Annotated in this window: 58 protein-coding genes (1 of these 58 running past the window's edge); 33 read left to right on the top strand and 25 right to left on the bottom strand. The window is 46.5% G+C overall.

Going from position 1 to position 57,494, the window contains the following annotated elements:
• Positions 1–164: 164 nt before the first annotated feature.
• A complete protein-coding gene (locus ACTTK7_RS09835; protein ID WP_462867801.1) occupies positions 165–1,013 on the top strand; it encodes a Cof-type HAD-IIB family hydrolase in 849 nt (282 codons plus the stop codon).
• A 66-nt stretch (positions 1,014–1,079) separates the two neighbouring features.
• Here ACTTK7_RS09835 and ACTTK7_RS09840 read toward each other — a convergent pair whose 3' ends face one another.
• Positions 1,080–2,072 (bottom strand): C40 family peptidase, encoded by a 993-nt coding sequence (locus ACTTK7_RS09840; RefSeq protein ID WP_462867803.1) that lies wholly within the window; start codon positions 2,070–2,072, stop codon positions 1,080–1,082.
• Between the two features lie 686 nt (positions 2,073–2,758).
• Here ACTTK7_RS09840 and ACTTK7_RS09845 point away from each other — a divergent pair.
• Complete coding sequence (locus ACTTK7_RS09845) at positions 2,759–4,231, top strand: phospholipase D family protein (protein ID WP_462867805.1); 1,473 nt, start codon at positions 2,759–2,761, stop codon at positions 4,229–4,231.
• A gap of 10 nt (positions 4,232–4,241) precedes the next feature.
• Here ACTTK7_RS09845 and ACTTK7_RS09850 read toward each other — a convergent pair whose 3' ends face one another.
• Positions 4,242–4,970: a YwaF family protein gene (locus ACTTK7_RS09850; protein WP_462867806.1), complete on the bottom strand. Its 729-nt coding sequence runs from the start codon at positions 4,968–4,970 to the stop codon at positions 4,242–4,244.
• A gap of 230 nt (positions 4,971–5,200) precedes the next feature.
• Between ACTTK7_RS09850 and ACTTK7_RS09855 the strand changes: the two genes are divergently transcribed.
• Entirely contained in the window at positions 5,201–6,163 is a 963-nt protein-coding gene (locus ACTTK7_RS09855; protein WP_462867808.1) for a bile acid:sodium symporter family protein, read from the top strand.
• 51 nt (positions 6,164–6,214) lie between these two features.
• Here the strand turns inward: ACTTK7_RS09855 and trxA are convergent, their stop codons facing one another.
• Positions 6,215–6,529, bottom strand: coding sequence for a thioredoxin (gene trxA / locus ACTTK7_RS09860; RefSeq protein ID WP_322526643.1), 315 nt, complete (start codon positions 6,527–6,529; stop codon positions 6,215–6,217).
• Positions 6,530–6,732: 203 nt separating this feature from the next.
• On the opposite strand from trxA, the gene ACTTK7_RS09865 reads away from it, so the two are divergent.
• Entirely contained in the window at positions 6,733–7,323 is a 591-nt protein-coding gene (locus ACTTK7_RS09865; protein WP_462867810.1) for a protein-L-isoaspartate(D-aspartate) O-methyltransferase, read from the top strand.
• A gap of 106 nt (positions 7,324–7,429) precedes the next feature.
• Entirely contained in the window at positions 7,430–7,753 is a 324-nt protein-coding gene (locus ACTTK7_RS09870; RefSeq protein ID WP_462867812.1) for a 2Fe-2S iron-sulfur cluster-binding protein, read from the top strand.
• 110 nt (positions 7,754–7,863) lie between these two features.
• Here ACTTK7_RS09870 and ACTTK7_RS09875 read toward each other — a convergent pair whose 3' ends face one another.
• From ACTTK7_RS09875 to ACTTK7_RS09885, 3 genes are all read right to left on the bottom strand, one after another.
• Positions 7,864–9,096, bottom strand: coding sequence for a dicarboxylate/amino acid:cation symporter (locus ACTTK7_RS09875; RefSeq protein WP_462867814.1), 1,233 nt, complete (start codon positions 9,094–9,096; stop codon positions 7,864–7,866).
• 183 nt (positions 9,097–9,279) lie between these two features.
• Complete coding sequence (gene pruA / locus ACTTK7_RS09880) at positions 9,280–10,827, bottom strand: L-glutamate gamma-semialdehyde dehydrogenase (RefSeq protein ID WP_462867816.1); 1,548 nt, start codon at positions 10,825–10,827, stop codon at positions 9,280–9,282.
• Between the two features lie 17 nt (positions 10,828–10,844).
• A complete protein-coding gene (locus tag ACTTK7_RS09885; RefSeq protein ID WP_462867818.1) occupies positions 10,845–12,050 on the bottom strand; it encodes an ornithine--oxo-acid transaminase in 1,206 nt (401 codons plus the stop codon).
• A gap of 330 nt (positions 12,051–12,380) precedes the next feature.
• Here ACTTK7_RS09885 and ACTTK7_RS09890 point away from each other — a divergent pair, with 330 nt between their 5' ends.
• Positions 12,381–13,988: an L-lactate permease gene (locus ACTTK7_RS09890; protein WP_462867819.1), complete on the top strand. Its 1,608-nt coding sequence runs from the start codon at positions 12,381–12,383 to the stop codon at positions 13,986–13,988.
• A 60-nt stretch (positions 13,989–14,048) separates the two neighbouring features.
• Here ACTTK7_RS09890 and ACTTK7_RS09895 read toward each other — a convergent pair whose 3' ends face one another.
• Both ACTTK7_RS09895 and ACTTK7_RS09900 read right to left on the bottom strand, forming a co-directional pair.
• Positions 14,049–15,101, bottom strand: coding sequence for an EAL domain-containing protein (locus ACTTK7_RS09895; protein WP_462867820.1), 1,053 nt, complete (start codon positions 15,099–15,101; stop codon positions 14,049–14,051).
• A gap of 135 nt (positions 15,102–15,236) precedes the next feature.
• Entirely contained in the window at positions 15,237–16,811 is a 1,575-nt protein-coding gene (locus tag ACTTK7_RS09900; protein ID WP_462867822.1) for a BCCT family transporter, read from the bottom strand.
• Positions 16,812–17,251: 440 nt separating this feature from the next.
• Between ACTTK7_RS09900 and aceA the strand changes: the two genes are divergently transcribed.
• Together aceA and ACTTK7_RS09910 are read left to right on the top strand one after the other, a co-directional pair.
• Positions 17,252–18,535, top strand: coding sequence for an isocitrate lyase (gene aceA / locus ACTTK7_RS09905; protein WP_298784703.1), 1,284 nt, complete (start codon positions 17,252–17,254; stop codon positions 18,533–18,535).
• Positions 18,536–18,564: 29 nt separating this feature from the next.
• A complete protein-coding gene (locus ACTTK7_RS09910; RefSeq protein ID WP_143030971.1) occupies positions 18,565–18,699 on the top strand; it encodes a primosomal protein N' in 135 nt (44 codons plus the stop codon).
• A gap of 145 nt (positions 18,700–18,844) precedes the next feature.
• Here ACTTK7_RS09910 and ACTTK7_RS09915 read toward each other — a convergent pair whose 3' ends face one another.
• Positions 18,845–21,025, bottom strand: a complete 2,181-nt coding sequence (locus ACTTK7_RS09915; protein WP_462867825.1) for a malate synthase G — start codon at positions 21,023–21,025, stop codon at positions 18,845–18,847.
• A 178-nt stretch (positions 21,026–21,203) separates the two neighbouring features.
• On the opposite strand from ACTTK7_RS09915, the gene ACTTK7_RS09920 reads away from it, so the two are divergent.
• Both ACTTK7_RS09920 and ACTTK7_RS09925 read left to right on the top strand, forming a co-directional pair.
• Positions 21,204–21,584, top strand: coding sequence for a DUF1516 family protein (locus tag ACTTK7_RS09920; RefSeq protein ID WP_462867826.1), 381 nt, complete (start codon positions 21,204–21,206; stop codon positions 21,582–21,584).
• Between the two features lie 157 nt (positions 21,585–21,741).
• A complete protein-coding gene (locus ACTTK7_RS09925) occupies positions 21,742–22,944 on the top strand; it encodes a Bcr/CflA family efflux MFS transporter (protein ID WP_462867828.1) in 1,203 nt (400 codons plus the stop codon).
• A gap of 55 nt (positions 22,945–22,999) precedes the next feature.
• Here ACTTK7_RS09925 and ACTTK7_RS09930 read toward each other — a convergent pair whose 3' ends face one another.
• From ACTTK7_RS09930 to ACTTK7_RS09965, 8 genes are all read right to left on the bottom strand, one after another.
• The gene (locus ACTTK7_RS09930; protein ID WP_322526655.1) at positions 23,000–23,212 is read right to left on the bottom strand and encodes a DUF896 domain-containing protein; all 213 of its coding nucleotides are present in this window, start codon (positions 23,210–23,212) and stop codon (positions 23,000–23,002) included.
• A gap of 98 nt (positions 23,213–23,310) precedes the next feature.
• On the bottom strand, positions 23,311–23,904 hold the full coding sequence (locus tag ACTTK7_RS09935) for a response regulator (protein ID WP_462867830.1): 594 nt from the start codon (positions 23,902–23,904) through the stop codon (positions 23,311–23,313).
• Between the two features lie 14 nt (positions 23,905–23,918).
• A complete protein-coding gene (locus ACTTK7_RS09940) occupies positions 23,919–25,040 on the bottom strand; it encodes a sensor histidine kinase (RefSeq protein ID WP_462867832.1) in 1,122 nt (373 codons plus the stop codon).
• 84 nt (positions 25,041–25,124) lie between these two features.
• Positions 25,125–26,174: a Delta(5) desaturase DesA gene (gene desA, locus ACTTK7_RS09945; protein WP_462867833.1), complete on the bottom strand. Its 1,050-nt coding sequence runs from the start codon at positions 26,172–26,174 to the stop codon at positions 25,125–25,127.
• Between the two features lie 237 nt (positions 26,175–26,411).
• Positions 26,412–27,248 (bottom strand): STAS domain-containing protein, encoded by an 837-nt coding sequence (locus ACTTK7_RS09950; protein WP_462867835.1) that lies wholly within the window; start codon positions 27,246–27,248, stop codon positions 26,412–26,414.
• A 77-nt stretch (positions 27,249–27,325) separates the two neighbouring features.
• Positions 27,326–28,174, bottom strand: coding sequence for a DegV family protein (locus ACTTK7_RS09955; protein ID WP_462867837.1), 849 nt, complete (start codon positions 28,172–28,174; stop codon positions 27,326–27,328).
• A gap of 160 nt (positions 28,175–28,334) precedes the next feature.
• Positions 28,335–29,273, bottom strand: coding sequence for a heme o synthase (gene cyoE / locus ACTTK7_RS09960; protein ID WP_462867839.1), 939 nt, complete (start codon positions 29,271–29,273; stop codon positions 28,335–28,337).
• A 296-nt stretch (positions 29,274–29,569) separates the two neighbouring features.
• Positions 29,570–30,445, bottom strand: a complete 876-nt coding sequence (locus ACTTK7_RS09965) for a Cof-type HAD-IIB family hydrolase (protein ID WP_462867841.1) — start codon at positions 30,443–30,445, stop codon at positions 29,570–29,572.
• A gap of 238 nt (positions 30,446–30,683) precedes the next feature.
• Between ACTTK7_RS09965 and nirB (ACTTK7_RS09970) the strand changes: the two genes are divergently transcribed.
• Both nirB (ACTTK7_RS09970) and nasC read left to right on the top strand, forming a co-directional pair.
• Positions 30,684–33,044: a nitrite reductase large subunit NirB gene (gene nirB / locus ACTTK7_RS09970; RefSeq protein ID WP_462867843.1), complete on the top strand. Its 2,361-nt coding sequence runs from the start codon at positions 30,684–30,686 to the stop codon at positions 33,042–33,044.
• Entirely contained in the window at positions 33,037–35,190 is a 2,154-nt protein-coding gene (gene nasC, locus ACTTK7_RS09975) for an assimilatory nitrate reductase catalytic subunit NasC (protein WP_462867845.1), read from the top strand. The genes nirB (ACTTK7_RS09970) and nasC overlap by 8 nt, the downstream gene beginning before the upstream one ends.
• A 226-nt stretch (positions 35,191–35,416) precedes the next feature.
• Here the strand turns inward: nasC and ACTTK7_RS09980 are convergent, their stop codons facing one another.
• The 4 genes from ACTTK7_RS09980 to cobA all read right to left on the bottom strand — a co-directional run bounded on the left by ACTTK7_RS09980 (position 35,417) and on the right by cobA (position 41,068).
• On the bottom strand, positions 35,417–36,958 hold the full coding sequence (locus tag ACTTK7_RS09980) for an MFS transporter (RefSeq protein WP_462867847.1): 1,542 nt from the start codon (positions 36,956–36,958) through the stop codon (positions 35,417–35,419).
• 110 nt (positions 36,959–37,068) lie between these two features.
• On the bottom strand, positions 37,069–37,395 hold the full coding sequence (gene nirD / locus ACTTK7_RS09985) for a nitrite reductase small subunit NirD (RefSeq protein WP_462867848.1): 327 nt from the start codon (positions 37,393–37,395) through the stop codon (positions 37,069–37,071).
• An 18-nt stretch (positions 37,396–37,413) separates the two neighbouring features.
• Positions 37,414–39,843 (bottom strand): nitrite reductase large subunit NirB, encoded by a 2,430-nt coding sequence (nirB, locus tag ACTTK7_RS09990; protein ID WP_462867849.1) that lies wholly within the window; start codon positions 39,841–39,843, stop codon positions 37,414–37,416.
• 49 nt (positions 39,844–39,892) lie between these two features.
• Entirely contained in the window at positions 39,893–41,068 is a 1,176-nt protein-coding gene (gene cobA / locus ACTTK7_RS09995; protein ID WP_462867850.1) for a uroporphyrinogen-III C-methyltransferase, read from the bottom strand.
• 628 nt (positions 41,069–41,696) lie between these two features.
• On the opposite strand from cobA, the gene ACTTK7_RS10000 reads away from it, so the two are divergent.
• The 14 genes from ACTTK7_RS10000 to ACTTK7_RS10065 all read left to right on the top strand — a co-directional run bounded on the left by ACTTK7_RS10000 (position 41,697) and on the right by ACTTK7_RS10065 (position 49,636).
• The gene (locus tag ACTTK7_RS10000; RefSeq protein WP_462867852.1) at positions 41,697–42,689 is read left to right on the top strand and encodes a hypothetical protein; all 993 of its coding nucleotides are present in this window, start codon (positions 41,697–41,699) and stop codon (positions 42,687–42,689) included.
• Between the two features lie 25 nt (positions 42,690–42,714).
• Positions 42,715–43,689, top strand: coding sequence for a hypothetical protein (locus tag ACTTK7_RS10005; RefSeq protein WP_462867854.1), 975 nt, complete (start codon positions 42,715–42,717; stop codon positions 43,687–43,689).
• Between the two features lie 13 nt (positions 43,690–43,702).
• Complete coding sequence (gene gvpA, locus ACTTK7_RS10010) at positions 43,703–43,972, top strand: gas vesicle structural protein GvpA (RefSeq protein WP_022794406.1); 270 nt, start codon at positions 43,703–43,705, stop codon at positions 43,970–43,972.
• Between the two features lie 75 nt (positions 43,973–44,047).
• Positions 44,048–44,314 carry a gas vesicle protein GvpO gene (gvpO, locus tag ACTTK7_RS10015; protein WP_462867855.1) on the top strand — a complete coding sequence of 89 codons (267 nt, stop codon included), beginning with the start codon at positions 44,048–44,050 and terminating at the stop codon, positions 44,312–44,314.
• Between the two features lie 6 nt (positions 44,315–44,320).
• Positions 44,321–44,938 (top strand): gas vesicle protein GvpO, encoded by a 618-nt coding sequence (gene gvpO, locus ACTTK7_RS10020; RefSeq protein WP_462867857.1) that lies wholly within the window; start codon positions 44,321–44,323, stop codon positions 44,936–44,938.
• Positions 44,939–44,943: 5 nt separating this feature from the next.
• Positions 44,944–46,017, top strand: a complete 1,074-nt coding sequence (gvpN, locus tag ACTTK7_RS10025) for a gas vesicle protein GvpN (protein WP_462867858.1) — start codon at positions 44,944–44,946, stop codon at positions 46,015–46,017.
• A 13-nt stretch (positions 46,018–46,030) separates the two neighbouring features.
• On the top strand, positions 46,031–46,780 hold the full coding sequence (locus tag ACTTK7_RS10030) for a GvpL/GvpF family gas vesicle protein (protein ID WP_462867859.1): 750 nt from the start codon (positions 46,031–46,033) through the stop codon (positions 46,778–46,780).
• On the top strand, positions 46,777–47,034 hold the full coding sequence (locus ACTTK7_RS10035; RefSeq protein WP_462867860.1) for a gas vesicle protein GvpG: 258 nt from the start codon (positions 46,777–46,779) through the stop codon (positions 47,032–47,034). Before ACTTK7_RS10030 ends, ACTTK7_RS10035 begins: the two co-directional genes overlap by 4 nt.
• A gap of 15 nt (positions 47,035–47,049) precedes the next feature.
• The gene (locus tag ACTTK7_RS10040; protein ID WP_462867862.1) at positions 47,050–47,910 is read left to right on the top strand and encodes a GvpL/GvpF family gas vesicle protein; all 861 of its coding nucleotides are present in this window, start codon (positions 47,050–47,052) and stop codon (positions 47,908–47,910) included.
• A complete protein-coding gene (locus ACTTK7_RS10045; RefSeq protein ID WP_079475236.1) occupies positions 47,891–48,124 on the top strand; it encodes a gas vesicle protein in 234 nt (77 codons plus the stop codon). Before ACTTK7_RS10040 ends, ACTTK7_RS10045 begins: the two co-directional genes overlap by 20 nt.
• Positions 48,125–48,140: 16 nt before the next feature.
• Entirely contained in the window at positions 48,141–48,446 is a 306-nt protein-coding gene (locus ACTTK7_RS10050) for a gas vesicle protein K (RefSeq protein ID WP_079475237.1), read from the top strand.
• 73 nt (positions 48,447–48,519) lie between these two features.
• Complete coding sequence (locus tag ACTTK7_RS10055) at positions 48,520–48,846, top strand: gas vesicle protein (protein WP_462867923.1); 327 nt, start codon at positions 48,520–48,522, stop codon at positions 48,844–48,846.
• An 11-nt stretch (positions 48,847–48,857) separates the two neighbouring features.
• Entirely contained in the window at positions 48,858–49,085 is a 228-nt protein-coding gene (locus ACTTK7_RS10060) for a hypothetical protein (protein ID WP_091613997.1), read from the top strand.
• A gap of 95 nt (positions 49,086–49,180) precedes the next feature.
• Complete coding sequence (locus tag ACTTK7_RS10065) at positions 49,181–49,636, top strand: YkvA family protein (protein WP_462867864.1); 456 nt, start codon at positions 49,181–49,183, stop codon at positions 49,634–49,636.
• Between the two features lie 51 nt (positions 49,637–49,687).
• Here ACTTK7_RS10065 and ACTTK7_RS10070 read toward each other — a convergent pair whose 3' ends face one another.
• Complete coding sequence (locus tag ACTTK7_RS10070) at positions 49,688–50,236, bottom strand: shikimate kinase (protein ID WP_462867865.1); 549 nt, start codon at positions 50,234–50,236, stop codon at positions 49,688–49,690.
• Between the two features lie 90 nt (positions 50,237–50,326).
• On the bottom strand, positions 50,327–51,457 hold the full coding sequence (locus ACTTK7_RS10075; RefSeq protein ID WP_462867866.1) for a hypothetical protein: 1,131 nt from the start codon (positions 51,455–51,457) through the stop codon (positions 50,327–50,329).
• Positions 51,458–51,808: 351 nt separating this feature from the next.
• Here ACTTK7_RS10075 and aroD point away from each other — a divergent pair, with 351 nt between their 5' ends.
• The 5 genes from aroD (at position 51,809) to ACTTK7_RS10100 (ending at position 54,693) form a co-directional block, all read left to right on the top strand.
• A complete protein-coding gene (aroD, locus tag ACTTK7_RS10080; RefSeq protein ID WP_462867868.1) occupies positions 51,809–52,585 on the top strand; it encodes a type I 3-dehydroquinate dehydratase in 777 nt (258 codons plus the stop codon).
• Positions 52,586–52,753: 168 nt separating this feature from the next.
• Positions 52,754–53,089: a nuclear transport factor 2 family protein gene (locus tag ACTTK7_RS10085; protein ID WP_462867925.1), complete on the top strand. Its 336-nt coding sequence runs from the start codon at positions 52,754–52,756 to the stop codon at positions 53,087–53,089.
• A 61-nt stretch (positions 53,090–53,150) separates the two neighbouring features.
• Positions 53,151–53,765, top strand: coding sequence for a hypothetical protein (locus ACTTK7_RS10090; RefSeq protein ID WP_462867870.1), 615 nt, complete (start codon positions 53,151–53,153; stop codon positions 53,763–53,765).
• Between the two features lie 111 nt (positions 53,766–53,876).
• Positions 53,877–54,239 carry a hypothetical protein gene (locus ACTTK7_RS10095; protein ID WP_462867872.1) on the top strand — a complete coding sequence of 121 codons (363 nt, stop codon included), beginning with the start codon at positions 53,877–53,879 and terminating at the stop codon, positions 54,237–54,239.
• A gap of 13 nt (positions 54,240–54,252) precedes the next feature.
• The gene (locus ACTTK7_RS10100) at positions 54,253–54,693 is read left to right on the top strand and encodes a PH domain-containing protein (RefSeq protein WP_462867873.1); all 441 of its coding nucleotides are present in this window, start codon (positions 54,253–54,255) and stop codon (positions 54,691–54,693) included.
• A 267-nt stretch (positions 54,694–54,960) separates the two neighbouring features.
• Here the strand turns inward: ACTTK7_RS10100 and ACTTK7_RS10105 are convergent, their stop codons facing one another.
• Positions 54,961–55,230 (bottom strand): glutaredoxin family protein, encoded by a 270-nt coding sequence (locus ACTTK7_RS10105; RefSeq protein WP_462867875.1) that lies wholly within the window; start codon positions 55,228–55,230, stop codon positions 54,961–54,963.
• Between the two features lie 219 nt (positions 55,231–55,449).
• Between ACTTK7_RS10105 and dinB the strand changes: the two genes are divergently transcribed.
• Entirely contained in the window at positions 55,450–56,568 is a 1,119-nt protein-coding gene (gene dinB / locus ACTTK7_RS10110) for a DNA polymerase IV (protein WP_462867876.1), read from the top strand.
• 19 nt (positions 56,569–56,587) lie between these two features.
• Here dinB and ACTTK7_RS10115 read toward each other — a convergent pair whose 3' ends face one another.
• Positions 56,588–57,223, bottom strand: a complete 636-nt coding sequence (locus ACTTK7_RS10115) for a YIP1 family protein (protein ID WP_462867878.1) — start codon at positions 57,221–57,223, stop codon at positions 56,588–56,590.
• A gap of 91 nt (positions 57,224–57,314) precedes the next feature.
• Between ACTTK7_RS10115 and ACTTK7_RS10120 the strand changes: the two genes are divergently transcribed.
• Positions 57,315–57,494, top strand: partial view of an HD domain-containing protein gene (locus tag ACTTK7_RS10120; RefSeq protein ID WP_462867879.1) — the 5' end (the start) only. Its footprint extends 411 nt past the window's final position; the window shows 180 of its 591 coding nt (coding positions 1–180); the start codon lies at positions 57,315–57,317; the stop codon falls past the right edge of the window.

Below are 57,494 nucleotides of genomic sequence, written 5' to 3' on the forward strand. Positions count from 1 at the left end.
GTCGGTAACTTCATTCTACTAGAAAAGGACTTCCTTTTTTGGTGATCGATCGTTTACACAAACTATTTTATGCTCTCGTGAAATTATTCGCGACACCGTTAAAAGTTTATGATAAAAGTAAATAAGAGAGATTTATATCGTTTTTACATTGGAGGAAAGCAGAAATGAAGCTAATCGCTGTTGATTTAGACGGTACACTCATTAAAAAGGATCGTTCCATCAGTGCAGAAAATGTGAAGGCGATAAAGGCCGCACAGGAAAACGGAGATACAGTGGCTGTCTGCTCAGGAAGGTCGCTGCAGGACACTGAGGATATTTTGAGACGCGCCGGACTGGACTGCCCGATGATGGTCGGAAATGGAGCGTGGACCTACCAGGACGGGGAGAGCATTGACCAGCTGGTGTTGCCTGAAGGCATCACCGAAGAGCTGCTTCCCGAGCTTGAAAATGAAAAATGGTACTACGAGATATATACGAACCAGGGAGTAATACTGCTTGAAGAGGGCAAGGAGCGGCTCAGAGCAGAAGTGCAAAATGTACAGGAAGAGAACGAAGAGGTGACGAAAGCCTGGTCAGAAGAGGAGATGGGTATTCAATACGCTCAGCATGGCACGGGGTATATGAAGGATTACCGGGATGTGGATCCGGCAACGGCAGAAATATACAAAATATTTGTATTGTCCTTTGACCGGAAAAGATTAAAAAAGCTGAGGGACCGGCTGGCCCCGCGCACAGACGTTTCTTTGACCTCATCGGGAATTACAAAGCTTGAAATTGCCCATCCAAGCGTAAGCAAAGGGTACGCTCTGCGCCGTATGGCAGAAGAAATGGGAGTTCCGCTCGAAAATACAGCAGCTATCGGGGATAACTTAAACGATCTGCCGATGTTTGAAATTGCTGGTACCAGCGTTGCGATGGGAAATGCGGTGGAGGAAGTGATAGAGGCCGGGGATTATGTAACTAAAGGCTATCTGGAAAACGGGGTGGCGTACGCGTTGGAAAATTACTTGTAAGCAGACAGCAAAAAAGCCAGGAGAATCCTTCCGTAGGGGTCTCCTGGCTTTTTGTGCTGGTGCTGTTTAGATTTGGCCGGCGCCCATGTAGCGAGGGCTCCAGTAGGAACTATTCATGCTTGAAATGGTAACGCCGGTGGAAGCGCCTGCGTGGATAAATTTATTGTTTCCAACATAAATACCTGCGTGGGAGGCGCCGCCTCTTGTATCAAAGAAAACGATGTCGCCAACAGACGGGCTCGATACTTTTGTGCTTGCACGGTAAATAGAAGAAACGGTACGCGGCATGCTTTTGCCGTGCTTGTCATATACGTAGTTAATAAAGCCGCTGCAGTCAAACCCTCTTGGAGACATGCCGCCCCAAACGTAAGGAGTGCCCATGTACTGCTTCGCTGTGCTTACAATGTCCGAGCCAGTGCCAGTTGAAACCCCGGCTACCTGTTCATTGCTGCTCGAGCTGCTTGCAGAGGAACCGTTGTAATCCATTAGTGCGCTCTGTGTAGACGGACCTGCTACCCCATAGTAGCTGCCGGAAGGGGAAGAAATTCCTGTAGCGGACTGGAAATCCTTCACGGCCTGAAGTGTTTTAGGACCGAAGCGGGAACCAGTGTAGCCCTCGAAGAAGCCGTGTTCCTTTAATTTCTTTTGAAGAGCGTTTACGGAAGAATTACGATCGCCGTAGGATAAAGACCCGTGGCTTCCAATGGAAGTAGAGTTCGAGCTGCTCGATGTGTTTGATGAAGAGCTCGAACCAATGGCATCCATTAACGCAGACTGAGTCGAAGGTCCTGCCACGCCATAATAGTTGCCGGAAGGAGAAGAAATTCCTTCTGCAGATTGAAAGTCCTTCACGGCCTGAAGTGTTTTAGGGCCGAAGCGGGAACCGGTGTAGCCTTCAAAGTGTCCTTCTTCCTTTAAAGCTTCCTGAAGGTCATTTACGGAAGAGTTTACATCACCATAGGATAAAGAACCATGATCATCAATTGCTGCATCCGCTGCCTGTGGGCCTGCGAATAGCACTCCTGCTGTTACTGCTGTTCCAAATAAGTATTTTTTCATTATGTGTGTTCACTTGCTTTGTCATCCGCTGTCTTATATATGTAGGAGTATAATGATAAGTTTTTCGATATGAATACTGGATTTTATAAGTATAGGTAGCAGACAGGATAATGGATGTAGCGAAGTGAAGCTGCACCTCCTAAATGTATTTTTGTGAGTCTTTAGTATGTGTTTTTCTATAAACCCAATTCTATAAGAATGTGAGAGACAATTCAATAATGTGTAAGTTTTGTAATATAGTTTTAATAAAAAGGCTTTTATAAAAGGATTTCTGAAATAATCAAAGCAAAAAAATTCAATTGCCTGATTAATATTTTGAATTTTTAATAAATTATGCTAAAGGCTGTTATTTAGGTAAAAAAGACTATGTATAAAAATGGAAGTGAACGTTAATATGACGTTTTTTATATAGATATTAAGGGAAATGAGTACAACCTTTGGAGGTGAACAGTAATATACTTGTAATGTTTTTGTAATATAAAATAATAAATCATAATAAGTGTTAAATATACATGTTTTATTTTTGCAATATTTCAGTAGTTATCCAAATACATTTTAATATTTAATTTGGCGGGAATAAGAAACCAATCGAAAGTTCAGAGAGAAAAGTAGACAGTGATCCCCGTCAGCAAAAGGTTTTGGTTAAAGAAAAAAAGAGATACAAAACCAATAAAAGGAGCACTGTTATGAAAAGAGAAATTCCGAAAATATTTCAGAGAGACGCGTTTAGACAGAAGTGGATGCTGATGGCTTTACTCAGCGCTGCTTCAGCCTTGGTCGTAACTGCAGTTTATGAGAGCAATAAGCCCCTTGCCGCGAACGTTTCCCATGAGGGGCGAAAGCATCGTACAGACCATGTCCGTTTTCTTGAGGATCATACCTACGTTTCCTCCACAGAGTCACAGGTGGTAGAACAAGAAATATTTGATACAGTGATCCGGAACATTGAAGAAGCGGACCAGTTTATCGTGATGGACATGTTCTACTTTAACAGCGAGCATGAAGCGGGAGTGGATTTCCCCCCTTTAACGAGGCGTCTGTCGGAGGCATTAATCAACAAAAAAGAAGTGGAGCCTGACATAGAAATAGTGGTTATAACTGATCCGGTTAATACTTTTTACGGGGCTTATACGCCTAAACACTTTCAGCAGCTCGAAGAGAACGGCATTGAAGTCATTTTTACGAAACTGGATGCATTAAGGGATTCAAATCCGCTTTATTCAGGGTTTTACCGGACTTTTGTTCAGTGGTTTGAAAACCACGGGAGAGGATGGCTTCCTAACTTTTTCACGAGTGACGCCCCCGATGTAACGCTCCATTCTTATCTGAAGATTTTAAATTTCAAAGCCAATCACCGGAAAACGCTTGTTACAGAAAAGGCAGGAATGGTTACTTCAGCGAATCCTCACGATGCCAGCGGGTATCATGCAAATACAGGCTTTGAAGTCAGGGGCGCTGTGCTGAAGGATTTATTGAAAACAGAAAAAGAAGTATTGGAAATGGCAGATCGTTCAGGGGAAAAATTCGATTCGTTTATCTCTAAAGTGGAAGTGCCGGAAGAAAACGGGAAGTATGAAATGCAGCTGTTAACAGAGCGCAAAATTAAGAAACGGGTGCTGAGAGAAATACGTTATTTGTCCCAGGGGGAAAAGTTGCATATGGGAATATTTTATTTAGCAGACCGCGATGTCATCGAAGCGCTCCTCGGGGCAGCAGGCCGGGGCGCTGATATTAATATTATTATGGATATAAACGAAGAAGCTTTTGGAAACGAAAAAATAGGCATACCCAATCAGCCGGCAGCTCACGAGCTCGTGGAGAAATCAAATGGCCGTATTAACATACGGTGGTATCATGCCGGCGGGGCACAGTATCATGCCAAAATGATGATGATGGAAAAGGCAGAGAAGGCAGTAGTTATTGGTGGCTCAGCGAACATGACAAGAAGAAATTTGGATAATTACAATTTGGAAACTGATGTTGTGGTTACCGGCAGTAACGATTCGGAAGCCGTGAAAGGCGTGCGGGATTATTATCATCGGCTGTGGAACAATTCCGATGGCAAGCACACGCTGGATTACAGGAGGTATAAAAATGATTCCCGCCTGCTTTATTGGCGTTACCGGCTGCAGGAATGGAGTGGAATGTCTTCGTTTTAAGCAAAGAAAATTAAAAAAGCAGAAACTTTTTCAGGACGAAGCGGTACCCTGCGTACAGACATAGAAACGCAGTTAACGCTATCGCTTGAAGCGTGAGCAAATAATAGGGCCACGGCCCGAAGAAATCATAAGGGGAAGGAGAAGCTGGTTTTTCCATTAAATACATGTAATTGGCGTCGAAATGGAGGTTTACCAAAAATGCCACCACGGCGGCAGCATTCAGGGCCCCCCAAACGACAAACAAGGAACGAAAGGAGATAAAAGTACGCTTTACAACCACCTGATAAACAACGCCTGCCACAATAAGCGCGTGTGTAATAAAAAAGTGAAGAAACCGAAAATGGGGAAAGCCATACCGTTCCATGTCCGGAAACACTATAGTAAGCAGGGCGCTTGAAGTGCCGGCATAAAACGCGAAGGCAGTCCAGAAGCGGCTGCCGGTTATAAGCATAATAACGACTGCTATCCAGGCCAGGTCGCTGACTTTCAGCGGAAGTGAAAACCGCGGGTTCCAAATGTCGTTTGTAATATAAAAAAGCTGCAGGGCGATCTGTCCAAGGAGGAAGGTGGAAATGATGAGCCACTTGACCGTCTGTCGGGCCATGCGCTCGCGCCGAAGGTAGTTTTGAGAAAGTATAATACTGGTACAGGCGAGGGCAAGACAAAGCCATACTATAAGCTGCCCGGTACCAAAAGGTTCAAAGACCGGCCCGTCATTATTAAATCTCCACCACCACATGCTTAATCCCTCCTGTTGTTTTTACAAGCAAGCGCGTTGCCGAAAGGTTTCCTTAGGAACCCTTCTTTAAACAAACTACTCCAGAGCAAGCTTGGTTTCAATAGAAGAATAATCTAAAAAGAAAACAAAGTATCCCGCTTCCTTTTTCCTATTAAAGGATTGAAATGTTAGTACAATAGCGTTAAAATGCTAAATATTTCATAATTTAAAGAAAATAAAGGAGTGGGAGAATGAACAGCCTGAATATATTCGTAAATAAATATTTTGCTGTTTTTGTGTTAGTGGTCGCATTTATTGCTTATCTGCTGCCGGAGGTATTTGTAGGAATTACCGGCTACATAACTATTTTACTTGGGATCATCATGTTTGGTATGGGGCTTACGCTGAACCTTTCCGATTTCCGCATTGTGGCAAAAAAGCCACTGCCGGTGCTGACCGGAGTGATTGCGCAGTTTGTTATCATGCCGCTTGCGGCCTTTATCATTGCCCTGGTTCTGCAGCTTCCGCCGGAAATAGCGGCAGGTCTCGTGCTTGTAGGCGCTTGTCCGGGAGGGACAGCATCAAACGTCATGGTGTACCTGGCCAAAGGGGATCTTCCGGTATCGGTTGCTATGACGACGGTATCGACGCTGCTCGCTCCTCTTCTGACGCCGCTTGCCCTTCTGGTGCTTGCAAATGAATGGCTGCCGGTGGATCCGCTGGCGATGTTTTTATCCATTTTTCAGGTTATTATTATACCTATTGCGCTCGGATTAATAGTTAAACAGCTGTTTCCGCAGACAGTGGAAAAAAGCGTTCAGGTGCTTCCGATTGTGTCCATGGCAGCGATTATTGCTATTGTAGCCGGGGTCGTCGGAGCAAATCAGGAGAATATTGCTGCAACCGGGCTGTTGGTTTTTGCAGCGGTGGTGCTTCATAACAGCTTTGGCTTGGCTCTTGGCTATGTAACGGCAAAGCTGGTGGGATTAGACGAAACAAAACGGCGGGCAGTATCGATTGAGGTAGGAATGCAGAATTCCGGGCTCGGCACCCAGCTGGCCACTGTCCACTTCACGCCGCTTGCGGCGCTTCCAAGCGCTATTTTTTCTGTCTGGCACAATATCTCCGGGCCGCTGCTCGTATCCTGGTGGGGAAGAAAAAGCCAGAAGAGGGAAGAAGCTTTGGAGAAAAAAGAATGGAAGCACTATAAGTAACAGAAAAAATCCCGTGCTCATAGCGAGCGCGGGATTTTTAATAACGAAAAATTACATGTGTTTTTCAAGCAGACCCTGGAGCTGATCCTTCGGCTGGAAGCCGACGATTTGTTCTACCATTTCGCCGTCCTTGAAAATCATGAGTGTTGGAATGCTCATAACGCCGTATTTACCGGCAGTTTCCTGATTTTCGTCAACGTTTAATTTAGCAATTTTGACATTATCGCCGATTTCTTCGTTAATTTCTTCGAGAACCGGAGCAATCATTTTGCAGGGTCCGCACCAAGGTGCCCAAAAGTCAGTTAGAACGACACCTTCGGAAATTTGTTCGGAAAAGTCCTGATCTGATACGTGTACAATAGCCATTTATGAGTACCTCCTTCAGTTCGCTTCATTGCGAGTATAGAGTAATCGTAGTACGAATAACCCTATTTGTCTAAAAGTATGCTTGAGCCATTCAATTTTTTCAAGGAGAATGAATGGAAAACGAAGCGTACGGGAAAAGAATATAAATAAGAAAGCTCTCAAGGAGTATGTATTCGGGAACATAAGAAGAAAGGAGGCCGCCCATGTCGAAAAAAGACAGGGATAAAGAAATACGAAGCTACTTTCGGGCCATGGACCGCAGTTTTTATATGGATACAGACAAAAATCTTGCCAATTGGGATCAGGCTTTATCGATTGGGCACGGACAGACCATATCCCAGCCATCGCTTGTACTGAAAATGACGCTGGAGCTGGACCTTGATCCCGCTTCCAGGGTGCTCGAGATTGGTACGGGATCCGGCTACCAGACGGCTCTATTAGCAGCCTTTTCCGACTCTGTCTACACAGTTGAACGAATTGCGCAACTGCAGGAAAGGGCACAGGAGCGTCTGCTGGAAGCAGGATTTGCGAACATTAATTACCGTCTGGGTGATGGCAGTAAAGGCTGGTCGGAGCATGCACCGTACGATCGTATTATGGTAACGGCAGCAGCGAAAACTGTGCCGGAGTCCTTAGTCGGGCAGCTGGCAGCGCCCGGGAAAATGATGGTGCCGGTAGGCGGCCGAATGGGGCAGGAGCTGCTGCTTATAGAAAAAAACATTCAGGGAGAAGTGAGCTCCTCTGTAGTCGAATATGTAGCGTTTGTACCGCTCGAGCAGGACGAAGAAACGTGAGAAAATGCGGAAGGCATAAAGGGCAGCAGATTAAAGGACGATTAGGCATGCTGTTTTTCATTGTGTTACGCTTTACGTGCATTTTATTTCAAAGAGGAGGTTTACTATGCCAACGGTTAATGTAAAAGGCTACGGTACATTTGAAGTGGAAGAAGGAAAAAAATTAGTGCTTGCGCTTGAAGACAATGGTGTTGATATTCTGCACCGCTGCGGCGGGAACGCCAGGTGCACCACCTGCAGGTGTGAAGTAAACGAAGGAGAACTCGGGCCGAAGGAAGCTCCGGAAGCTGCAATTCTCGAAAACAAAGACATTACTGATGAAAATGTCAGGCTCTCCTGTCAAAACCGGGTGTATTCCGACCTGACGGTAACACCAGTCATGACGGCCTCCAATTCTGATATGGAGCCGGGAAGACGCCCGGTGGATTAACGGAAATGAATACTAAAAGACTCTCCTGGCAACTGCGGAGAGTCTTTTTTACATAGATTAAGCATCATTGAAAAACGCTGGATAGCAAAGAATGCCTCCAGCGTTTCGAATTATGATTTTTCAGCAGTATTGCCTGTCTTTTCTGTTTTATTAATCAGCTTCGTTCCGACAAGGTCCCCGGTAACATTTAAAGCTGTTGCCCCCATACCGACAAGTACATCAACAGCGGTTAAAAGTGCTACTGCTTCAATAGGGAGACCGACCTGGGCAAAAACGGTGGCAATCATAATAATACCAGCTCCGGGAACACCGGCGGTACCAACCGTAGCCAGTGTGCCAACAATTACAATTTGGAGAATGGCCACAAAGCTGAGCGGCTCGCCTACGACGTTTGCTGCGAAAACGGCGGAAACAGCTACCCGGATGGCGGCGCCGTCCATGTTAATCGTCGCTCCGAGAGGCAGGCTGAAGCCGTAGAGGCTCTGCTTTAATCCAAGGTCACGGGCAGCGTTTAACGTGAGAGGAAGGGTGCCCGAGCTGCTTTGAGTGACGAAGGCCGTGAGCATCGGAGTGCGTGCTTCCCGAAAAAAGGAGCCCAGATTAGTTTTGGCGGCTAAAAGAAAGACAATATAAAGGCCAAGCTGTACTGCAAGGGCAACGTACAGTACGAGTATAAAATTACCGAGGGAGAGAAGCGTATTTGCACCCTGGCTGCCTACAATCTCAGCGATAATGGCAAAGATGCCAAATGGTATGAATTGTAAAATGCCCTTCATGACGGTGAGCGTAAGCTCGTTTAAAGCCCCTGCCCCGCGGTACAGACGCTCGCCCATTTCTTTATAGCTGGAGGAGGAACGCAGATAAGTTAAAGCAATGCCAAAAGCAAAGGCGGTAAAAATAATGCCCAGAAGATTCATCTCCGTAAAGGCTACGGCAATATTATCCGGGACGATGTTTAATATAACCTCTGTAACCCCAGGGTTATCAGGAGTTTCAAAGCTTTCACTCCCATCCAGTGTAGTGCCGGTGCCAGGGTTGAAAAGGCTGGCAACAGAGGTGCCCACCACGATTGCTACAGCGGAGGTGAGAAGATAATAAATGAATACTTTGCCCCCCATCCGGCCGAGACCGCCGACAGTAGTCTGGTTAACCCCTACAATCAGCGTAAATAAAATCAATGGAACTATAATAAACTGAAGCAGTCGAAGCATAAGGTCGCCGATAGGAGCGAGTACGGCGGCATTTTCACCGAAAATAAGACCTACAGCGATACCGGCAATAAGAGCAGTGGTAATTTTAGCAATCAGCGACACATCAAAGTAACGCTTCATCAAGTGTTTCAACAGCTGGACCTCCTTTATTAATAAATTCTTATCGGTTTAATCAACATGATAAAACTAAAGGAAACAGACGGTCTTGTCAAAATGAACGCTCAATGAAAGAGAAGAGAGCAACGATAAAAAGGAGTTCTCCCATTTTCGGGAAAACTCCTTTGTAAAAAATGTAAGACAGCACAAACAGCCATTTTAAAGCATCTGACTGATTGTTTTTGGGTGCAGGTGCTGAATCAGATAATCCGGGCCGCCGGCCTTGGCATCGGTGCCTGACATTTTAAAGCCGCCAAATGGATGATAGCCGACGATGGCCCCGGTGCAGTTACGGTTGAAATACAGGTTGCCGACGTGGAAGTGAAGCTTGGCGTATTCCAGCCGGTCGATGTTATTGGATATGACGGCCCCGGTTAAGCCGTATTCGGTATTGTTTGCAATATCTATGGCTTCTTCGTAGGAAGAGGCTTTCGTAAAAGCAACGACCGGACCAAAAATTTCCTCCTGCATAATGCGTGCTTTCGGATCCAGATCAGCGAAGACGGTCGGATCAATGAAGTATCCTTTGGAGTCGTCGCTCTTTCCTCCGGCCACGAGCCGTCCTTCCTGTTTGCCGATATCAATATAGCCGGTGATTTTATCAAATGCTTTCTGATTGACGACAGGACCCATGTAGTTGTCATAGGATGTTGGATCCCCGACGGATAAAGCTTTGGCCTGTATTTCCACTTTGCTCAGAACTTCGTCGTATACGTCCTGGTGAGCGACGACCCTGGAGCCTGCCGAGCATTTCTGGCCGGAAAATCCATAGGCGGAAGCAATAATGGCCTCCGCGGCGGTGTCGAGATCTGCTTCGCTGTCGACGACGATCGTGTCTTTCCCGCCCATTTCAACAATGACCCGCTTCAAATGCTGCTGGCCTTCCTGAATTTCGGCGGCTTTTTTATAAATTCGTGTGCCGGTAGCCCGGGAGCCGGTGAAGCTGATAAGCGCTGTTTTAGGGTGATCCACGAGGTAATCGCCAATTTCTTCCGGCGCCCCGGGCACGAAATTAATGACGCCATCCGGCACGCCGGATTCAATCAGAATGTCGACAAATTTTGCGGCAATGATTGGGGTCGGCTCGGCCGGCTTTAAAAGAACGGTATTGCCCGTAACCAGCGGAGCAACGGTCGTTCCTACCATGATGGCGCAGGCGAAATTCCATGGTGGAATCGTGACAGCCACACCAAGAGGCTGGTACACATACTGATTGTATTCTCCCTCCCGGCTGTTAATCGGCTTGCCGTTTTTCAGCTCGAGCATTTGGCGGGCATAGTATTCGACGAAATCGATGGCTTCTGCAACGTCTGCATCTGCCTCCTTCCAGGGCTTGCCGCCTTCTTTGACGAGCGTCGCTGACAATTCATGCTTCCGGCGGCGCATTTTTGCGGCTGCCCGGAACATCACTTCCGCACGGGCATCAGCACTTGTTGTTCTCCAGGACTGAAACGCGTCGCTTGCAGCATTGAATGCCTGGTTAATTAATGCGGGATTGGCTTTGGAAACACTGCCGATCACTTCTTTTTTATTGGCAGGATTGATGGAAACAAGCTTTTCCCCAGTGATAATCCGCTCGCCGCCAATAACCAGCGGGTAGTCCTGACCGAGATTTTTTTCGACTTCTTTGATCGCCTCTGCAAATTCCTTTCGGTTCTGCTCATCCGTAAAATCAGTAAAAGGTTCATGACGGTACGCTGTATACATTTGAAAGCCTCCTATTATTAAAGTTCAGTAAGCACTTCTTCAATCCGTTCAGCCGCCCAGTCGAGATCCTGCTGTGAAATAACGAGCGGCGGCGCGAAACGGATAACAGTATCATGTGTTTCTTTGCAGAGAATTCCTTTGTCTTTTAGCTGCTCACAGCAGGCACGCGCTGGAATATCGAGTTCGATGCCGATAAACAGCCCTCTCCCCCGTACCTCTTTAATATGAGGGTTGGTGATAGAGGCAAGCCTGCGTTTAAAATGCTCTCCGAGTTCGAGTGAGCGGGAGGCAAGCTGCTGCTCTTCGATCACGTCAAGAGAAGCAGCCGCTACTGCGCAGGCGAGGGGGTTGCCGCCGAATGTAGATCCGTGGGACCCAGGAGTGAAAACGCCAAGGATATCCTCATCAGCAGCTACGCATGATATAGGAAAAACGCCGCCGCCGAGTGCTTTTCCGAGAATGTATATATCAGGAGTAACCCCTTCCCAGTCGCATGCGAACATTTTACCTGCGCGCCCAAGACCGGATTGAATCTCATCAGCGGCAAACAGCACCCGATAGGTCCGGCACAGCTCGTACGCCTGCTGTAAAAACCCTTCAGGGGGTATTATAATTCCGGCTTCCCCTTGAATGGGCTCAACTAAAAATCCAGCTGTATGAGGGGTAATAGCTTTTTCGAGCGCCTTGAGATCCCCGTACGGTACGATTTTAATACCTGGGAGCATCGGGCCGAAGCCCCGTTTGTACCCCTCCTCCGAAGAAAGGGAGACAGCGCTCATCGTACGTCCATGAAAGTTTCCCGCACATGCAATAATTTCCGCACGCCCTTCCGGAATCCCTTTCTTTTCATAGCCCCAGCGGCGGATCGCTTTGACTGCCGTTTCTACTGCTTCTGCCCCGGTATTCATGGGGAGTACCATGTTCTTGCTGGTTAAGGCTGATACTTTGTCATAAAAAGGAGCAAGCTGATCATTATGAAATGCCCGTGAGGTAAGCGTCACCCGGTCGGCCTGATCTTTCAGGGCCTGTATAATTTTGGGATGGCGGTGGCCCTGATTAACAGCGGAGTATGCACTCAGCATGTCAATATAGGAGCGGCCTTCCGGATCCTTCACCCATATACCCTCTGCTTCAGTAATAACAATGGGAAGCGGTGTGTAATTCCGGGCACCGTGTTTATCGTTTTGATCGATGATCTGACTCGAAGACATTGTTTCTGTCATGCATACCCACTCCTAAAGTAAGGTTACTGTAAAAGTTGCAAGAACCGTGCCAACTTCAGAAGGCACCTACAGCAGGAAGCGGCTGGTAAAAGAGAGAGTAGAGGAAAAAAATTTTGCATGCAGTGATTAATTTTTTTGCACTTTTTTTGAAAATTAAAGTGCTTTAATTACAAATAGAAAAACCGAATACTGGGTGAAATAAAGAATAAATTTTAATTTAGAACTTTATGTGAAAATATTCACAAATTTATTGTGCCAGTGACTTCTCTGAGTTATGCTCTATATGTGAAATGATTCACATATAGAGATGGAGAGAAGGAAGGGATTTTCATGTTTGTGGAAACGTACGATCCGTTTCAAAATATTGTTTTTTCTGCTCTGGTAGCTGCAGTGCCAATTTTATTGTTCCTGGTATGCCTGACACTGTTCAAAATGAAAGGCATCTATGCCGCTTTGCTTACGCTCGGCGTTACTTTTGTAATAGCAATGGGAGTTTTTGGCCTGCCGCTAGCTCAAAGCGGCGGGGCAGTGACAGAAGGAATTGTGCAGGGGCTGTTTCCGATCGGCTATATTATTATCATGGCTGTCTGGCTGTATAAGGTATCGGTCGCCTCAGGGAAATTTCAAACGATCCAAAACAGCATCGCTTCGATTTCCGCAGATCAGCGGGTGCAATTATTATTAATAGGTTTTTGTTTTAATGCCTTTCTGGAAGGCGCTGCAGGGTTTGGAGTACCGATAGCTATTTGTGCCGTGCTGCTCGTTCAGCTCGGGTTTCAGCCGCTTCAGGCAGCTATGCTTTGTCTGATTGCCAACGGCGCAGCCGGAGCTTTTGGAGCCATCGGGGTGCCGGTGGGCATTATTGATACACTTCAGCTTGAAGGCATCACTGCAATGGACGTGTCGCAGATGACTGCACTCACGCTTCCGCTAGTGAACTTCAGCATTCCGTTTTTACTGATATTTCTTCTGGATGGGTTAAAGGGTATCAAAGAAACTCTTCCGGCCATCCTGGTAACAGCTGTAACATATACGGTGCTCCAGGCAGTGATTACGATTACTGCTGGTCCTGAGCTTGCCAATATTATTCCTTCCCTGGCAGCGATGGGGGCTCTTGCCGTTCTCCAACGGTTCTGGCAGCCGGCCAAGGTTTTCCGCCTCGATGGTAAAGAGTATGTGCGGGCTGAACCGAAAGCGAAAGGGTCGTGGAGAACGGTGGTGCTTGCCTGGTCGCCGTTTTACCTGCTGACGATTTTTATCATGATATGGAGCTTTCCGGGATTTAAAGCACTTTTTGAAGACAGTGGCATGCTTTCCCCTGCGGTGCTTGGCTTTATTCTGCCTGGAACATACAGCAGCTCCGCGGGCCAGGGAATTGTATTTAACCTGAACTTTATCGGGGCTACAGGTACAGCGATTCTGCTGGCGGTGCTTGTGACAGTATTATTTGCCAAAAACATGAACTGGTCCAGGGCACATGCAGAATTAATGCAGACATTAAAAGAGCTGTGGCTGCCGATTGTCACCATTTGTGCCATTCTTGCAGTAGCTAAGCTTGCCACCTATGGGGGACTGACGATGGCTATGGGGGAAGCAGCAGCTATGACCGGGAATATTTTTCCTTTCCTCTCACCGGTGCTTGGCTGGATTGGAGTATTTATGACAGGATCGGTCGTAAATAATAATACGCTGTTTGCTTCTATTCAAACGACAGCTGCTGCGGGGGTTGGTGTTGATGGGGCTCTGCTGGTAGCTGCCAACACAGCAGGAGGCGTAATGGCGAAGCTGATCTCGCCGCAGTCCATTGCCATTGCGACTGCCGCTGTGGGACAGACAGGCAAGGAAGGGCAATTAATGAAAATGACGATCAAATACAGCCTGTACCTTCTGTTATTTGTCTGCGTATGGACGTTTGGCCTGAGTTTATTTATTCATTAAAGCGGGTGGGCGGAATAAAAAATACAGCAAAAAGGACCGGCTTTTCAGCGTCGGTCCTTTTTATTGCCCGGGAAATAAAGGGGATTCGGGTACTGCTTTTGGTTTTCCGATCAGATACCCCTGGGCCAGGTCAAATCCAAGCTCGCGCACACAGTTTAATTCTTCAGAACGCTCAATTCCCTCGGCTAGCGTAATAATACCGTAGCTGCCCGCGCGTGAAACGATTTTTTCCAGTCGCTGCTGCTTTTTCATGTCCTGATCGCAATGGTCGACAAGTGAACGGTCGATTTTTACGTAATGCGGCTGCAGCTCCTCCATAACATCAATCGTCGAATAGCCGGAGCCAAGATCATCTAAAGCAACGCGTACACCGTACGATTGAAAGGTTTGAAAAATACGGAGCAGGTGTTCGAGATTATCAAACTTTTCCGTTTCCACGACTTCAAACACAAGGTCGTTCATTGAAACGCCAGAGCTTCTCGCTGTGGCAAACGTAGAAAGAAGGCAGTGCTCCGGGTCGTAAATCGAAGAAGGCAGGAAGTTAATAAACCGTTTGATCCCAGGCTTTAGGTATTTGGCACTTGTTTTAATAGAAGCAATGCGTGCCCGGTTGTCTAAAAGCGACTGAAGGCCGCTCTGCTGGGAAAATGAAAACAGCTGATCCGGCCGGAACTGGGCAGCGTCTGCATGCGGTCGCATGAGAAATTCGTATCCCATTACTTCACCGATGTTCAATTGAATAATCGGCTGCATGTGGTGAGTGAACTGCTGATTATTGATGACAGTCATAAACGAGGGGCGGGAAATCCGCTCCTTCAGCTGGTGGAAATTAATCATGTTCGCATGGGTCTGTTGATCTTTACCTGTCCAGGTGCCCTTTAGCCCGGCTAGGTCTCCGGGAAGGGTGCGTTCAATGAAATCCAGAAAAGGGCCGAGTGTCTGAACGGCAGAATAGTAGTAATGAAGCGTATTATCCTGAGTGTAGGAATTGTAACCGTTTTGGAGCATGTGATAATGAAGCTCACGGAGCACACTGAAGGTTGTGTGGGTGAACAACAGATACCCGGAAGATTCCAAATCAGGCAGTGCTGTGCAGCTGGAGCATTGATTCATGATCTTAGGTCCTCCTATTCAAAACATACGCTTGTATAGCTTTATGTTCTCTCTATTTTATCGGATTCCGAAAGAAATTGTTGAAAAAAACATAAAAAAGCAGAGAAAAGGAGATGTCCCTTTCTCTGCGGCATATTACTGTGCTTCTTTTTTTGTTTCAGTCTCTATAGAAGAGGATGGTGTAATTCCCTGCTTTTGGGCCATTGCTTTGGCTGCTTTCGGCGCAAGCCAGAGCGTTGGCAGCAGAATAAGGGAGACGGGGACGGCGGTTACCACAATAAATGACTGCAGGGCGTCCACGCTGCCTTCACCGATAAACAACAGGCAGGCAGCTACGGCTCCCATAATAACCACCCAGAAAACACGAATGGCAGAATGAGGCTCCTCGCTGTCACTGACTACAATTGAAATTGTGTAGGACATAGAATCCGTCGTGGTCACAACGAAAAGAATAGTGACTAACAGAAAACAGAAAGCGATAAAGGTTCCGAGCGGCAGCTGCTGCACGATTGCCATCATTGAAGCAGGCATGCCCGATTCAAACAGGGCATCCGAAACCGAGCCCGGGTTGTTTAATTCATAAAAGATGCCCGTACCGCCAACGATGGTAAACCAGAAGTTTGTGACAAGAGGAGCGATGATAGACACGGCGAGAATCAGCTGCCGGATGGTTCTGCCCCGGGAAATTCTCGTAATGAAAATGGCCATCATCGGCCCATAGCCTAAAAACCATCCCCAGAAAAAGATCGTCCACAAACCGAGCCAATCATTGTTTCCGCGAAAGCTGCTCATCTGTGCAAATTCCTGCGTATAAACCCCGAACGATGAGATAAAGGCGTCTAAAATGAAGCCGCCCGGGCCAATAAGCAATATAAATAAAATCAGAACAATCGTAAACCATACATTGAACCGGCTCAAAAGCTGAATTCCTTTATGAATACCGGTGACAGCGGATATAGAAGCAACAGCTACAAGGCCGGCAATAATCATAAACTGTGTCGGATAATTGTTCGGGATTCCCATGAGGGTCTCAAAACCATAGCCTGCCTGGGTGCCTAAAAAGCCAATAGGTCCGATAGTGCCGGCAGCGACCGAAACGATTGAACACACATCCACGATAGTGCCAAGCGGACTGTGAACAGCAATTTTTTCCCCGAAAACCGGATAAAGAAGCGTCCGCGGACGAAGAGGCATGCCTTTATCATAATGAGCATGCATTAATACTATGGTGCTCAGTGTTCCAAGGATAGCCCAGGCGAGAAAACCCCAGTGCAGAAAGCTTTGAGCGAGCGCGGGCTGTATTGCTTCGGAGGAACTGCTTTCCAGCCCGGAAAATACCGGTGGAAGATCCATAAAATGATAAATAGGCTCCGCGGCGGCCCAGAAAACTCCGCCGCCGGCCAGCAGGGTACACATAATGATGGAAAGCCATTTAAAATAGCTGAATTCCGGTTCTGCTAAATTGCCAAGGCGTACACGTCCGTATTTCGAAAAGCCGATATAGAGTCCGATGAAAAAAGTGGCAAGTAAAAGAATCTGCCAAAAAGCTCCGAAAAAGGCAACAGCCCAGTTAAAGGTGGTCGTGACAAACTGGCCGACAGCTTCTGCGTTAATTAAAGAAAAAACGACAAATAAAATCAACAGTCCACCACTGAGAAGTGTGACCGGCCAGTCATTGTTTTTCCAATGATTTGGGGGTTGTGAAGACACAAATATTCCTACTTTCTTTTATATACGTAGTAAAGGTTTATGTGGGCAGAGAAAACGCCAGGACTGGGAAATCGATTTTCAGCAGCCCGACACAAAGAACATATCATAGTAGAACCGGTTGGTTTCGTCAATGAAAAAGGCTGTAAGTTTTTCGAAACCTGGAGGCTTTAAGGTAAAAGCCTTCTTTTAAAAAAATCATTATTCTGTATTAATACAGAGGAAATTTTAAGTGAATTATCATTTAAGAAAGAATTCCTTTTAAATTGGGCAGCATGAACCTTTCATACAAAGGTAAATAAAAATTTCAAAAAAGTATTATAAAACAGTTGACGAAAATTAGATACTGTTATAATATAGTCTCAACAAAACAAATTGTACTATAACAGAAAACGCAGCTGCATTTCAAATTTGTTTAATCTGAAGAAAAAGGAGAGAGACATATGATTCGTCAGGAAGATGTAAAGCAGATGGAAGAAGCATGGGAGAACGAGGAACGGTGGAAAGGAATTACACGCCCGTATTCAGCAGAGGATGTGTTGAAGCTTCGTGGTTCGATCAAAGTAGAATATACACTCGCTGATATGGGGGCGAATCGTCTTTGGAATTTAATGCAGGAGGATCCGTTCGTACGGGCGCTTGGGGCACTTACCGGCAATCAGGCCGTGCAGCAGGTGAAAGCAGGATTGAAAGCGATTTATTTAAGCGGCTGGCAGGTTGCCGCTGACGCAAATCTTTCCGGCCATATGTATCCGGACCAGAGCTTATATCCGGCCAACAGCGTGCCACACGTAGTACAACGTATCAATCAGGCACTGCAGCGTGCCGATCAGATTGAGCATCTTGAAGGAAATGATGAAACAAACTTTTTTGCTCCAATCGTAGCCGACGGGGAAGCAGGATTTGGCGGACGGCTGAACGTGTTCGAATTAACTAAATCGATGATCGAAGCGGGAGCCGCCGGTGTTCATTTTGAAGACCAGCTTGCCTCTGAAAAGAAATGCGGCCATCTGGGCGGAAAGGTATTGATACCGACGAGCACCGCTATCCAGAATCTCATCTCTGCAAGACTCGCAGCAGACGTAATGGGAGTGCCTACAATTATCGTGGCCAGAACCGATGCGAATGCGGCCGATCTGCTTACAAGTGACATTGACGCCTATGATCACTCATTTATCCGAAGCAACGAACGGACCGAGGAAGGCTTCTACCGTACAAATAACGGGCTGGACCAGGCGATTGCAAGAGGTCTTGCTTATGCACCGTACGCCGATCTTGTCTGGTGCGAGACCTCTGAACCAAACCTTGAGGAAGCACAGAAATTTGCAGATGCGATTCACGAAAAATTTCCGGGAAAGATGCTTGCCTATAATTGCTCGCCTTCCTTTAACTGGAAAGCAAAGCTGAGTGACGAGGAAATTGAAACCTTCCAGGAGCGGCTGGGCGAGATGGGCTACAAGTTCCAGTTTGTTACTCTGGCCGGCTTTCACGCTCTTAACAACAGTATGTTTGAACTGGCTGGCGGCTATAAGGAGCGCGGCATGGGTGCTTATTCCGAGCTTCAGCAAAAGGAATTTGCCAACGAAGACCATGGCTACACCGCAACGCGCCACCAGCGTGAGGTTGGTACAGGATACTTCGACCAGGTAGCAACTACCATTTCGAGCGGAAAATCATCCACGACTGCGATGAAGGGCTCTACAGAATCAAGTCAGTTCAGCCGGTAAATATTTAAAATCATAAGGAGGTTTTTCCAATGAGAGAAACGACGATGGAGTATCAAAGCGAAATGCCGACAATGATTTGCAGCGACTGCGGAGGCGAAATGACAGAGCATCAGGAAACACCAATGATCCAGTGCGATCACTGCTTAAGTAAAACTGAAGAATAACAGAAAAGATACGGCCGGTACCCCGCGTTACAGCAGGGCGCCGGCTTTTTTGCTGTATACATATGTAAAAGAAGTAACTGAAGGCGGGGACAAAAAAGCCTCAGGTTTTCCATACAATGGAAGGCCTGAGGCAGCGGGAAAGAAATTATTTGGTCTCTGCTTTTGAACGATTCTTAGCTTCTCTGCGTCGTCTATGCAGGATAGGCTCGGTATAGCCGTTTGGCTGATTGTACCCCTGGAATACTAAATCGCATGCGGCCTGAAAGGCGGTTGACTGTTCAAAGTCCGGGCTCATCGGGCGGTATTCGGGGTCCTGGGCGTTTTGTTCATCTACAACAGCGGCCATTCGTTTGAATGTATCCATTACCTGCTGCCTGGAGCAAATGTGATGGTGAAGCCAGTTGGCAATATGCTGGCTGGAGATGCGAAGCGTTGCCCGATCTTCCATAAGAGCAACGTTGTTGATGTCAGGCACTTTAGAGCACCCGATGCCAAGCTCCACCCAGCGTACAACATATCCAAGAATGCCCTGAGCGTTATTATCGAGTTCCTCCTGTACCTCAGCGGATGACCAGTCGGCACTAGGGGCAGTGGGTATAGTTAAAATAGAATCAAGATGGGATTCGGATATCTGCTTTAAATCTTTTTGAACCTCCGGGACATCGACCTGGTGATAATGGAGAGCATGCAGCGTGGCGGCCGTTGGTGACGGCACCCATGCGGTGGAGGCCCCGGCTTTTAACTGTCCATCTTTTTGATCCATCATCGCTGCCAACTGCTCGGGCATCGCCCACATACCTTTACCGATCTGGGCACGCTGTTCGAAGCCGGCGGCAAGTCCAGTCTGTACGTTTGATTTTTCGTAGCTTCCGAGCCAGACAGAGGTTTTCATTTCGCCTTTCCGGATCATCGGCCCTGCCTCCATGGAGGTGTGAATTTCATCACCGGTCCGGTCCAGAAAGCCTGTGTTAATGAACATTACCCGGTCTTTTACTTCCTTGATGCATGCTTTCAGGTTAATCGTTGTTCTTCGTTCCTCGTCCATAACGCCTATTTTTAAGGTATGGCGTTCCAGGTGGAGCATGTCTTCAATACGGTCAAACAGTTTGTTTGCAAAGGCAGCTTCTTTAGAACCGTGCATTTTTGGCTTTACAATATAGATGGAACCTTCGCGGGAATTTTTGTGTTTTCCGTTCCCAAGCAGGTCATGTTTGGCGATAAGACTTGTAATAACACCGTCCATAATACCTTCAGGAATTTCTTCTTCCTTTTCATTTAATATGGCGTCGGTAGTCATCAAATGACCGACGTTCCGGTTCAGCATCAGAGAACGACCTGACAGAGTAAATTCTTCGCCTGCAGGAGAGGTGTAGCTGCGATCCGGATTCATAATGCGTGTCACTGTTTTATCGCCTTTTTGAAACTGGGCGTTAATATCTCCTTTAATGAGACCGAGCCAGTTGCGGTAAACCAGTGTTTTATCTTCAGCATCTACAGCAGCTACAGAATCCTCGCAATCCATAATGGTCGTAAGCGCAGATTCAACGACTACATCCTTTACCCCGGCTGGATCGGTCCTGCCAATCGGGTGGCCGTAATCAATTTGAATTTCGATGTGCAGCCGGTGATGCTTTAAAAGAACAGCTACCGGCTGGGCACTCGCTCCCTGGTAACCTGCAAATTGTTCAGGATATTGAAGCTGATCCTTGCTGCCATCCTGGAAAGAAACCTCGAGGCGGCCATTTTCGATCGAGTAGCTGGTGGCACTCTTGTGGGAATGGCTCTGCAGAGGAAAGTATTCATCTAAAAATTGTTTGGCATAAGCAACGACTTTTTCTCCGCGTACGGGGTTATAGGCTTTCTGCTGCTCCGCCCCGCCTTCGTCATTGATGATATCGCTTCCATATAAAGAGTCGTAAAGACTCCCCCAACGGGCGTTGGCAGCATTAATGGCGAACCGTTCATTGCTGATGGGAACGACAAGCTGCGGCCCGGCCTGCATGGATATTTCTTCGTCCGTTTGCTCAGTCGCAATTTGAAAATCGCCCGGCCCTGGTTCAAGGTAGCCGATGCTTTCGAGAAACGTCCGGTACTGATCCGGGTCCCACCGTGAGTGAGCCTGGTGCCATTCATGAATCTGATTCTGCAGGTTGTCCCTCGTGTGCAGAAGCACTTCGTTTTCAGGAGTCAAATCGTGAACAATCTGTCCGAAGTCCTGCCAAAATTGTTTTTGTTCCAAACCGGAACCGGGAAGCACTTCTTCGTTAATAAATTGATATAAAGAAGGGTGCACATGAAGGCTGCCTGCTGATCGATATGTCGTCATACTATTCCTCCTTTAAAGTAAGGGAACAGAAAAAAGCTGCTCCCAGGATATACTATCATTGTATTATAACAGTTATGAAAATATCAATACTGTTATATAAAATTATAAACTTCGTCAAATGAAATTTTCTTTAGTATAGTGGAAGCGTTGTGAATTAAAGTTAAGAAAGGAAGAGAAAATGACACCGCAAATAGTGCAATTCCTTGTTACGGCTCACCTTTCATTGATAGCCCTCCTGCTCGTGTTGTTTGTTTCTGCGAATATCTTTTATCAGACAGGAAGAAACAAATTTGCTTTAGGAGTACATTACACACTCCGGGGCGCATATTTGCCGGGACTAATTTCTGGCGGGCTGCTCATAGGACTGACGCCGGATTTTCCTGCTATATTTTTAAAAGCTGCTTCAGGACTGTTAACACTTATTTTTATGGAAATTCATCTCAATCATATTATTGGCAATGAACACCGCCCCAGGTTCGCTTTTCTAACGTATTCTATGATTGTGTTCACGATCGTATTAGGCGTAGTGTTTCCCGTTGGAATATCTGTTATGGAGTAAAGCCAGAATAATCAGCTCTTATGCTGACACTTGAGAATTGATGGCGAAATGAGGTGTACATGAGCAGGGAAACGGGATAGAATAACTAACGTATGCAGAAAATGTAAAATTGTATGCGAATGCACGGTTATCTCAAGCAGAAAGGTGTGCCTTATATATGATTCAAAATCCAAAAGGAAAAGAGCGGATCGGGCTGGCGTTAATTCTTAGTATGCTTGCGATCCTTGGACCGCTCAATATTGATATGTACCTGCCAAGCTTCCCGGGAATAGCGGCAGATTTGAACGCCCGCGCTTCGATGGTGCAGCTTAGTTTAACTGCCTGTCTTGTAGGGCTTGCAGTTGGTCAGGTGATTGTCGGGCCGATTAGTGATGCGAAGGGAAGAAGAAAGCCGCTGCTGGTTTCTATCACGTTGTTTGCGGCTGCCTCGTTTATTTGTGCAATCGCACCGAATATATACATATTGATTGCTGCGCGGCTGCTGCAGGGCTTAACCGCTTCTGCCGGTATTGTCGTTTCACGGGCGGTCGTAAGGGACATTTTCAGCGGCCGGGAGCTGACTAAGTTCTTTTCCTTATTGATGGTTATTAATGCTATCGCCCCGATGGCAGCACCGATGATCGGGGGAGCTATTTTGCTTCTTCCGTTTTCAAACTGGTCGACAATTTTTCTTTTTCTGGCGTTCGTTGGGCTTGCCATCGTCGTTACGATTGGTTTTCGGCTCGAGGAGACCCTTCCGGAGGAAAGAAGGACGCCTAGTTCACTCAAATATACGATCCGCACTATTGGTGATCTGTGGAAGGATCGTTCTTTTATAGGCTATGCCTTAACGCTTGGCTTCGTGCACGGCGGCAGCTTTGCTTACGTTTCCGGCACGCCATTTGTGTATCAGGAGATCTACGGGGTTTCTGCCCAGGTATTCAGTGTGTTATTTGGCATCAACGGTCTGGCGATTATCACCGGCAGCTTTTTAATCGGCCGGCTGGCAGGCATTATTGCTGAACGCAAACTGCTGCGCACGGCTGTAATCACGGCGGTGAGCGCGAGTTCTTTTCTTCTCGTGATGACAATCATTGAAGGACCGCTTGCGCTGCTTGTCATTCCCATCTTCATTTATATGACAGCGATGGGTATGGTGCTGACAAGCTCGTTTACACTGGCGATTGCCAAACAGGGCCACCGGGCAGGGAGTGCAAGTGCGCTGCTCGGCATGCTTCCGCTCCTGATTGGTTCGATAGTTTCCCCACTTGCCGGTATTGATGAAACAACGGCTGTTCCGATGGGGTTTATTATGTTTATTACGACTGTTTTTGGACTCACAGCCTTCAGTACACTCAGTGAACGTCCGCAAAAAGAATAAAATTAAGCCGGCACGCTGTTTTATTTAGCGTGCCGGCTTTTATATCAGGCGCCTTTTAGGATTGAATGTTTTTTAATTTATCCGGTGTTACATCGTTACCTTCCGGGTCCTGCACGGTGGTGGTAAGCAGAGTCGCTTCCATTGATCCGCGGATCATCTGAAGGTACTCTTCACGAAGCTGCTTTTGCTCCTGCTGCTCTTGTACAGTCAGTCCCTGATTCACCTTTTTTCTCGCCAGTTCATTAATGCGAGGAAGCGTTGCGATCATGTGAATTCCCCTTTCTTTTTATACCCATACATGTATATGGTATAAAAATAGTATAGCAGAAGCCTGCTGCATATGCAAGTCGAAGCAGCAGGCGGTCTTTAATGCTTCAATTCCTGAAATTTAGTGACGGCTTCCACACGGTTGCTTACTTCAAGCTTATCGAAAATAACTGAAATATAGTTTCTTACAGTACCGTTGGTAAGGGAAAGCTGCCGGGCGATGGCTGTAGTGCTTTTCCCCTCTGCGATTAAAGCGAGCACTTCTTCTTCCCGTTTAGTAAGGGCAGCGCCAGTGTTATAGGCAAGATCCACTAAATCAGGGGAATAGACTTTTCTGCCGCTCATAATAATGCGGATAGACTGAGCCAACTCTTCACTCGGGCTGTCCTTCAAAAGATAGCCGCTGATTCCCGCTTTTCGGGCCCGTTCAAAATAACCGGTACGGGCGAAGGTGGTGAGAATAATAATTTTGCACGTGCTTTCCTTTAGTTCCTCTGCAGCCTCTAACCCGCTTTTTACCGGCATTTCAATATCCATAATGCATATATCCGGCTGTTCTTTATCAATAAGGCTCAAAGCCTCCTGCCCGTTCTCTGCTTTACCTACTACTTCCATATCTTCCTCTAAATCAAGAAGAGAACCAAGCGCTCCTAAAAGCATCTGCTGATCCTCCACGATCACTATTCTTATCATTGCTGACGGCTCCTTCATTTAATTTGCTGAACCACGAGGGGGACTTGAATATCAAGCTTTGTACCTCCTGAAGAATAATAATTAAACTGGCCGTTGATGAACCCGAGGCGCTCCTTAATACCCTGCAGGCCGCTTTCGGACCAGGATTTCTGATCAGAGGACATGCCTTTGCCGTCATCCTCGACTGTAAGGGAAAGGCTGGTGGTTGATTGATCGATCGTAATATAACAGTTTGCTGCTTCACTGTGTTTGACAACGTTAGTTACAGCTTCCTTTAAACACATGCTGAGCACGTTCTCAATGAGAGGCGGAGCTTCGTTAAAGCTGGCGCTTCCCGTTACATGAAGAGTAATACCGGCGGCCTGAAGAATCTCTTCCACACGCAGGAGCTCGTCGTTCAGTTTTGCACCTTTCATGTCTGAAACAAGCTCCCGCACTTCTTTTAAGGCGGTGCGTGCAGTCTGATGAATGTCTGTTAATTCCGCCTGGGTCCGTTCAGGTTTAGTATCTATTAATTTTCCTGCGAGTTCACTTTTTAAACCGATCAGAGAGAGCTTCTGTCCAAGAGTATCATGCAGGTCTCTGGCAATCCGCTGCCTCTCTTCAAGAACCACGAGCTGGGAAATGCGTTGGTTAGCCTCGTGAAGCTCAATTTCGAGCTTTTCGCGCTTGTTCCGGTTGTAGATGTTAAAAGGAAGAAGAATGACGCCGATAACACTGATCGCAATAAAGGGAAGCTGCATCATGAATAGTTCATTTTGAACGTAAAAGCCTATAATAACAGCGGTCAGGGTAGTAATAAGGTGGAGAACGTATAAAGTGATGAAACCGGCTTTATGCTGGATATTACCGATAAAGAAAGCTAAAAACAGGGAAAAATAAACATAACCGAAATAAAGGGTCATTCCGATGCTGATCAGCATTTCAATGCTCACAGATAGATAAACCGTCCAGCCCTTTTTAATGAAGGATAAACGATAGGTTGTAAAGAACAGAAGAATCATAAAGACGCCGAGGATAATTTCAAAGTAGGTAGCAGAGCGGATAATAAAATAAAATGGCAGCAAACAGAAAATGATCCAGGCATACAGGCTGAGGCCTGTGCTTTTTGGGAATATATCGAACCAGTTCTGCATAAACAGGCTCCTTTTTCATGAGGCATATCATTTCTTTATATTAAGTATAACAAACCCCTCTCTGTAACAGAGAAGGGTTTGATTTTAAGACTTTTTATCCGCCGGTGCTGAAGAGGCTCTAGAAGCCTCTGCCTGTCTTTTGCTTCGGATGTTTGCTTCCTTAAAGCTGACAAACGTTTTGTTTGTTTCATCGTACAAACGGAACTTAATGGATGTGAGGCTTGTACCAAGAGTAATCTTTGTAGCCTGCTGCAACGGTTCAATGTTTTCGTGGGTTTTTGCCAAATTATAGTTCGGTACACGCGGGCTGAGGTGATGCACGTGATGGTAGCCGATATTGCCGGTAATCCACTGAAGCACTTTTGGAAGCTCGTAGTAAGAGCTTCCGTCTACTGCAGCTTTTACAAAGTCCCATTTGTCTTCGTTTTCAAAGTAGGAGTCTTCAAACGTGTGTTGGACATAAAATAACCAGATGCCGAGAAACCCTGCTGTGAAAAGCATAGGAATCTGAATGGTGAAAAAGGCAGCCCAGCCGACAAGCCAGATTAACAAAGCGTAAATAACTACAATAGAAATATTGGTGAAATACGTGTTCAGGCGTTCTTTTCGTTTGGCACCTTTACGGTTGAAGCGGTTCTCAACAAGAAACAGGTAAAACGGACCTAAAAAGAAAAGCACGAACGGGTTGCGGTACAAGCGGTAGCTGAGTCTGAGCCATTTGCTGGCGTTTTGGTACTCCTCGACGGTCATGACCCAAACATCTCCGGTACCCCGTTTGTCGAGGTTGCCGCTGGTGGAGTGGTGCATCATATGGCTTCTTTTCCATTTTGCGTAAGAGAAGTGAGTAATGATTCCGGTTAACGTGCCAATCCGGTCATTCGCTTTACTGCTTTTGAAAAATGAACCATGGGTGCAGTCGTGAAAGATGATGAACGTACGAACGACAAAGCCTCCAGCGATAATGGCGAGGGCAACAGTGATAAAAGGAGAGATGGAGTAAGCTGCGTATGCAAGCGCCCAAAGGGCTAAGAAAGGAAGAATGGAGTTGCATAGCTGAATAATACTTGCTTTATGGTCAGAATGTGCGTAAGGGGCAGCACTTTTTTTCAATTGCATTTGTTCTTGTCTGCTCATGGTTAATCGCTCCCTGCTTTATGGGGTGTGTCTCTATTAATAGAATATAAAATTTTGACTCCGTCTGTAAGTCATAGACGTCAGGGAGAAAAAATGACAAATGTCATATACGGGCTGAATGAAGAGGCAGGAAATGAAATATGTATAAAATCGGTCATCGCATATATAGTTTTGCCTTGCTTAAATAATTGGCAGAGCAAAGCCTCTGAACATTTTAGAAGCTCAGAGGCTTGTGTTTTATAAAGCGTAGTTTGTCCGCAGTGCATGGGTCAGCTCGGAAACGATATCAATGTCTTTAAAGCTGATGCCAAGCTGGACAGCCGTCTGGGCCATCTCCGGGCGCATGCCGCACAGTGTAGTTTCCACCCCGACCAGCTTTAAGGCGGTGGCAAGCTGCATGATGCGCTGGGCAACGAATGTGGTGATGTCACGAACACCGGAAAGGTCAATATACAGACGTGTTAATTCGCTCTCGGTGCATTGCTTTAACGTATGCTCCACAATAACCTGTCCCCGTTGTTCATCGATATGGCCAATAAGCGGAAGGAGGCCGGTTTTCTTTTGAATCAAAATGATTGGGGAGGAAAGCTCCAGGATCATTGCCTCTTTCAGCTGCATCTGTTCGTTCATATGATAAATGGCTTCCTTCGTGAACGCCCGCCCGGCGTAATCGAAAGCCTGGAGTGCTTTGCGCTGCCAGTCGAGCACGTGATCGATGGGAATTGATTCCTCATATTGATGAACAAACAGGCGGATCTGTTCTAAAATGGCGTTGCGGTAATAGGTGAACTCTTCCTGAATGGTCAGCATTGGCTGCCACATTTCTTTATTTTCTTCCACGATGTCACTGATTTTTTCTTCAAAATGCTCGTAAAACTGGGTTTCTTCCTCCCGAAATACATGAATAAGCTCCTGGGCAAACACTTTTTTCATTTCTTCGAGCTTTTGACCTGTATAATCGTCGGAAGAGTGATCGGGAAAAGAATCGGCAGACCATGTGCCGCGCATCGTATCTATATGTTCAATCAAATAATCGTATAAGGAGCCGTCAGCTTTTTCCTGATTAAATTGCACGGTCGTTTTCCTCCAAAATGAGAGTATGGTGCGGATTGGTCTAATTATAGATCCTGGAAGGAAAAGTCACAAGCTTTTTATCCGTATTCATACCACATGATCCCCATTGTCTCAGCCCCGCCGTGAACACCGATCACCGGGCTGAGAGGGCAAAGGTGAATCGTGAGGCCGGGGGAGAGGTCCTGCAGCTCTGTTTTCCATGTCTCTGCTTTTTCCTTCGTTGTCGTATAAATAATACTCATGTCCTCGACCTGATAGGAGGCTATGGCTTCTTTAGCAATTTGCAGCAGCCGGCTTTCCGCCCGCTTCCAGGTACGGATTTTCTCAAAAGGAACAATCTGGCCGCTATCAAAGGTAAGAAGAGGATGAATCTTCAAAAGTGTGCCAAGAATCAGCTTCCCGCGGGAGATTCTCCCGCCTTTATGTGCCTGTTCGAGGCTTCCGAGCAGCAGGTAGCCTCTGGCATGTCCTGCCATTTGTGTTAACCGCTGCTGTATTTCCTCCGGCGCCAACCCTTCGTCTGCTAATTGCGAGCCTCTCGTCAGCAGCGGGCGGATGCTGCCGGCGCCCATCCTCGAATCCACAGTGAAGAGCGGAAATGCGGTCATATCTGCCGCAAGCTGGGCTGTCTGAAGAGTACCGCTTAAATGACTGCTGATATGTATGGCAATTCCTGCATCATAAGAATCCTTCAGCTGTTCAAACAGTTCAGAAAAACTGCCGACAGATGGCTGGCTGGTCGTAGGGAAAACTTCTTCATGCGGCAGCCGCTCATAAAATTCATCCGTCGTAATTTCAATATTTTCTTTATAGCTTTCATTTTCAAACACAACAGATAAGGGAACAATATGAATATTATATTTTGCGGCCGTTTCTGCATCGATAGAACTGGTACTGTCTGTGATCCAGGCTATGCGCTGTGTCATCATCCACCTCTTTTTTTATGTTAATTTGACAACGTTTTCACCGGTATTGAATATATTATCACATTTCTGGGAGGGAATTCGAATGAAACCCTGCAGGATCCACATAAAAACTATGATAAAGAAAAACATGTCCGGGTCCGTGCTGGGACCAGAACATGTTTTAGTTAAAAAACAGCGCAATGAGAGAATATCCAATTACGACGGTGAACAGAATCGTCATATGGTTCAGCGAAAAAATAAACATAGTAGTTGCCCATTTTTTGCTGTCCATCCGCTGGTAGCATATGAAGCTTGCTGCAAGCCAGGCTGCGCTTAAGACGAAGGATACGCCAACAATAAAGCTGCTGACAGGAAGGAAAAGAAAGCTCGAGAGGGTTAACAGAACAAGGTATACGTTTGTCTGGATATAGGTCCGCCGGTTTCCTTTGATAACAGGAAGCATTGGGATATTTGCTGCTTTGTATTCGTCATGTCTGCGTATAGCGATGGCATAGAAGTGCGGCATCTGCCATAAAACCATAATAACGAAAAGGCCGAGAGCTGCCGGATGGAAAAAGTCATTGGAAATAGCTGCCCAGCCGATAAGCGGGGGCACTGCTCCGGAAATACTTCCAATCTCTGTATTGTAGATCGTGCGCCTCTTGCTCCACATTGTATATGGAACAACGTAAAAGAATAAGCCTGTGAATCCGAAGAAGGCTGCGAGCGGTGAAGCTGCATATAAGAAGCCTAAGCCTGCAAGTGTCATAACAATTCCCAGTATAAGTGCATTTTTCAGCTGCATCCGGCCAGTTGCCGTAGGGCGGTTCTTCGTCCGGTCCATGATCTTATCAATGTCGCGGTCGTATAAGTTGTTAAACGTGCCGGCAGCGCCGATAACAAGACCTGAGCCAAGCGTGGCAAGGACTATCGCTCCGATTTTTTCGGAAAAAGCGATGTTGTGAATATATAAAGCAAGGGTAATCCCTGCAAACATAACGATTAAATTGGATTTGATAATCCCGGTTTTAATCGTTTCCGCCAGTACTTTACGAAGTGCCTGTTTCGGGGCAGCGAGGGATCCTTGTTGAACCGTGCGTTCGATATTTTCCGATTTCATTTTATTCCCCCCAACCGTGTTCATCCGATACTAATGTATCACATATGTCGTGAAATTTAGAGATATTGATAAAAAAGTTCGCTATCTTGTCAATTGTTTGTGAACGATTCATGACAAATCATTATATATATGTACTGCGTACCTTTAGCAAACAAAATTATACTCTCACATTAACTGCTTGTTGGCAAGTGTTACTTCCCTTCTGTTCCGGGCAAAGGACTCCATGAAAATGCTGTTGTGTGCGCTTATTCCGGACTGACCGTACAAAAGCCGTCCGGCGGGGGACGGCATGAGTATCAGCTGCTTTTTGTTTTTAATTCATGGAGCATCTCATGCACAGCGTGGGCGACGCCGTGTTCAGTATTCGTTTTTGTAGAAAAACCGGACGCCTTTTTAACCTCCGGGACGGCATTTCCCATGGCAACGCTCCGGCCGGCCATTTGGAGCATATTTAAATCGTTAAAGTTATCCCCGAGAGCCATAACGTCTTCAAGGGAGATTCCGCGCCCAAGCGCGAACTCCTGAAGGGCAAAGCCTTTTTGGGCACGTACGTGATTTAATTCAAGGTTACCCATGCCCGAAGAAGTAAGAGCGAGCTCGTTATCATCCCGGAGCTCGTGTTTCATCTGTTCGAGCACGGAAGCCTCTGAAGAAAAGGCGAGCATTTTATACACATCGAGCTCCTCGTCATCGATTACTGAAAAGAAATCGTCTGCGAACTGGAAATTTTCATCCTGAAGCCGGCGCTCAGCATACTGTTTTGCTGCAGCTGTCGTCAGCTCGGGGTGCGCGGTCTGCAGCATTCCCACAACGACACTCATATATGCTTCCCTTGAAGGGGCGAAAATTCCCTGGCTGGTAAACAGTTCAATATAAGAACCGGCAGCGTGATGCACGGTTAAAATTCGTTCGCAGGAGCTTTCTGTAATTGGAGCAGAACGCTGTATTTCTTTTCGGTTTTTGTAGGTGACTGCCCCGTTCATGCTGATGATTGGGTAGGAAAGACCGGCGGACGCCAATGGTCTGTGTGCTGCTTCGTAGGTTCTCCCTGTGGCGATCACAATATCAATGCCATGTGCCGAAGCAGCCTGAAGGGCTTCGGCGTTTTCTTTGCTGATTTCTCCGTTCTGATCCAGCAATGTTCCGTCCATATCCGTTGCAATTAGTTTCATTTCTTCTCCTCCGATATGCTCCAGGTCTGTTGATCCGTCTTCATTATTACCTTCTATTATCGAACAATTTATCTAAGTCATCAACTTTTTTGTTTTCAGCATGAAATCTGGAACCATAAAAACATCGACAGCTTATCTTACAAGGTGATTGAAGAATTCGTAAGGTTTCTACAAACTAATAGTAGCTTATGAAAATTTCGGAAAACATATTTCGCTCTGCGGGAGGGCGGTTTCTAACATGAAAAAACAGCATGTAGTCATTATAGGAGGAGGGCTTGCTTCGATCCGTTTAATGGAGCAGCTGCGTGAGCGGGCGGCCCGGGTGCATATTTCTATTTTCAGTAAAGAAAAAACGCTCCCATACAATCGGATCCAGCTTTCATCCTATTTAAATGGAGAAATAACAGAGGGCGACTTAACGACCTATACAGATAAATGGTTCCGCCGGAATAATATATCCTTTCATCCTGGAGAACCGGTTCGGCATGTGTTGAAAGAAGAAAAAAAAATCGTTACGGCTGGCGGAGAACACTCATACGATCATTTAGTCTTCGCTACAGGATCATCGCCGCTCATCCCCCCGGTGGAAGGAGTGGAAAAAGAGGGAGTATTTCCTTTTCGCACGCTTGAAGACTGCCGCAGGCTTGTAGAAGCAGCTGAGCGTAAACGCCGTATTCTAGTCATTGGCGGAGGTCTGCTCGGGCTTGAAGCGGCTAATGGATTGAGCCGCTTCGATGCAGAAGTGACTGTCATACAGCGGGCGGATAACATTATGGACCGCCAGCTTGATCGTCAGTCTGCAGCCATGCTGCAGGGAAAACTGGAAAGGCGCGGAGTGAAATTTTTGCTGAGTAAAGACGTTACTTCTATTTTGGGCCTACGGAAGGTATCAGGAATTGCTTTTGGGGACGGGACACATATCGAAGCAGATATGGTGGTATTTGCAATCGGTATTCGGCCGCAGCTGAAGCTTGCAGAGGCATCCGGTATTGAAACGAACCGCGGGATAATTGTGAACGATCAAATGGAGACGAGTGACAAGCACATATACGCAATTGGCGAATGTATAGAACATGATGGCCGGACATATGGTCTGGTACAGCCGGTGAACGAACAGGCGGAGGTGCTGGCCAGGTGTTTAAGCGGCGAGCATAAAGCCTACTATAAAGGGTCAAGTACTTCGGCAAAGCTGAAAATATCCGGGGTGGAGTTGTTTTCTGTCGGCTCTCTGATAGAGGATGAATCCACAAAATCATGGGTGCTTCATGATGAGGAGAATGAGCTTTATAAAAAAATTGTTTTTCGCCATAGAACGGTCCAGGGAGCTGTGCTTTACGGCAATACGACCAACAGCGATCTGTTAAAGAGCCTGGTAATGACGGACAAACCAATCAACGCTTCGGAGAAAAAACAGCTGCTGTCAGCAAGTAGCGAGCCGGCCGGCTTTCTACTGGAAATGCCGGGATCTGACACAGTGTGTGCCTGTAATAATGTAAATAAAAATACCATTATCCAGGCTGTTCAGGAGAAAGAACTTACCACGCTGGATGAAGTGAAAACCTGTACGGGAGCTTCCACCTCCTGCGGGGGCTGCAGCAGCATGGCAGAGGGATTGCTGAAGCTTGCCTGTGAAGGGAAGGTAGAAGCAGAAAACAAGGCAGAGGCGCTGTGCGGGTGCACGGGGCTGGACCATCCTACGTTGATTAACCGGCTGATGGAAGTAAAACCGTCGACGCCGGAACAAGCGATGGAGTCGTTAAACTGGAAAACGCCCGAAGGCTGTGAAATGTGCCGGCCTGCCATTGCGTACTATCTATATATGATTCAAATGAAGCAGGGGGAGCTTTCAAGCAATGAAACGCTGCCGTTCACATATTCGCCGTACATTTCCCTGGAGACGGATGGCACCTATACTCTGCAGCCGATCATGAAAGCAGGAATTATACCTCCTGATCTGATCAAAAATTTAAATGCCGTTATCGAAAAATACCAGTTGAGCTATTTTCACATTACAGCGGGTGGACGTATACAGCTTCCTTATGTAGAAGACGAAGATGTGGTGGAGGTATGTGACAGCCTGGATATTCCTCTACTTAACTTTCCAGGTTTTCAAATGACGGCCGTACAGAGTGTATTCAAAGACCGGATCCGGGAGCGTCACAATCCCGGAATGGTACCGTACGCTCTGGAGCTCGAGGAACCTGTGGAAGCTGTTCCTTTTCCCGATACGCTCCGTTTTGTCATGCTGGAGGGCTTTTCAATTCTTGAAGGAAATCACGTTGACGCCGGCCTGCTTAAAATGGAAGACAAGTGGGAGTTTCATATTCATTTTGAGGGAAAGTCCGTGTTGCTGTTTTCAGCTCCCACCTTTATGGAGATAAAAGAGTACATTTGGGCGCTTCTTCAATATTACCGGGAAACAGCGTTTTTTAAGGAATCATTTGCCGGATGGTGCGGGCGTATGACCATCATTCATATACGGGAAGGGTTGTTTGCTCCGGAAACAAGAGAGCAGCTGCTCCACCAGTTAAGTGTCTGTTTGAAGAAGCCGCTGCCGTATCATTTTTCGATTCCAGAAGGGAGTACAGTTCATGAATGATTTCGGATCCAATTACGGACAAACGATAGAGCCGGCGGTGCTCGAAGAAAACCGGCATCAGGCTCAGTGCCCTTTCTGCAGTATGCAGTGTAAAAAGGAAGTAGTAGAGCAGATCACTACAAAAGGCATTAAATATAAAACGGTTGGTGTGGATAACCCCACCACGCACGGCCGGCTGTGTGTCAAGGGTCACTCCGCCTACCAGCACGTGATTCATGAAGGCCGGATTACGATGCCGATGAAAAAAGTGAACGGCCGGTTTAAGTCCATTGAATGGGATGAAGCGCTGGACATTATTGGACAGAGGACAAAGGAAATCCAGGAGAACTCCGGTAACAATGCTTTATCGGTATACGGCGGAGGCTCGCTTACGAATGAAGAATCCTATCTGCTCGGCAAATTTGCCCGTGTTGGGCTGCAGACAAAATACATTGATTACAACGGCCGGTTCTGTATGTCTTCTGCTGCCTCGGCGGCAACAAAGACGTTCGGGGTCGACCGCGGTTTTACCAACGGCATTGAGGAAATTCCAAACGCAAAATGCATTATACTCGCCGGTACTAATATTGCAGAATGTCAGCCGACCATTATGCCGTATTTTGAACAGGCGAAGCAGAACGGAGCCTTTATTATTGTGATCGATCCGAGGGTGACCGAAACAGCTAAAATGGCAGACCTGCATCTGCAGCTGAAGCCCGGGGAGGACTGGTCTTTGACGACCGCGCTTTTAAAAGTGATTTTTGATAAAAACCTGCAGAATAAAGAATTTCTGCAGAAACGCACAGAAGGTGCTGAAGAGCTTGAAGCTTACGTGCGCCAGTACAGCGTAGAGGAGCTTGCAAAACGGGCCGATGTGCCCCGCGGTGATATTGAGCAGGCGGCCACGATCTTCGCTGAAGCCGATACGGGCATGGTATTTACTGCGCGGGGAGTGGAGCAGCAGATTGACGGGCACCAGGCTGTCCGCCATTTTATTAATTTAGCGCTGATCTGCGGCCACATCGGTAAGCCAGGTGCAGGATACGGAGCGATTACGGGTCAGGCAAACGGTCAGGGAGGCCGGGAACACGGCCAAAAATCCGACCAGCTTCCCGGGTACCGCTCGATTGAAGATCCAAAAGCCAGGGAGCATATGGCTGCGGTTTGGAATGTGAAGGAGAAGGATTTGCCCGGAAAAGGTGTCTCCGCCTACGAAATGATGCAGAAAACGCAGAAAGGCGAAATTAAAGGGATGTTTTTAGTAGGGTCCAATCCTATCGCTTCCAACCCGAACGCCTCTATTGTGAAGCAGGGGCTGGAGGCGCTTGATTTTTTAGTGGTCGTCGATTTATTTATTTCAGAAACGGCCGAATACGCCGATCTGGTTCTCCCGTCGACCGCTTATATTGAAGATGAAGGAACGCTTACGAATATGGAAGGACGGGTGACCTGGAGGCAGGGAGACCGTCCGGCACCCGGCCAGGCTAAGCACGACTGGGAGATTTTATCGCTGATTGCTTCGCGTCTTGGCAAAGAAAAATGGTTCAGCTACCGCTCGGCAGAAGAAGTTTTCGAAGAACTGCGATTTGCTTCAAAGGGAGGGCCGGCTGATTATTACGGCATTACGTATGAACGGATTAAAAGGGAAAACGGCGTTTTCTGGCCGTGCCCTTCTCCGGAAGAAACAGGAAAGCAGCGTCTTTTTGATGACTCTTTTGTACACGATAGCGGTAGAGCCCGCTGCTTTACTCCGGAAAACGGTAAAGAAATTATTAAAGAACGACTGTCGGAGGCGCGACCGCTGTATTTAACGACTGGCAGAGTTATGTCGCATTACCTGACCGGGGTTCAGACAGGAAAAAGCGCCAAATTAAATGCCCGTTATTTTGAATCATTCGTCGAAATTCATCCAGAGACAGCAGAAAAGTACGGAATTAAGGAAAACGACCTTGTTACCCTGGAATCTCTGCAGGGCTCTATTGTGGTTAGAAATCAATGGTCGGAAAACATCCGTAAGGATACCATCTTCGTGCCTTTTCACTGGGCAGGCAAACAGAATGTGAACCGGCTGATTGCCGGTACGCTGGATCCAGTGTGCCAGATGCCGGGGTTTAAGCTGGCGGCAGTCTCGATGAAGCCGGCAGAAGCCCAAAAACAAAAAGCATAATAGATACAACGAACGCTGCCGGGATCGGCAGTGTTCTTTTTTGTGCCGGGAGAGTGTCTATTGAATAAATAAAAAACCAGCCCCCGTACCGGTTATGAACGGCACGGGGGCTGGTCGGGGGTTGTGGCTGACATGGCAGGCAGTGGCCTCTGCAGCCCGCGGAGCGTTTATCCCTATAGAGAAACGCTCCGCGAGCCGGCCTGGTAAACCAGGACCGGGCCCTCACTCAGCGGTCTTTATCAGAAACCTGGCTGGCGTAGGAAACGGCTTCCTTCGAGCGGAGGGCTGCTCCTTTTGCTTTTTCTTTAAGCAGCTGATCCTCCTTCGAGAGGTAGTAGTCGTCAGCAAAGGAATGTTCCGGTTCTTCGAGTGTGAAATAGCATATGATAAAGCTTACGAAAGCCCCTCCGGCCAGAATGAAGAAAAACTGGCTCGGGGTGACGAACGTATAAAGCGTTAAATATACACTTGCGCCGATGCTTCCATACGCTCCGGTCATACCGGCCACCTGCCCGGTAACCCGTTTTTTCACCATTGGCACCATTGCGAAGGTGGCACCTTCGCCTCCCTGCACAAATAGCGAAGTAAGGACTGTCATGAGAACAGCCAGAATAACCGGCCAGCCGGAATTGATCATGCCCATGCCGCACATGCCGATCACGATGCCGAACATATAAACGAGCATCACCTTGCGCCGGCTTCCAAGACGGTCGGATAGGACGCCGCCGAGCGGGCGGGCAAGCAGGTTCACGAAGGCAAATGAAGCTGCAATAAGACCGGCTGTGGACGGTGTAAGGGAGAAGGTGAGCTGAAAGAACATAGGGAGCATCGATACAATTGCGAGCTCTGCGCCGAAATTGGCGAAATAAGTACTGTTTAGCGCTCCAACGTTTTTGAAGTTGTATTGATCGTCTTTTGCTATGCCTTGTTTAATAATAGGAACGTTTACTTTGACGATCATATAGATCTGGTAAATCAATACGACACCTACAGCTATGAAAATGCCGTATACAATAGATGTGGAAATAAAGCCCATATCGAAGACTCTCCAGGCACTAAGAGCTACGGCACCGCCGACAGGTATAGTCCAAAACATCAGTTGAGCCATGTCTTTCCATGAGCTCACTTCCATGGCACCGGAACGCTTCGGTTTAATAAGTGTGTGGCCTTCCGGTGTGTCGCGCACATTTAAGTAGAAAACAATACCATAAATAAAGCAGACAACCCCGGTGAAAGCGACCGCATATCTCCAGCTGTCATCGCCTCCGATAAGGGTAATGGCGAGCCACGGAAGTATAATAGCCCCCGCTGCTGAACCAAAATTGCCCCATCCGCCGTAAATCCCTTCAGCAAAGCCCACGTGCTTGGGCGGGAACCATTCTGCGATCATGCGGATACCGACGACAAAGCTTGCGCCAATACTCCCGAGTACGAGCCGGCTAATGGAAAGCTGCGCCCAGGTGCTGCCGAAGGCAAAGATAAATGTAGGCACTGCCATAATAATCAACAGTGTAGAAAAGACGACCCGCGGACCGAAGCGGTCGAGGAGTGAGCCGATAATGATCCGGGCCGGAATAGTCAGGGCTACGTTCATAATCCCGAGGGCGGCGATATGTTCAGTTGTGAGCCATCCAAGGTCAGCCATCATAGTGGTCGCAAGCGGAGCCATGTTGTACCAGGCGAAAAATGAGATGAAGAACGCAAACCAACAGAAGTGAAGAATTTTAATGCGTTCATCCTGAAAGCGGAAAAGGTCTTTAATAGTCAAAAGGAGAACCTCCTAAGGTTGGGTAATTATTTTTGGTTTATTCAAAAAATTGATAGCTTACGCACGCATACTTATTTCTCAGGAAGTTCACCGGTATGGCCAAAGAAGTTTTATTTTAAAAGCAGATAAACCATGTTGTTTTCAATTCTTGTATCATAGGAGGCGGTACAGCCTTCATCCGCACCCTGGGCCTGGCCGTCGTTCAAGCTGATTTTCCAGTCGTGAAGCGGGCAGAATACATGCTCGCCGCTTACAATCCCCTGGGAAAGGGGCCCTCCTTTGTGAGGGCATTTATTTTCCAGGGCAAAAATGGTGTGGTCCTTGGTTTTAAAGATGGCTATTGAAGTTTCCTCAATGATCACTTCCTTAGGAATATCGACTGTAATTTCATCAACAGTTGCCACTGCTACTTCTTTTTGTTTATCTACGCTATTCATCACTATTCCTCCCTCATATTAAACGAGCTCCACTTTACGCTGTTCAAACAGCTCCTGCTTTTTCTTTTCGTTATACGTAAGTTCCTTCCACGGGTCTTCACCTTTATGCTCGAGAGACACTTCCATGCGCTCAATTAAGTTTGCCCGCTCCTCTTCATCCTCGAGAATGACTGCTTTTACATGATCAAGGCCCACGCGTTCGATCCAGTGAGAGGTACGCTCAAGGTAGTGGGCGGATTCCCGGTAATATTGGAGAAAAGCGCTGATAGAATCCAACAGCTCGTCATCACTGTTCATTTTGCCGAGCAGTTCGCCGCCTCTAAGGTCAACCCCGCCATTTCCTCCGACATACATTTCCCAGTGGCCTTCAAGGCCGACAATGCCGATGTCTTTAATGCCGGACTCCGCGCAGTTTCTTGGGCAGGCAGAGACGGCCATTTTCACCTTGTGGGGAGTGTTGAGCCGTTCATATTTTTTTTCGATGCTCATGCCCATCCCAATGGAATCCTGGGTGCCGAAACGACAGAAGTCTTCACCGACGCATGTTTTTACAGTACGTATGCTTTTCCCGTAAGCATGGCCGGAAGGCATGTCGAGTTCACCCCATATGGACGGGAGGTCTTCTTTTTTCACGCCGAGCATGTCAATACGCTGGCCGCCTGTCATCTTAAGCAGCGGCACTTCATACTTTTCTGCGACATCGGCAATTTTCCGGAGCTGCTCTGAATTAGTGACGCCCCCGTACATTCTTGGGACAACGGAATAGGTGCCGTCGTTTTGAATATTGGCGTGCACACGTTCATTGATAAAACGGGAGGCGTAGTCGTCTTCATACTCTTTTGGTTTCGAGACGCTCAGGTAGTAGTTCAGGGCCGGACGGCACTTGGAGCAGCCTTCAGGCTCCTTCCATCCGAGCACATTCATCACTTCGCGGGTATGGGTGAGCTGCTTAGTCTTTATTTCTTCAGTGACCTGCTCGTGAGAGAGATCGGTACAACCGCACAGCGGCTCCACTTCGGAACCGGAAGCCTCGTCGCCGAGCGTGGCATTCAGCAGGTCGGAAACGAGCGGTTTACAGCCGCCGCAGGAGCGTGAAGCGTTCGTATGCTGTTTGATCTCGTTGACGGAAGTCAGTCCTTTGTCATTAATGGCAGAAACGATATCGCCTTTACAGACCCCGTTGCACCCGCAGACCGTTTCTTCGTCCGCCATGTCTACGACTGGACTCTCCATTGGCGCATTGCTTTCGGAAGGGAGGATAAGCCCTTTGCCCACGTCGGAGATGTCTTCTTTTTTATTAATCAGGTTCAAAAGCTTCGGCGAATCAGAGGTATCTCCGAATAAAACAGCTCCGACCACCCTGTTATCACGGATATTCACTTTTTTATAAACGCCATCAAAGTCGTCATGGACAAGCACAGATTTTAAATCTTCCGCTTCTCCAAATTCACCTGCCGAAAAGACATCCACACCTGAAACCTTTAATTTGGTTGATGTAAGAGAGCCCCGGTAGCCGGTCCCGGTTGGTTCCTTGGAGACGAGCCGCTCAGCCAGAATTTTTCCCTGTTCATACAATGGAGCTACCAGGCCGTAGGCAATGCCGTTATGCTCTGCACATTCACCAACGGCGTATACATCGGGAGCGCTCGTTTCAAGATAATCATTCACAACAATCGCGCGGTTTGTATCCAGACTGGAGTTCTCTGCAAGGCTAATATTTGGACGGATGCCAACAGCAATGACAATGAGATCGGCGTAAAGTGATTCCCCGTCTTTAAAATGAAGTCCCTGAACGCGTTTGCGTCCGAAAATCTGTTCTGTCTGTTTTTCCATGTGGAACCGCATGCCCTGGTCTTCGAGCTCGCGCTTCAGCATTTTGGAGGCGTTAGGATCGAGCTGGCGCTCCATTAACTGATCCTGAATATGGATTACTTCTGTTTCCATGTTTAGATTCAGCAGGCCCCGGGCGGCCTCAAGACCGAGCAGTCCGCCTCCGATAACAGCTGCCTTTTCGTATTTTTTAGAGGCTTCAATCATCGTTTCGGTATCCTTTATGTCGCGGAAGGAAATGACCCCTTCTTTGTCAGAGCCGGGTATGGGAGGCATAAAAGGGTTGGAGCCGGTTGCGACGATCAGATGGTCGTACGCACATACAATCCCGCCGGCACTTTTCACCTGTTTATTTTTCGTATCAATACGTGTGACTTCATCGCCTGTATACAGCGTAATATTATGTTCTTCATACCAGCTATAATCATTTAAAACGATATCCTTTAATTCACTGTCGCCCTGAAGAACAGAGGACAGCAGGATGCGGTTGTAGTTTGGGTGCGGTTCCTTGCCAAAAACCGTAATTTCAAAACGGTCGGGCTCCTGCTTTAAAATTTCTTCAATGGTATGCATACCGGCCATGCCGTTGCCGATTAAAACGAGACGTTCTTTATTCATGGATGAATCCTCCTCAGATAATTTAAATAATTCTGATATTTTAACCGGTTTAAATGCCGGCCGGCGTTTTCACAGGAAACGAAGTAAGGCTGTTTAACTGGTCCGTCATGTGTTCAGGCGACAGTGAAGGATCTATATAAAAAACATCTGCTTCATCTGAAGGGAAGGCCTCCTTATCAAAAATAATGTACACAGGAGAAATGGTTGTATGCTGTGTATTTATCATCCGGTCAATGCCTGACTTCAGCCGCTGACAGGAGGCATAATCGGGGACGAAAATGGTATCGATAAGCTTTTCTTCAAGCAGCCGCGAAAGAGCATGTTCTGTATTTGATGAAAGGTCTCCGGCATCAATTGGCTGATTCGTATGGCAAATGGAGGTCTGCTCGTCCTGCAGATAATCTGTAAAATTCTGAAGTTCGGGGCGTCCGGCGGTAAAGGCTGCAATACTCCGTCCGGTTTTTCTGTCCGGGTCGAACCACTGCGTTCTAGTGTGCATTCCGGTAACAGCTCCTACTACAATAATTGCCGGATTTGCTATCTGTTCTCTGTGAACGGCTTCTTTAAGTCCGGCGAGCGAAGCGGCGGTTGACTGCTGTCTGCCGTAGGTTCCCCACTGGACAATAAGCACCGATTCTTCGGGTGAGCGGCCGTGCCGGACCAGCTGGTCTGCAATCCAGCCGGCGTGTTTGACGCCCATATAAAAAACGATCGTATCAGAGCCTGCAGCAAGGCCGCCCCATTGAATGTCAGGCATTCCGTCCTGCTGTTTGCCGTGGCCGGTCACCACGGTATAAGAGCGGGAATGCTCCCGGTGGGTCAAAGGAACACCGGCGTAAGCTGGAGCGGCGCTCCCGGAAGTGACTCCCGGGATAATTTCAAAGCGGATCTGATGCTTTTGAAGCTCCTCGGCCTCTTCTCCGACTCTTCCAAAAACTCCCGGATCCCCTCCTTTTAAGCGGACGACCCGGCTGCCGCGCCTGGCGTGGCCCCGTAGCTCATAGTGAATGTCCTGCTGCCGGAGCGTATGCCGGCACGGCTGCTTGCCGCAGTATATAAATTTCGCATCAGGAGAAGCCTGCAGCAGGAGCCCGGGATGAGCCAGGCGGTCATAAATGACCACATCGGCCTGTTGTAATTTGCGCAGCCCCTTAGCGGTGATTAATTCAGGGTCACCCGGTCCGGCACCTACAAATGAAACGATTCCAGTATGATTGCTGCCCATGCTGCACCTCTTTCCTTTTAATATGTACCTGCAGTAGTTATTTTTTGATTACGAGTTTTATTCTAGGCAAAGCTAAAAGGGAATTCAGCATAAGTGAAAGAAAACTTAACGTACTTTTTCCTTTTTTCGTACTTTTGAACTTTTTTATACGTACAATGACGAAAATTCCATAAATATAAGTGCGAAAAACACACTATTCTTGTGAGTAAATCTAACAGTAGCTTTCCTGAGCCCCGGAGAATAAAGAAAAATGTAGATGCTCATTAAAAATATGAATCAGAAATATAGGTATTTAGAACTTTTTTTAAAGATAAATTCATTAAAAAGTTTAGACGCGTGAAGTAAAAGGTAATTCCAACTAAAGAAGTTATTCAATTCAGATGAGAAAGCGAGTGTTTGTCATGATTCGTACAATTTTAATGGTTATTGGAGCTATTGTTGTGATTGGAGCAATTCTCTCCTTAATTTAAGAAGAAGTTGCTCAAATGATTACATTAAAGACCCTCTCCAGCACAGCGAATTCATGACTGTTTATTTCCAGCTATTCATTGGAAAAGCATGAAGCCTTTGGTTGGATGAGGGTTTTTGCGTATAAATTAAATTTTCACGTTAAGAAAGGTGAGATACAGTGACCGACGCTAAAGATAAAGTTACGTACGGATTGATGGCCGCTGGCAGCCTTATTGGCGGAGCGCTTCCTCTAATCACTAAAGGGACGAAAAATAAACTTCAATCCTCAGAAGAATCTTCCGGGGACGAAAATACTGAGGAGCCGGCTGAGAATCAGGAAGAAGAAAAAAAGGCTCCCCGGCTCAAGCAGACAGCAAAAAAACCCGCGAATAAAGCAAAGCAGGCGAAGGATAACGTAAAAGAATCGGGCAGACAACTTCAGGGCACCGTGGAAAATAAGAAGAAAAGTGCTGAAGATACCGCAAAAAATGCGGGCGAACAGGCGAAAGAAGCCGTTTCAGGGAAAGCTAAAGGAGCCAAGCAGGCGGCTGACGCAAGTAAAGTTATTTATAAAGGAAATAAAAAGGTAAAAGAAACGAAAGGCAAGATAAATGGAGTTAAAAATACTGTCGGCGAAAAAGTAGAAAAAACAGGCATGAAAATACAGGATCAAAAAAACGCCCAAAGCAATGCCAATGAACAAGAAGCAGAGCAGCCAAGGCAGGAAGCGGGCAGCGCTCCGAAAAAGGCAAAAAAGGTTTCTAAAAAAGCCGCGCACCGGCTGACGGATGCGACAGGCCTTGAACAGAGCGCGGCTTCAGCAGAGCCGGGTGCAGAAAACGCGGAAGAGTCAACGCTGACGCAGGAACTTGAGCGCCGCCCGGAAGAAATGAACGAAGCTGAAGTAAATACTTACCAGTCCAGCAGTCAAAGTGGAAGTGAAATGAACCACAGTCTGACTGACGTAATGGATACCGTGAATGATTTCTTTAAAAACTATGTAGCCGACCCACAGCGGATTACTTCTACGGAAAAACAGGATGGTCACTGGCTGGTAGAGATCGAAGCGTTGAATAAAGAAGGCAGAAAGTCGAAAAAAGAAACGTATCAGGTGCAGGTAGATGATCATTTAGAGGTGACCTCCTATAAACGGGTAGATGGAAATAAATAATGCTTCGGTTTGAGGAGACCAAATTATGGCAAAAAAGATTTTATTAACTGAAGGCGGAAAATATGTCGATGGCTCAAAGCCAAAGGTAAGAAAGACGTTCTCCGTTCCGGACGAAGCCTGGAAGAAAACGCATTTTTCTTCTTATTCCAAAGCAGAATCATCCGGTGATAAATCACCCAGAAAGCAATCAACTGATGAAGAAGAAAGCTCCCAGGATGAAGAGTCATTTTTGGATAAGGTGAAAAACAGTGGTCAAAAAGCCGCTAAATGGGCTTCTTTCAAAAAAGCAAGGGAAGCCCTCGATGAACAAACAGAAGACACGTTCATTGAGCCTATTAAAGACACCGCAGAAGAAATTTCTGACTTGAACCCTGTGGAAACAACGAAAAACATGATTCAGGGAAATGCTAAAGAAGAGCTGGTAAAAAAAGCTACAAAAGGGGTGAAAAATAACCCTCAGGCTGCCAACGCCGTAGCTGCAGCTTACATGGGCAAGAAGTTTTTCAATACCCTGGAGAGCGCCCGTCTGGCAAAGGAACATGCGCAGGAAAAAGTAGAGGAAACAAAGAAGGCACTGGAAGGAAAGGGGGAAGAAGCCCAGGAAAAATTGCAGCAAGCTGTAGAGCAGGCTAAAGAAAAAGGCCAGGAAGCCCAGGAAAAACTGGGCGAAGCTACAGGACAGCTGCAGGACAACGTTCAGGGCGGCTCCAATAAGTCCGGGAAAGGGGGCGGTAAAATCCTTCGTTCGCTGCCTGAAAAAGGGTTGAGCGATCTAAAGGGAATGGAAGACATCAAGGGACCGTCGAACATCAAGACTTACAGCGAGTCCAGGTTAAGAAGCTATGACGAGGTCAAGGGCGTTGATGATATTAAAGGGATAAGCGAGTTGAAAGGCTTATCTGACATCAAGAGCTACAAGGAATCGAAGCTGAAAAGCTACGATGACATCAAAGGCATCAGTGCCATTAAAGGAACAGAAAATATTAAGCATTATGATTAAGGAGTGAAAGATTATGGCAACAATTGAAAAAAGTACAGATTCTTCCAGCTTGGCAGAGGTTATTGACCGTATACTGGACAAAGGTATCGTTATCGATCTTTACGCCCGTATTTCCGTGGTAGGAATTGAACTGATTACAATTGAAGCACGTATCGTTATTGCAAGTGTTGACACTTGGCTCCGTTACGCTGAAGCAGTCGGACTGCTCCGCGACGATGTCCAGGGCGAAATCGATGAAGATGCAGACTCTAATGAGCGTGCCGGGCAGTTAAACTTTGCTTAAATTTCTCTAATCCCGTCATGCGTATGACTGCATGGCGGGATATATTTCTATTGGAAGAAGAAAGTGGGGACCACTATGAAGGAAGTAATGAAATCACTGAACGATTTTTTTGAAGAAAACGTAAAACCTCCGTTTCGAATTACTTCGGTTTCCGAAGAAGAGTACGGCTGGTTTGCAGAAGTGGAAGTTATCGAAGAAGATGAGTATATGCAGAAGTACGGACATGACCAGCTTCTGGGCGTCTATGAAGTGAAGCTGAACAACAATCAGCAGGTAGGATCGTTTGAGCGTGTGAATCTAAGACCGAGAAGTGTCCACGTTGAAACGGCAGAAAGGAGATAGGTATCGATGGCGGCCAAACAATCAACGACAAAATCAAAAGAAACTACCGAAGAGAACCAGGGCCAGGAACTGAAAACCAGCAAAAGCGGCTCGTATAAACCTTTCTCTTCTGAAGAAGAAGGAGAAGAGCAGCCGAAAGAGCAGATTAAAGGCCCGGCGAAATCAGGTTCTTCGAGTGAAGCTTCAGAGAAATCATCCGTACAGAACGATAAAACGGACGATAAAGGAGAAAGTGACGAAGTGAATAATACCACGACCGCCAGCAAAAAAAATACAGCCAAAACCAAACAGACAAAAAAAGAAGCTGATGAAGAAACAGCTCAACAGGAAGACTCAGACGAGGCATCATTTGCCCCTATTAAAAGTGATATGTTTGAAACCATCCGTTCGTTTTTCGAAGAAACGATGAACTCACCTGTCCGTATTACGGCTATTATGGATGCGGGAGACGGCTGGAACATTGAAGTAGAATTAGTAGAAGAAAAAGAGTATACGCAAAAATACGGAAGAGACCAGTTGATTGGGATTTATGAAGCCACGATGAACAAGGATCAAAAAATAACTTCCTATCAAAGGATGAACACTCGTCCGAGAAGTACTCCTTTTGAGAAAAAAGAGAGGTAAAAAATATGGCTACTACTAACGAAAGAAAGCAGCAGACTCAGAAAAAGTCATCCAGCACATCGGGGAGCTCCAGAACAAATCAGCAAAAAGGGAGCGCTCAGAGCAGAGGGCAGTCAAAAAAGATCAATGCTCCTGCCACAGCGAATTCGAAGCAAACGACCTCTGAAGAACAACAACAGTCAAAGCAGCAAAAGATCCGTACGATTGATCAAATCGTAGAAACTGAAGAAATGCAGTCGATTTTAGAGCGTTCTGAAAAGTATTTAACCTCTGGATATCCTGTACACTTTACAGGTGCAGCCGGAGTAGGTAAAACCACCCTTTCGTTTCAGCTTGCACGCCGGTTTAACCAGCCTGTCACACTGTTAAACGGGAATGAAAGCCTCTCGAATACGGATCTTCTCGGCGGAAGAATCGGTTATACCAGTGACAAATTAATCGATAATTACGTCCGGAAGGTGTATAAACGCGAAGATCATATTACAGAACGATGGAGTACCGGCCGTCTGCTCGAAGCTGTAAAAAATGGCCATACGCTTATTTATAATGAATTTACCCGTTCGCTGCCATCTACAAATAATTTGTTTCTTTCCGTTCTTGAAGAAGGCATACTGCCGCTTTACGGCACGCAGCGAAACGAAAGCTTCATTACCGTCCACCCGAATTTTAAAGCAATTTTTACAAGCAATCCGGAAGAATATGCCGGTGTGCATAAATCCCAGGATGCTCTCCTTGATAGAATGATTACAATTCCGGTGGAGGATCCGAATAAGGAAGCCCAGGTTTCTATCCTGACAGAAAGAGCTTCCATCAGTGAAAAAGAAGCTGAAACCATTATTAAAGCACTGGATTGGGCGAAATCCACGAGCAGGGAAAACGATACGCATGTACCAAGCTTCCGTCTCGCTGTTATGACCGCGATGTTAAGCTCGGAGCATGATGTTACAATAGATGTTAAAAACGACGATTTTCAACAGCTGTTTTTTGATGTGATGGGACATTATTTCCTGGAAAATATTCAGGGTGAAGATGTCAGCGAAGCACAGAAAAGAATGAAGGAAGCGTTGAAAAAGGTCTAGGAGGCAAGTAACCGTGGGAATTTATATGTTTGGAGTTATTGAAACTACTGAAAAGCCAACCTTCGGCAGCGTGGAACTCGAGGGCAGAGAGCGAAACATTTATACCCTCCAGCGCGGGCAGGAGGCGATGGTGGTAGCGGAGGCTCCGATGCAGATTTATGATCCAACAAGGAAAAACCTGCGGGCTCATCAAGATACAGTGGCCAGAGTAATGGAAGAATACGATGTCATTCCGATGAGTTTTGGAAACGTTCTTGAGGACCAAAAGGAAGTCTTTGCTTTAATGGAAAAGCTGCAGGGTCAATTTGAAGAAATTTTTCCGAAAATCCGCGGCAAAATGGAGGTTGGGCTTAAAATCATCGGAAAGAAAGAATGGCTGAATGAACAAATCCGTCAGGAGCCGGGAATGGAAGACCTGCGCAAAAAAACGGATACGAAAGGCAAAAACGCCAGCTATTATGAGCGTATGCAGCTCGGAGAATCAGCGCAAAAATTCATGATCAGGCTGCACGAGCGCTTTGAGGAAGAGGTTTTTCAGCCGCTCGCAGAGATTGCCAATGCAGCTAAAAGTAACGAAGTAATCAATGAGCGGATGCTGTTGAATGCCGCTTTTTTAATAGATAAGGAAAACGAAGAAGCTTTTGATGCAAAAGTAAACGAGATTTTTAATGAATGGAATGAATACGCTGATTTCAAGTATACGGGCCCGTGGCCGGCATACAACTTTATTGACCTAAAAATAAAGGCAGGGAACAGCGTATGATTCATAAATTATTTACCTGGCCGCTCGATACGGTCGTCTGGGCTGGTAAAAAAGTAAAGGAAGAGGCGGATAAGGAATATTTTGACGTCCGCCAGATTCAAAAGAAACTGGCCAATCTGCAGATCATGTACGAAATGGAAGAAATTTCTGAGGATGCCTTCACAGAGCAGGAGGAAGAGCTGCTGCAGCGGTATCGCAGAGCGAAGCAGATTGAACAGGCAGAATTACGGGAAGAGTTAGAGGAAAAGGATTAAAGGAGTGAACCGGCAGTGCAGACAAACTCGGGCGCACCGGCTCTTTTGTATTTGTATGCCTTGATTCCCACCAGCGAATATGAGGAAGCTCCTATGGAGCCGATGGAAGGTATGGAGCCGGACAATAATATCAGCTTTATTGAACATGGCAGTATCACTGCAGTAGTTACTCATGTCCCGGAAGAAGAATTTTCCCAGGAACAGCTGCAGAAGAATGTAGAAAAAATGGAATGGCTGCAGGCTAAAGCCTTTCACCATCATGAAACGATGAACCAGCTGCATGATCGCTATACCACGATCCCGTTAAAATTCGGCACGATTTTCGAACAGGAAGCAAATCTTGCGGAAATGATTGAAAAGTACCAGGAGAGCGTAACGGCTCAGCTTTCTTATTTGAAAGGCAAGGAAGAATGGAACGTCAAAACTTACGCTGATCAGCAATTGTTCACTGAAGCCGTCGTGCAGAACAGCGAAGAAATTCAGGCGAAGGAAGCAGAGCTTGAAGCGATGCCGGCTGGCCGGCGCTTTTTTGAGAAAAAGAAAATGGACCAGTTTATTGAAGCGCAGGCAGACGAGCAGATTGAGAAGCACTGCCAATCGTTTCATGATGAGTTAACTGCCTGGAGCGAAGGTACAGAGATAAAAAAGAATTGGGAAAAGCGTGTCACAGACCGGGAAAAAGAAATGGCTTGGAACGCCGTATACCTGATTCACTCGAAAGACCGGGAGGCGTTTATTCAATTAATTGAACAGCGCCAGGCAAAAGAAGAAGCAGAAGAAACCGGAATGGATTTAGAGTGTACAGGCCCGTGGCCGGCATTTCATTTTTCAGGCCTGACAGACAGGAGGGAGCAAAATGCCCCAGGACACTCTTAAAAACCGGGAAGTTTCCCTGCTCGACGTCTTGGACTCCGTTCTTGATAAAGGGGTCGTACTCCAGGGCGATTTAACGATATCCATTGCAGGGATTGATCTTGTTTATTTGGATTTACGCGTGCTGATCGCTTCTGTCGAAACCCTGCGACAGTCGGAATTGAAGACGCAGAAAGAATTTGTTTCTAATTCTTCAGAACCTTCCCAAGTCGAATAAAGGAGGCCGAAAACAGATGGAAAATAATAATCCGCAAGTAACAGAAGCCCAGCAGCCAACCGGGCGCATATCACTGGATCCCGATAAAGCAGAAGAAGGGCTCACACAGCTGGTGATGACGGTGGTGGAGCTGCTGCGTGAGCTGGTGGAACGCCAGGCGATGCGCAGAGTTGAAGGCGGAGATCTGACAGAGGAACAAGTCGAGCAGCTTGGTGTAGCGCTCATGCAGCTGGAAGATAAGATGGAAGAAATGAAGGAAATCTTTGGCCTTACGACAGAAGATTTGAATATTGATCTTGGACCTTTAGGAAACCTACTCTAAGCTTCAAAATAGGCTTGAAAGAAGGGAATATTTTATGGCTGAAAAACCTGTACAACGCTCAGCACCCGATCACATGGAGAGACCGTCAGGCGGTCTTGTTGACATCCTGGAAACAGTGCTGGATAAAGGTGTCGTCATTGCCGGGGACATTAAAGTAAATATCGCTGATGTAGAACTGCTGACCATTAAAATCCGTCTGGTCGTCGCTTCGGTAGATAAAGCAAAAGAAATGGGCATCGACTGGTGGGAAACCGATCCGCATTATTCTTCCAATGCAAAACGACTGGAAGAAGAAAACCAGCGTCTGCTTGAACGGGTGGAACAGCTGGAAGATAAGCAACAGACTGAAAGCGAAGAACAGCAGGCGACAGCACAGAATAAAAACAAAGCCGAAAAGTGAGGTGAACGCACGTGATTTTCCGTGACCTGTCTAAAGACATCGGCCAGCTGGTACGGGACCTGCAGAATCAGGACAAGTCGCAGGTTCAGCGTACAGAAGAGCGCACGTTTGGAAAAGGCGAAAACGCACCGAAGCTTCGGATGGAATATAACATGAAAGCAAGAACACTTCCGTCGAAGGAAGAAATGGAAGAATACCGAAAAGAAATCAAGCAGCGGGACAGGGATCGTCTGGAATAACAGATCCTGTCCTGCGTGAAAGCTTTTCCGGGGGCATCTGTTTTTCTCCGGAGAAGCGGTACATAGCTGTATTAATTAATAAAGGAGCTGGGCACATGGCAAAAGATAAAAAGCGGCGGAGCTTTTTAAAGAAGAAAAACATTGATGAATCAACGTTGAAGGACCGATTAAAGCGCCTGAATCCGCGGGCGAAAAAATATGCGAAGGATCCAAAAGAAACGGAAAAACTGCTGCGGCAGGCAAGAGAAAAAGCGGATGAAAACCAGAGCCCGCTGAAAAACGTGTGGCAGGAGCTGCAGCTGATGCTTGAAATGCTTCGTGCCTGGTGGAAAAAAGAGTACCAGCATGCGCCCTACAAATCGATTGTAGCCATCATTGCAGGACTGATCTATTTCGTTTCTCCCATCGATTTGATTCCGGACTTTCTTCCGGGTGGCCTGATTGATGACGCCGCGGTTATTTCGTTTGTGTTCAAGCAGGTCCAAAAGGACCTCGATGATTTTAAAGAATGGAAGCTGCAGCGTGACAATACGATTGATGCAGATGAATAGTAATCAAAAAAGCTCCGCCCGGCAGTTTGAGCCTGGTTGGAGCTTTGCTTTTTATTCGTATAATTTCCAGGCTGTTTTTAGTGAATTAGTAATATAATCCGCTATTTCTTCTGGAGAATCTTTATCGATGGTAACTTTGGAATGGTGGCTGGCGTAAGCCGTCTGCCTGTTGTAAAACAACTCTTCAATATCTTCGAGCGAACGCCCCTGAAGAACAGGGCGGTCTGCCATAAGCAGATGAATTCGTTCCTTCCAGGCGTCCCATGGCATGTCCAGGTAAAAAACGGTGCAGTTGTCTAAGCATACGTTCCGGATCTCCTCCTGCATGAAAGCTCCCCCACCGAGAGAAATAACCTTAAGGCTTTGGTTGGCGTACTTTTTCACAAGCTCTTTCTCTTTCTGCCTGAACGCGGGCTCCCCGATCAGTTTAAATACCTCTGGTACAGGCAATTGAAATTCTTTTTCGATTTGTTCATCGATATCAATGAAGGATCTGTATAGGTTCTGAGCGACCAGTCTGCCAATGGTAGTTTTGCCGACTCCCATAAAGCCTATAAATACTATGCTTTTTTCACGTAAAGATTTTTCTTTTATTGTCATATGTCTGCACTCTTTCGTTAATAAAATGAGGTAGTCAGCGAAATGTACCGTGATTATAATACAGTTTTCGGCAAAAGTAAAAAACCGGTGCTACATAACGAGCTGCAAAATATATGCGAAGCTCATCGTAAACAGCATATATCCAATGACAAATGGCAGATTCCACAGACCGAGCCGGTACGGATTGATACTCAGATGATAACCTACGATTGAAACAGATATATTAAACGGGCTGAACATGACAGGGCTCAGGCTGCAGACAATTAAAACAAGGGCCAGTGGTATTGACTGAAGATCTGCAAGCGAAGGTGCAATGATTTCTGCAAGCAGGATAACAGAAACCAGCGGGTGAAAGCCGATAAAGCTGGAAACAAGAAAGTAAGCGCCAATCAGCAGGTAAAAAATAAAAATCTGCTGATGCATGGTAGTGAACAGCTGCTGGAGGACGTCAAATAACGAAGTTTCTGCAAGCATTTGGACGAATAAACCGGCGCTTAGAAACATGAAAAAGAAGTTAGCCATACCTTTAGTTCTTGTTTTCCATTGATTAAAAGCAAATAATGCATATCTGCGCAGGCGTTTAATAAATGCTGCCCATAAAAAGGATACAGGGGCAATAAACAAAACGAGAGTGAATAAGTAATCGAAGCCCGACCACTGGTTGACAAAGCTTACACAGATTACAAGCAGCAATAAGAGAGCTATTAACTGTTTGATCTTTCTGCTTGCAGCATCTGAATGGTTAGTTTGGGTGTCTGCAGGCTGTAGACGCAGTTTCGGATACTTGAAGGAGGCAGTCAGAATATCAAATAAAACGACTATAATAACGATCGCAATCATAAATGGAAAAATATAAATGTAGTTCTGGCCGGTTACATTTAAAGCTGTAATGACCATAATTTCAAGCGGACTCCAGGTGAGACACAAAGCATAAGCCCGGAGCAAATTCTGCGTATAAAACTTCGCCTTTATTTTTCGTGGAATCGAAGTGAAGGTCCGGTCCAGGGTGCGCATAAGCACGGCAAACGTAGCAATGTTTAAAAACAAGCCGAGCACGTGGCACACAAAAAAGCTTCTTCTGTACAACTGGGTGACAGTGTCCGCCCCCTGTTCCATAAATTTTCGAAGTCCGTAGTCGTACTTGCCCACCCGGATGAGGGAATTGAGAAAGGGAAGCATAAAAAAGAACGAGAGAATACCAAGCATTGTCTGAAATGACATAAAGTAATCATGCCAGGAGGTGTTGGTCTGGAAAAATAAAAATGTTCCGATCGTGTAGAAGGCAACACCTGAATAAAAGAACAGCCCTTTTGCAAAAAATAGGGAAATAAATATAACAATATTTGCAAGAACACCGATAAATAAAGGAAAATATGGTAATTGTAAAAATTGTGAAAGTACGTAGGAGAGGATTAATAAAGAATATATGTATAAACGCAACTGCTGTTCCCCCAATTTCCGGTTGATGGCATGCAAGAGTATGATAGCATATTAGTTACATACAGAGAGTCCATCTGTACATTTAACAGTACTAGAGGAAAATTAATACTAATCATTTGAGCGGAGGACCATATGACAAGTCACAGATATCAAACACTTCAAATTGGAAACAAATCGTACAGTAATTCGAAGCCAATGATCTGTGTTCCTCTAACGGAGACTACGGCAGAAGACTTAGCGGTAGAACTGAAAGCGATAAACGTTGCACAGGCAGACGCTATTGAATGGCGGGCAGATCACTTTAAAGATTTAAAAGATAAAAAAGCCGTAAACCGGGTGCTTCAGATGCTGAAGCAGCAAGCTCCGGAATCCGTGCTTTTATTTACTATTCGTTCTGCTCAGGAAGGCGGGGCTGACCGGAGATTAACCGATGAAGAAACGGTGGAAATTATTTCTGATGCAGCACGTTCAGGAAGTGCAGATATAGTGGATGTAGAGGGAAGAATGAGCAGCGGACTTATAGCTGCCGTTCGTCAAATAACCCGGGACCATGGAGTGAAATTATTAATATCCCATCACGATTTTGCAAAAACGCCTGCCTCCCTGGAAATGAATCGTTGGGGTGAGGCGGCGGAAAGACACAAGGCAGACATTGTAAAAATAGCAGTTATGCCAAATTGTAAATCAGATGTATTGGCTCTTTTAAAAACGCTTGTTGAATGGAGTGACAGACTGAATATCTGTACAGCTGCTATGTCTATGGGGTCTGAGGGGCTGGCTTCCCGTCTGGTCGGTCATTCATTTGGTTCTGTGATGGTATTTGCTTCAGGGAAAAAAAGCTCTGCACCTGGACAAATCCCTCTTGAGGAAGCCCACCTGGTGATTGATATTGTTAACAAATATTCGTAAGGTCCGTCTGTACTGTCAGCTTACGCAAGCCGAGGATAAAAATAATCGTTATGAATCAGCAATAAAAGTTGAAAAATCTGTGGAAAAACCCGTATCATTTGATATAGATACGGGTTTTTACGTATGGGCAGGTCGCATACATAAGGAGGGTGAAGACTGATAGAAGACATACGCCAGCTCGAAGAAGACCTACTAAAGCCAAGTATCCGGCGGTCGGCTGTGGAAGTGAGCCGGCTGCTGGCAGAGGATTTCCAGGAAATCGGAGCATCCGGGCGGATTTTTACCCGGGAAGATGTGATTTGTGGATTAGAGGAGGAGCGCCCCGTCCATAGAACGGTGGCTGACTATAAAACAAAACCGCTTTCGGAGCATTTATACCTGGCAACCTATACCGTAAAGAGCGAGCTGGGGACTTCGCTGCGCAGCTCTATATGGCGGAGGACGGCCTCCAGCTGGGAGCTTGTTTTCCATCAGGGGACGCCCAAAAAAGCAAATCAGCCATAGAAGTAGAACACAAATGCTATTTTCGGCACGAGTGCAGCCAGCCTGCAGAAGGGCAGTAGAGGTGAACAATGTGGAACTATTCCATTACCATTTTTGGACGACAGAGGTAGAAGAAACAGAAGCTTTTTACAGCAGTCATGGATTTGAAGTAGTAGGGCGCTTTGCCCTGGAAAATTATCGTATTAAACGGTATGATCCACCGCTTGGGTGGCATGACTTCCGCCATAAAGGGTTAACGTTCCGGATGATAGAAATGAGTCTCGGTCAGGTGAGGGTTACCTTTGGCGCAGGAAGAATGAATACGTTCGGCTACTTTGGCTATCGTGTAAACGGGGAAGAACATGCCAGTATCCTCCGGCGCGCAAAGGAACATGGCTGGGGTATTACCAAAAAGGAACGGAGAACCTTTCTTCAGCCGTCCACCGGCCCGAAGATTCAGCTTGATTGGGCGGAAGAGCTTCCTATTGGAGGAAAAGAGAAGGTGCAGTCTGTCCTCATTACCAGTCCCGAGCCTTATGATTCGTACGACTGGCTGACCGTTCTGGGTGCAGAAGCGCTAGTGCCTGCCTGGCAGGAAAAGCGTGCCTTCGAACTTGAAAAAGTAGTTATTCAGGGAGCGGAAGAGACGGAGACTGTGCAGGATCCAAACGGTGTCTATCTGGAATTCCGTCCTTAATGGAAGGAAGAACAGCATGATGAAATACGTAATAGGGGCGGTGCTGGGTTTTGCGTTGTTTACAGTAAAGCCGAGAACGGCAAAAAGCAGGGAATAGGGAGCGAATACATCGTGGAGTCGTCATTTCGTCAATTAATTATTGTTATTTTAGCTATACTATCGGCTGTGCGTCTGGTCTTCTTTTTTGTGCTGGAGCAGCCTCTTATCGACGCCATGATGCCGCTTGCGTTCATGGTGTACTGGATGCTCATTTTATCGATAGCGGACAGCAGGCAGCTATGGAGTGCAAAACGCGAACTAATCACCATACTGGTGGCAACAGCGCCGGTATTGATTGTTTCATTTATCGGGGTCGTAATGGAAGCTCACGAAATCTTTCTTCCGCTGTTTACGAATTCGATGCTTTTAATGGTTCTTATGCCTATTGTTTATAAGTACGGGCTGAAACCAAACGATTCTGATAAAAAAAACTAGAGGAGACCGGATAATGGTGTTTCGAGCGAAAGGAAGCAGACTGCTGTCCGTATTTGCGGTCATAGCCATTGTGCTGCTGGGATATTCTGTTTTTCAGGCGCTGTTTATGTATAACGGAGGGCCGGGGACTATTCTGAGGGCTGTGATTGATGCGGTCATTATCATTTTAGTAACTCAGATTGTATTTTTCACAAAATATGAATTAAACGAAGAGCATCTGGCAGTCCACGCCTCTCTGTTGATCCGGCTGCGTATTCCTTATGACTCCATTCAACGGGTGGAAGAGGCACCCGGGTGGATTAAGGGGGCGACCCCGGAAAGACTGAAGGTGATCTACCAGGAAGGAAATCGTCATCAGCATATTGCACCGAAAGACGAAGCATTGTTTCTGGAGAAGCTGGCTGCGAAAAACAAAAATATTGAAATGCCAAAAGAAGGACGGTTCACGCGGTGAACTGTCCTTTTCATAATTTGTCGTAAAATTTACGAAGGAAATAGAACCCAATAGAAGCTAAAACCGTTCCGGCAATGATTATCGTTATGATGAAAAGCACTGTAGGCACGAATCCTCCTCCCTTCGCTGCAAATTCCTGCCGTTATAGGTATTTACCCCTGGAGGCATAACCGCAAGCGTCTTTATTTGCCCAGCAGAGCCTGAATGGTTTTGTTCAACAAATATAAAAAAGCACTGGCTTGAAACCAGTGCTGAATGCCATTAGCATTAATTGCTTTGGCCGGATATTCCGACTGTAGCAGCAAGTGTTTTTATTTTTTTCAGATTTGGACCGACGACCTGATATCTTTCGTCGTCCGTGATAATAATAGTAATAGGAACAAATTTTTCGTTTAATGCACCGAACTCCTGGTTCGCCTGTGGGTCATTGACGATATCTTTTTCAATAAAAGAAATACGGTTTTCCTGAAACCAGCCTTTTACTTTAGCACAGGAGGAGCAGTTTGGCTGGGTAAAAATCTGAACTTCATAATTCATATACATTCCTCCAATCGGGATTGAGTATACCGCGGCGCCTTCGTATTTGTACGATTATGATAGTATACTAAAGTGCCCGCGAACGCAATGAAGAGCTCAGAAACCCCGGCCGTAAACGATAAAGGATGTTCACCTGATGAGAACGTACGTTTGTGGAAAAAGGTGTTGTCCGCTATAATAGAAGGAACAGAAAACTGCGCGTATAAGGGGGCGTAGGAAATGAAGCAGAATGAACAAAAGCTCCGGAAGATTATTCATATTGATATGGATGCTTTTTTTGCATCTATTGAACAGCGCGATCAGCCCCATTTGCGAAACAAGCCTCTGGTAGTCGGAGGTTCTCCCTGGTCAAGAGGTGTAGTGGCTACATGCTCCTACGAAGCGAGGCCGTACGGTATTCATTCGGCTATGTCTTCCTACGAAGCCTACCGAAGGTGCCCGGAAGCTATTTTTATTAAAGGGAATATGGAAAAATACCGGGAGGTTTCGCGTGAAATAATGGCGATCTTTCATGACTGCACTGATCTGGTGGAGCCTCTTTCCCTGGATGAGGCTTATCTCGATGTGACAGAAAACCACTGGAATCTGCCGTCCGCTACGCTCGCAGCTAAAGAAATACGGAAAAGAATTTATCAAAAGACTGGTCTCACTGCCTCTGCCGGTGTTTCATATAATAAATTTCTTGCAAAGACGGCTTCGGATTATGATAAGCCGGATGGCCTGACAGTTATTACTCCGGACCGGGCGGATGCTTTTGTGAAGGCTCTTTCCATCGGTGATTTTCGCGGAGTGGGAAGGGTGACCAAACGGAAATTTGATTCACTCGGCATTGAAACCGGGGAAGACCTGCAGCAGCTGAGTGAAGCAAGGCTCGTGGAATTGTTTCATAAGCAGGGCCATGTTTTTTACCGTCAGGCCCGGGGGATCGACGAACGTCCGGTAAATCCGGAAAGGGAGCGGAAATCGCTCGGAAAAGAGACGACGCTTTCGCAGGATCTTCTGCTTGTGCAGGATATGCTTCCAGTTATTGAAGAGCTGCTTGATCAGGTGCTGGCCAGGCTGAAAAAAGACGGCATCAGAGCCAAATGTATTGTGCTGAAAATAAAATTTGCTGATTTTCAGCAGATAACCCGCCGGTCCACCCTCGAGCACCCGAGCAATGATCGTGCGGAGCTGCTCGAGGCTCTTCGTCTTTTACTCGAGGAAGGGGCCTCCGGGGGGGAGCCTGTCCGGCTTCTTGGAGTTACAGCTTCGGAGTTTTACGGCCCGGGAGAAGTAACGGGAGGCCGTGGCAAGGTTTATAAAACGGTAAACTATGAACAGCTGCGTCTTTTTTAAACGCAGCTGTTTTAGTTGATTAACTGGAGAAGACGCCGAAGAAGAAAATAGCCATCAAAGCTAAAAGCAGAACTATAATAAAAATGAGGAGCGTCAGTAACAGGGCAAACACTACAAATGCCCCGAAAGCTTTACCGCCGGAGAAGCCGGAAGCGGCGGAAATTAAATTCACCTGAGTAACAATAGTCCAAATGGAAGCAAGGGCTGTGAGAACCCCGGCGATAGCTGTAAGCAGCGTAGCCGTGTCGCCGTTGGCCATAAGCTGGCCGAGGTATAGTAAAAAAATGATGGGGAAAATAATTGCCTGTGGAAAAAGGGACAGTCCGTAAATAGTCCGGGCTTCCCGGGCGTTCATCCTGCCCTGGAATATCAAAATAACGAGCTTCAGGATCAGTCCGTTCAAGTAAAAAGTAATGATTTGAAATACAAGGAACGCGGCGATAATGCCGGCGGCTGCCAGAAACGTAAAAAGAGCGGAGTCCGTTTCAAGCGGTGCCGTTTCCCGGGCGTTTTGTGCAAAGGCCTGAGATATTCCGGCAATGATAACGATCCAAAGGGCGGTGAAGTGAAGCTTTGGATGACCGGTTAATTGCCGGTACGTTTTTCGAGGTGCAGTAAGCAAAGCTGACAGCTGCCTGGGATTCATAATGGTCATTCCCCGCTTTCCTTAATGTATCTTTTTTCCATCTAATGTTAGTGTACAATAGTTTGAAGAAAGAAAACAGGTTGTATAAGGAGGTTGGGCCGTGAATGCGAGGCTATTTTCTATTTTAGAAACACTGGAACTGTTTGACGAAATGAAATCCATTCAGCGTGCTTCATTAAAGAAGGATGGCGGGCGGGAGAACGACGCGGAGCACAGCTGGCATGTATGCATGTATGCCCTGCTTTTGTACCGGGAAGTTGATCCGGACATGGACATTGCG

Source organism: Marinococcus tarijensis, assembly GCF_054971385.1.

Bases quoted from the DNA above. Each gene is read 5' to 3' on its own strand.
- ACTTK7_RS09835 (WP_462867801.1), top strand. From the start codon at position 165: ATGAAGCTAATCGCTGTTGATTTAGACGGTACACTCATTAAAAAGGAT.
- ACTTK7_RS09840 (WP_462867803.1), bottom strand. From the start codon at position 2,072: ATGAAAAAATACTTATTTGGAACAGCAGTAACAGCAGGAGTGCTATTC.
- ACTTK7_RS09845 (WP_462867805.1), top strand. From the start codon at position 2,759: ATGAAAAGAGAAATTCCGAAAATATTTCAGAGAGACGCGTTTAGACAG.
- ACTTK7_RS09850 (WP_462867806.1), bottom strand. From the start codon at position 4,970: ATGTGGTGGTGGAGATTTAATAATGACGGGCCGGTCTTTGAACCTTTT.
- ACTTK7_RS09855 (WP_462867808.1), top strand. From the start codon at position 5,201: ATGAACAGCCTGAATATATTCGTAAATAAATATTTTGCTGTTTTTGTG.
- trxA (WP_322526643.1), bottom strand. From the start codon at position 6,529: ATGGCTATTGTACACGTATCAGATCAGGACTTTTCCGAACAAATTTCC.
- ACTTK7_RS09865 (WP_462867810.1), top strand. From the start codon at position 6,733: ATGTCGAAAAAAGACAGGGATAAAGAAATACGAAGCTACTTTCGGGCC.
- ACTTK7_RS09870 (WP_462867812.1), top strand. From the start codon at position 7,430: ATGCCAACGGTTAATGTAAAAGGCTACGGTACATTTGAAGTGGAAGAA.
- pruA (WP_462867816.1), bottom strand. From the start codon at position 10,827: ATGTATACAGCGTACCGTCATGAACCTTTTACTGATTTTACGGATGAG.
- ACTTK7_RS09885 (WP_462867818.1), bottom strand. From the start codon at position 12,050: ATGACAGAAACAATGTCTTCGAGTCAGATCATCGATCAAAACGATAAA.
- ACTTK7_RS09890 (WP_462867819.1), top strand. From the start codon at position 12,381: ATGTTTGTGGAAACGTACGATCCGTTTCAAAATATTGTTTTTTCTGCT.
- ACTTK7_RS09895 (WP_462867820.1), bottom strand. From the start codon at position 15,101: ATGAATCAATGCTCCAGCTGCACAGCACTGCCTGATTTGGAATCTTCC.
- aceA (WP_298784703.1), top strand. From the start codon at position 17,252: ATGATTCGTCAGGAAGATGTAAAGCAGATGGAAGAAGCATGGGAGAAC.
- ACTTK7_RS09910 (WP_143030971.1), top strand. From the start codon at position 18,565: ATGAGAGAAACGACGATGGAGTATCAAAGCGAAATGCCGACAATGATT.
- ACTTK7_RS09915 (WP_462867825.1), bottom strand. From the start codon at position 21,025: ATGACGACATATCGATCAGCAGGCAGCCTTCATGTGCACCCTTCTTTA.
- ACTTK7_RS09920 (WP_462867826.1), top strand. From the start codon at position 21,204: ATGACACCGCAAATAGTGCAATTCCTTGTTACGGCTCACCTTTCATTG.
- ACTTK7_RS09925 (WP_462867828.1), top strand. From the start codon at position 21,742: ATGATTCAAAATCCAAAAGGAAAAGAGCGGATCGGGCTGGCGTTAATT.
- ACTTK7_RS09930 (WP_322526655.1), bottom strand. From the start codon at position 23,212: ATGATCGCAACGCTTCCTCGCATTAATGAACTGGCGAGAAAAAAGGTG.
- ACTTK7_RS09935 (WP_462867830.1), bottom strand. From the start codon at position 23,904: ATGATAAGAATAGTGATCGTGGAGGATCAGCAGATGCTTTTAGGAGCG.
- ACTTK7_RS09940 (WP_462867832.1), bottom strand. From the start codon at position 25,040: ATGCAGAACTGGTTCGATATATTCCCAAAAAGCACAGGCCTCAGCCTG.
- desA (WP_462867833.1), bottom strand. From the start codon at position 26,174: ATGAGCAGACAAGAACAAATGCAATTGAAAAAAAGTGCTGCCCCTTAC.
- ACTTK7_RS09955 (WP_462867837.1), bottom strand. From the start codon at position 28,174: ATGACACAGCGCATAGCCTGGATCACAGACAGTACCAGTTCTATCGAT.
- cyoE (WP_462867839.1), bottom strand. From the start codon at position 29,273: ATGAAATCGGAAAATATCGAACGCACGGTTCAACAAGGATCCCTCGCT.
- ACTTK7_RS09965 (WP_462867841.1), bottom strand. From the start codon at position 30,445: ATGAAACTAATTGCAACGGATATGGACGGAACATTGCTGGATCAGAAC.
- nirB (WP_462867843.1), top strand. From the start codon at position 30,684: ATGAAAAAACAGCATGTAGTCATTATAGGAGGAGGGCTTGCTTCGATC.
- nasC (WP_462867845.1), top strand. From the start codon at position 33,037: ATGAATGATTTCGGATCCAATTACGGACAAACGATAGAGCCGGCGGTG.
- nirD (WP_462867848.1), bottom strand. From the start codon at position 37,395: ATGAATAGCGTAGATAAACAAAAAGAAGTAGCAGTGGCAACTGTTGAT.
- nirB (WP_462867849.1), bottom strand. From the start codon at position 39,843: ATGAATAAAGAACGTCTCGTTTTAATCGGCAACGGCATGGCCGGTATG.
- cobA (WP_462867850.1), bottom strand. From the start codon at position 41,068: ATGGGCAGCAATCATACTGGAATCGTTTCATTTGTAGGTGCCGGACCG.
- ACTTK7_RS10005 (WP_462867854.1), top strand. From the start codon at position 42,715: ATGGCAAAAAAGATTTTATTAACTGAAGGCGGAAAATATGTCGATGGC.
- gvpA (WP_022794406.1), top strand. From the start codon at position 43,703: ATGGCAACAATTGAAAAAAGTACAGATTCTTCCAGCTTGGCAGAGGTT.
- gvpO (WP_462867855.1), top strand. From the start codon at position 44,048: ATGAAGGAAGTAATGAAATCACTGAACGATTTTTTTGAAGAAAACGTA.
- gvpO (WP_462867857.1), top strand. From the start codon at position 44,321: ATGGCGGCCAAACAATCAACGACAAAATCAAAAGAAACTACCGAAGAG.
- gvpN (WP_462867858.1), top strand. From the start codon at position 44,944: ATGGCTACTACTAACGAAAGAAAGCAGCAGACTCAGAAAAAGTCATCC.
- ACTTK7_RS10035 (WP_462867860.1), top strand. From the start codon at position 46,777: ATGATTCATAAATTATTTACCTGGCCGCTCGATACGGTCGTCTGGGCT.
- ACTTK7_RS10045 (WP_079475236.1), top strand. From the start codon at position 47,891: ATGCCCCAGGACACTCTTAAAAACCGGGAAGTTTCCCTGCTCGACGTC.
- ACTTK7_RS10050 (WP_079475237.1), top strand. From the start codon at position 48,141: ATGGAAAATAATAATCCGCAAGTAACAGAAGCCCAGCAGCCAACCGGG.
- ACTTK7_RS10055 (WP_462867923.1), top strand. From the start codon at position 48,520: ATGGAGAGACCGTCAGGCGGTCTTGTTGACATCCTGGAAACAGTGCTG.
- ACTTK7_RS10065 (WP_462867864.1), top strand. From the start codon at position 49,181: ATGGCAAAAGATAAAAAGCGGCGGAGCTTTTTAAAGAAGAAAAACATT.
- ACTTK7_RS10070 (WP_462867865.1), bottom strand. From the start codon at position 50,236: ATGACAATAAAAGAAAAATCTTTACGTGAAAAAAGCATAGTATTTATA.
- ACTTK7_RS10075 (WP_462867866.1), bottom strand. From the start codon at position 51,457: ATGTCATTTCAGACAATGCTTGGTATTCTCTCGTTCTTTTTTATGCTT.
- aroD (WP_462867868.1), top strand. From the start codon at position 51,809: ATGACAAGTCACAGATATCAAACACTTCAAATTGGAAACAAATCGTAC.
- ACTTK7_RS10100 (WP_462867873.1), top strand. From the start codon at position 54,253: ATGGTGTTTCGAGCGAAAGGAAGCAGACTGCTGTCCGTATTTGCGGTC.
- ACTTK7_RS10105 (WP_462867875.1), bottom strand. From the start codon at position 55,230: ATGAATTATGAAGTTCAGATTTTTACCCAGCCAAACTGCTCCTCCTGT.
- dinB (WP_462867876.1), top strand. From the start codon at position 55,450: ATGAAGCAGAATGAACAAAAGCTCCGGAAGATTATTCATATTGATATG.
- ACTTK7_RS10115 (WP_462867878.1), bottom strand. From the start codon at position 57,223: ATGACCATTATGAATCCCAGGCAGCTGTCAGCTTTGCTTACTGCACCT.